The sequence below is a fragment of the Leucobacter tenebrionis genome, from assembly GCF_019884725.1.
GTDB lineage: Bacteria > Actinomycetota > Actinomycetes > Actinomycetales > Microbacteriaceae > Leucobacter > Leucobacter tenebrionis.
This window is the reverse complement of the sequence record NZ_CP082322.1, coordinates 2,456,314-2,513,526: the sequence shown is the minus strand read 5'-3', so window position 1 is coordinate 2,513,526 and position 57,213 is coordinate 2,456,314. Positions and strand designations below refer to the sequence as shown.

Genomic DNA, 57,213 nt, shown 5'->3' with positions numbered 1-57,213 from the left:
CGTCCACGACGGTGCGCAGCAGATCGGCCGTGTCGAAGGCGGGCTCGCCGAAGAAGGCGCCGGCTCCCTCGGCCGCGAACGCGATGACGTTGCGCTGGATCACCCCGACCGTCTGCCGGGAAAGACCGCCGATCCGTGCGATCTCCGCCTTTCCCTCGTCCCCCGTGAGGTAGGCCAGCAGCGCCTGCAGATCGTCGAGGCCCACGAGCGGCAGCCCCTGCTCGCGGGCGTAGTAGAAGATGAGGCCGAGGCTCGACTCCTGCGTCTGGTTGAGCCCGAGCACCTTGGCGAGCATCACCGATCCGAACTTCTCGATCGTGGTGCGGATCGGCACGCCAATGCCCATACCGCCGAGCGTGAAGAACTCGGTCGGCGAGGCGCGGGGCTGCCAGTCCTGCCCGATGCCGGCGGTGCGGGCCAGGAGCTTCTCGTTCGGCTCCCCCGCAACCGCGATGCCCGAGAGGTCGCCCTTGATATCCGCGGCGAACACCGGCACACCGTGAGCCGCCACCTGCTCGGCGAGCACCTGCAGCGTGCGCGTCTTGCCCGTACCGGTCGCCCCGGCGATGAGGCCGTGCCGGTTCAGCATGCCGAGCGGGATCGTGATCTGCACGTCCGCAAGGGGCTCGCCGTTCACGAGCGCCCCGAGGGCGAGCATCGTCGCACCGCCCTCGGTGGAGCCCGGGTAGCCCTCCCGCACCGTCTGGATCTGCTCCTCGGTCAGTGGTTCACCCATGCGCTCGCTCCTCGCGTGTCGGACTCTCGTCGTTCACAGCGTAGCCGAGCAGCGCCCGGCCGGGCCGTACCGCGGCCGGAAGCCGATTCGGGGTCGAAGCCGAACCGGGACCGGAGGCCGAACCGAGGTCGCAGTCGATTCGGGGTCAGTTTCGTGCGTGTCGCGGTCGGCGACACGCACGAAAACGACCCCGAATCTGCGACACGCACGAAAGTGACCCCGATCCGATGACGACGGGCGAATCGGACGACGGCTGGCGGCGGAACGGCTGCGCAGCCGCAGAACAGCGGCGAGCGACGGGCGACCAGCGACCAGCGACCAGCGGCGAGCTGCCAGCGACCAGCGGCGAGCCACCAGCGCGCTACGCTGCGACCGGTTTGCCCATGGCGGCCCGCCATCTCCGCCGCACGCCCGCGTCGAGCCTCTCCCAGCTGCGATCACGGATGAAGATCGAGTCGATCGCGATCATGGTCAGCGAGAACCAGGGCAGCCCCATGAGCACGCCGATCATCACGTGGAACCCCAGGATGCCGAAGAGCGCGATGAGCCTGGTCGGCCGCGACAGCAGCGCGAGCAGGAACGCGGCCTGCAGCAGGATCGAGCCCCAGGTGCCGATCGCGACCATCGGTCCCCACGCGGTGATGAGGTCGCTGAGCACGGGCCAGGTGCCGAACCGGGCGGTGTGCAGCGGGTCGTAGACCGCTCGCCCCTCGGCCCACGGCGCGCCCTGCGCCTTGTAGAGCGCGCCGGAGGCGTACACGAAGGCGACCTGGGCGGTGAGCGCGATGAGGGCGAGGTTGTGCAGCGCGGTGCCGATCAGATTCGGCGAGGATCCGGGGGCGAACCACTCCTGCTTCGCGCGGCGGCGAGCGTCGAGCGACCAGCGAGCGGCGGCATCGGTGAAGAACATGAGGATCATGGCGATGCGGAACATGTTGTCGCCCTGATCGCCGACCATGTCGTTCATCTCGATGAAGCTGATCCACCCGATGAAGAAGACGGGGAGCACGATCCTGAACCGCCAACCGAGCGCGAACAGCACCGCCAGCACGATGAGCAGGATGTAGAGCACCGTGAAGGCCGCATCGTTGGCCGCGACCGCGTGGAACGCGCTGAAGAGCCAGATCTTCGGGAAGTCGCTGACCGGCTCGGCGATCTCGCCGTTCCAGGCCGACCCCGATCCGAACGTGTAGAGGCGGGTGCTGAAGTTCGAGACGAGCAGCCCGAAAGCGGTGACGCCGAACACGATGCGGGTGACGGCGATGCCGTAGAGGGCTTTCTTGCCGTTGAACAGCCAGTTCTCGAAGAAGGCGAGCGCGTCGCCGATCGTGTTCGCGAACGAGAGCCAGGCGGCCGCGATGATGCTGCCGATGAACGAGAAGAAACGCGCCACCGGGGTGCCGGCCTGAGCGGATCCGGATCCCGATCCCTCCCCCGATCTCACGGTCTCGAGGCGATCGGCGTCGTTCGCCGCCGACCCCGCGCGTTCGGCGCCGGGTGCGGCCTGGGTGCGCGTACGCTGCTTGCTCATCGCGTGATCCTCTCGAACTGACCGCGGAACACCTCGGCGAAGTTGCCGTCGTTCTGTCCCTCTTCGACGATCGGCGCCCGCCAGCCGGGCAGCACGACGGTCGGCTCCGGGCGCTGCGCCTGCGGGTTGTGACGCTCGGCGAACGGCACGATGTTCTGGCGGCTCACCCTGAACTGCACCTTCTCGACGTCGTCGCCCCAGATCGCGCGAGCCACCTGGGTGGCGTAGGCCGTGGTGCGGTGCTCCTCGGCGAGCAGCTTCGTGATCTCGGCGGTGTTGCCGGCTTGCGCGTTCGCTCCGTCCGCGGCCTGCGGATCCGGCTGCTTCTCGAGAGCGGCCTGCAGGCCGACCTCCCAGTTCTCGACGACGAAGTCCCCGCCGACGACCGTGCGCTGGTTTGCGTACAGCTTGTCGTAGGCGCCCTTGTAGTTGGAAGCGACCTCGCTCGACTGAATGCCGGCCCTGGGCGGGAAGAGGTTGTATCGGATCATCGACAGCTCGACATCGGTAGCGCTCACCCAGCCCGTCTCGCTGCCGTCGGCGAGGGTCGCCCGCACGTTGAAGTGATAGTCGCCGTTGATCGGCTCGGGCGCGAACACGCTCCACGACTGGCCGAAGAAGGGGATCATGTAGGAGCTGAGGGTGCTCTGCCCGCCCGGCACGATCTCGCGGGCGTTGGCGCTGTACGGCGCGATCCACAGGAACGACGCCAGAATATGCCACGCGGTGAACAACGCGGCCGCGAGGGCGACGAGCCGTACCCAGACCTTGGGCTTGGGGGCGGGCTTCGCCGGGGGCGCCTCACTGCGGACCCCGGCATCGTCCCGAGACGCCGCGGAAACCGGATCTTCGCGCTCCGGTGTTCTCGTGTTCGGCATGGCTCCCCCATAGCTCTCAATGCGTGTCAAAACTCGATGCGGTGCGGTCGCCTTCTCGATCCCCTGCGACCACAGTGCCTCCACTTTATGGGGTGGCGGCGTCTCCCGAAAACCAGAGCGTGGCCGGGGTCGCCGATCGGCGTCCCCGGCCACGCGGATCGGGGGCCGCGCCCGACGGCGCGACCCCCTCACCGGTTATCTCAGCGGCCCGCGTTCGCGGTGCGGCGCCTCGCGACGACCACACCCGCGGCTCCCGCGAGCAGCAGCATCAGACCGGCGGCGGCGATGAGGCCGCCCTGGTCGGCACCGGTGCGAGCGAGATCCTTGGCGCTGGCGTGAGCCGCACCCTCGGACGCACCCTGGCTGCTGGCCGAAGCGGAGGCCGAAGCCGCCGCGTTGGCCGTCGATGCAGCCTTCGCCTGCTGGCTGGCAGCGGCCTCGGCGGCGGATGCCGCATCAGCCTCGGCCGTGGCAGCGGCAGCGGAGGTCGCATCGGCTTCGGCCGAGGCGGAAGCCGTGGCCGAGGCGGTGGCGTCAGCGGAGGCCGACTGGTCGGCGCTCGCCTGGGCCGCAGCGCTCGCAGCGACGTTGGCGTCAGCCGAGGTGTCCTGCGACGCGTTCTGCGACGCATCAGCCTCGACGTCGGCGCTGGCTGCAACCTGGGCGGCGGCCTGAGCCGCAGCCTGGGCGCTGACGTCCGCTGCAGCGGAGGCCTCAGCGGTTGCCGAGGTCGAGGCGTCGGCGGTCGCCGAGGTCTCAGCAGCGGTCTCAGCGGCAGCGTCGGCGGAAACATCGGCCTGGGCCGATGCGGCTGCCGAAGCAGACGCGTTCACATCAGTGTCAGCGTCGGCCTCTGCCTCAGCCTCAGCGCTCGCGCTGGGGTCGGCGTCGGCGGTCGCGGTCGCGTCGGGATCGGCCGTAGCCGTTGCAGCTGCGCTCGGATCAGCATCGGCGCTCGCATTCGCGTCGGCCGAAGCCGAAGCAGAAGCGGTGGCCGACGAGGTCGCCTGCGCGGCAGCCTCCGAGGAGGCCTCCGAAGCAGCCGAAGCGTCTGCGTTGGCAGCGGCCGAAGCAGCAGCCGACGCATCGGCATCCTGAGCGGAATCAGCGGTCGAGTCGGCCGAGGCCTGAGCCGAGGCGGAAGCCGCGGCCTGCGTGTTCGCCGAAGCCTCGTTCGAGGCGTCAGCCGTCGCAGCGACCTCAGCAGCGGCGTTCGCGCTCACATCGGCGGCAGCCGACGCGGTCGTGTTCGCGTCCTCATCGGCAGCGGCCTCAGCGGCAGCCTGCGCGGCAGCGGTCGCCTCGTTGTCAGCAGCGGCATCAGCCGAAGCCGATGCGGAAGCCGAAGCGTTCACATTCACGTCGGCGTCAGCAGTCGCGTTCGCGTCAGGATCAGCCGTCGCGGTCGCAGTCGCATCCGGGTCGGCCGTAGCCGTCGCGGTCACATCCGGATCAGCGGTCGCCGTCGCGGCAGCGGTCGGATCGGCCGTCGCGTTCGCGGCGGGATCAGCCGAAGCGTTCGCGGTCGGATCAGCCGACGCATCCGCGGCCGGGTCAGCCGTCGCGGTCGCATCCGGGTCAGCCGTCGCGGTCGCATCCGGATCAGCGGTCGCGGTCGCGGCAGCGGTCGGATCGGCCGTCGCGTTCGCAGCGGGATCAGCCGAAGCGTTCGCATCCACATCGGCCGATGCAGCAGCCGAAGCGGTGGCCGACGAGGTCGCCTGCGCGGCAGCCTCCGAGGAGGCCTCCGAGGCAGAGGCTGCATCCGCGGTCGCCGCAGCCGAAGCAGCAGCCGACGCGTCGGCATCCTGAGCGGAATCAGCGGTCGAGTCGGCCGAGGCCTGAGCCGAAGCAGCAGCAGCAGCCTGCGTGTTCGCCGAAGCCTCAGTCGAGGCCTCCGCGGTCGCAGCAACTGCAGCGGCAGCGTCAGCGGTCACGTCTGCGGCCGCCGAAGCGGTCGTGTTCGCGTCCTCATCGGCAGCAGCCTGAGCCGCGACCTGAGCCGAGGCGTTGCTGTTGTCGTCGGCCGTCGCCGAAGCGGATGCCGAAGCCGAAGCGTTCACATTCGCACCGGCGTCGCCCTCGGCCTCGACGACCGTGCTCGCGTCAGCGGTACGACCAGAGGTCTGGCCCTCTGCGGAGAAGTCCGCCTGGCCGACCGGGTAGTCGGCGGGGACATCCCAGCTCGTCGCGATCGCGCCGTTCTCATCGGCGGTCACCGTGGTGGTGGTGCCGTCGGGGAGGGTGATCTCCACGTCCTCTCCGGGCTCGAATCCGGTGCCGGTCAGCGTGACGGTGCCGCCCTGCAGCACCGGGTTCGGCGAAGCCTGGAGCGTCGCCGGCACCTCGTCGAGAGCGTCGACGGTCGACGATCCGAGCTGCAGAGCCACAGCGCCGTTCGTCGCGACGTTCGGCAGGAGGCTGATGCTCAGCGCGCGAACCGTGAAGCTGCCCTCGCCGAAGTCGCCCTGGCCGCCGGCAAGCGTCGGCTGCTCGTTGATCGTGATGGTCAGCAGGTTCTGCAGCAGCGGCTCGAGCGCGGAGATCACCGGAGTGACAACGCCCTCGACCACGGTCATGAGCGCAGGCTGCACGTTCGCGACGGCAGTGCTCACGAGCGGATCGAGAATCTCGCCGCCGATGGTGGTCAGCGTCGAGGTCAGCAGATCGACGACCGGCTGCAGCAGCGTGCCGATGTTCACCGGAATCGGAAGGCCCGGCAGCAGAGCCACACCCTCGACGTTCACAACCGGCGCGTCGTATCCCTCGGCGCCGATGAGGCTGCCGATGCTGGTGTTGACGGTGATGGGTCCCTTAGCCACATCGAGCGTCCCGAGGAGGTAGTTGACGCTCAGGCCCACCTCGATATCCAGGGTCACCGCGAGGTCGTAGATCCCCTGAGTGATGAGGTCCACGGCCTTGGTCACGAGGGAGTTCGGGCCGTTGCCGATGAGCGCGTCGCTCACACCATCGAGAATCGCGGTGACAGTGGCATCGTCGAGCACCTGGGTGTTCGCGGGGAGGGTGCTCAGGCTCGTCGCGCCCGAGCCATCCACCACGAGCCGATCCAGATCCACGTGGATCGTGCCGTCGGCAAGGCTGATCGAAACCGATCCCTCGGCGTTCTCGAGCGGCGTCTGCAGCAGCGCCTCACGAACCTCGCTCGTCAGCGACGTCGTGTCGACACCGAAAGCGTTCAGCTGCGCATCGACCAGCGGGAGCCCGTCCAGCGAGTTCACGAGGTTGGTGATCGCGGTGCTGAGGGCGCCGCCGTCCTGAATCGCCGATTCGATCGGTCCGAGGATGCCACCGACCGCGCCGTCGATCTCACCGGTGAGATCCGCGACCAGCGGGCTCTTCACATCGAGACCGAGGCCCGAGAACATGTACTCGCTCGTGACCTCGCCCGAGACGGAATCCGCCCGGGATCCGAGTGCACCGATGCTCACCGAAGCTTCGCTCAGCACCGTGTTCACGAGTTCGTCGCTCAGCACCTGCCGCAGCAGACCGGTCGCATCGAGCTTGCCGCGCTCGAAGTTCGCGCCGTTTCCATCCGCATCGACATCGAGCGAACCGTCGGCGTTGATGAGTCCGGAGGAAGCGGAGGACTCCGTCAGCGAGGGCGACGACGACCAGCTCGAGATCGCACCGAGGTTGCCGAGATGCAGCAACCCGCCGTTCGTGCCATCGCCGATCAGCGGAAGGTTGACCCCGCCGAGGTCGACGTTGAGCAGCCCGAGGGCCTCGAGATTGAGCGATTCGGTGTTCGGTCCGGCGTTATCCGGGAACTCGCTGAGCGAGGACGCAGTACCTGCTACGTCCAGAGAGAGCGCATCGAGCCACAGAGCGTGGCCGTGCGCCGCCGAGTCGGCGGTGACGTCGACGGTGTCCGCCGAGGCAGTGAGCGGCGCGATCGCCACTCCGCCTGCCACAGCGGTCACCGTCGCCGCGCCGAGCGCAAGAGCACGGAAACCGCGTCTGCGGCCCCGTCTCTTTAGTTCGTTCGTATTTTCCAAGAGACTCCCCAGTCATCTCGTTATTTGGCAATGGTCCAGTGCGCGCCTCCACCGCCGCACGAGGATCGCGCGGGACACAGAGACACCCGAACTGAGACTCTCAGCAAAGGTTCAGGAGGTCCACGAGTCTCCGCAGCCCGCACGTCCGCACCGACCACTACTCACTCAGAGACCGATGACTACTGAGAGATAAGAACCGCGACCCTGAAATGATGCGGGCGTGTCGCGTAACGGAACGGCCACGCCGTGCGCAGACGCCGGAAGCAGGCCCGAAAAACCATCTAGTGTGGTGCATGTTCAGTAGCACATTTGTTGGGGAACTTTTGTGGGTGACCTACTGGCCGATCAAGGGGGAGCATCATGCAGGGGGCGATCGAAGCGACCGGCGAAGAGGTCCGGGAGACGATCCTGCGTCATGTTCTCAGTAGCTCCGATCCGGTCCTCGTGACGGGGCCGAACGGCAGCGGCAAATCCCACCTGCTGCGCTCGCTCTCAGCGTCTCTCTCCGAGCACGATGTACAGCACTTCATCGTCGAGGGCACCGACCCCGATGCCGCGCAACGCATCGAACAGCTGCCGCCCGGCGCGCTGACCCTCGTCGACGACTGCGAATTCGCCTCGTCCGAGGCGCTGCAGGCGATGGCCGAACGCGTCGCCGCAGGATCGAACGTGCTCGCCACGATCACCGAGTCGTCCGCGTCCACGGGGTACGGCGAGCGCATGCGGCGCCTCCACGAGCGGTTCCCGGAGGCGAGGAGCATCCTCGAGCGCATCCAACCGATCCGGCTCGAACCGCTCTCCGACGACCGGATCGCCCGGCTCGTGCATCGAGCCAGCCCCGAGCCGCTGTCATCGGTGACGGTCGCCGCCATCCAGCAGCTCTCCTGGGGGCTGCCTGGCGCCGCACTGACGCTGCTGCAGTTGCACCGCAGCGGATCCCTCTCGAGCACGCCGCGCCCCAAGATCCTTCGCACGCACGCCTCCGACCTGCACCTGTCGACGCTGCACCACCCCATCCGCATCGCCGAATCGCAACTCACCTCCGAGCAGATCGCCGCGGCCATTGTGCTCTCCGAGATCGGCCCGCGCAGCCGCAGCGGTATCGCCGACGTCTTCGGGGCGGACACGCAGTCGAGGCTCTTCGACAGCGGCCTCCTGCTCCCCCACCCCGACTCACCCGGGCTCTTCGGAGTGCCGGGGCTCTACGCCGCAGCCGTGCGCAGTCTGACCACACCCGATACGCTCGGCCGCGTTCGGCAGAGCACCGCCGCCCACCTGCTCTCGCAAGAGACCTACGGGATCCCGCTCCCCGACCACGAGGCGATCTTCTGCGCCGGCGTACTCAGTCGCAACGATCGCTCGATCGTCTCCGATCCTCTGCTCAGCGAGCAGCACACGTCCTTCCTGAAGCGTGTGATCGGTGATCTCGTCAGCTTCGGCGAGGGCGCGAGGGCCCGCGATCTGCTCCTGCGCCTGGGGCAGCAGGGCCCGGGCCTCTGCTCTCTCGCCCGCGCGAGACTCGTCACCGTGCTCCGCGACGCGCACGTGGGGCTGCAGTCGCTTCTCGGCGCGACTCCGCCGCATGGCAACTGCGACCTCCCGCCGACGGAGCCGGAGAAGAGGATCGCCGCAGGCTTCCTACGGAGCAATCTGGCGGCGGAGGCCGGCCTGCCGTTCGAACCCGATCCCGATATCGCTCCCGACGATCCGGAGTGGTCGGACACACAGCTGGTGATCCGACGCTGGAACGACGCGGAGCCGCTCGCCGAAGACGCTCCCGAACTGCTGCGGATCGCCCGCACCCACCCGCGACCCGAGATCTCACTGCTGGCGCAGCAGTTGCTCTCCTTCGAAGCGGCGCTGAACGGCGTGCGCTACCGCTCCTTAAACGTCGACGATGTCGAACCGCGGATCGCCCGCCTCGCGGTCCACGCCTCCGAGAGCCTGCGAGATGTCCTGTCGACAGCAGTCGTCGCGCAGAGCATCATCCGGTTCTTCTCACCCGGGCCCGGCGATGATCCCCGGTTGCGCAACCTCGTCGACCGACTCCCGGGATCCTCCCGCCACCGCATCTGGGTCACCCACCTCTTCGCCGCCCGCACGGCCTTCCTCCACGGCGACCTGACGCGCTCGCTCTTGGAGTGGGTGGGTTTCGCAGACCATCTGCCCCGCTTCATCGCCTTCCGCCTCACCGACTTCATCAGAACGGTGAGTCACCTGTCGTTCGATCAGGATCAGGACCCGCAAGCGCTGCGGCTGTACAGCACGCAGGTGCTCATCTACTTCTCCGGGCAGCTCGACAGCGTACGGGCGGAGGCCTTCGCCGATCCCGCATCACCCGCGGGCCGCGCGCGAATCGGCTCGGGGGACCCTGCAGAGCTCGAAGCGCTGCCGCACCAGGGCCCGATCCGCGCGCACCTCGAGGCCCTGCGCGCCCAGAATCCGGCAGCCCTGCTCCGCGCGGCCGAGAGCCTCGAGTCCCTCGGATTCCGGGCACCCGCGGCGTACGCTCTGCGGGAAGCCCGACGCATCTTCCTGCGGCGTCGCGCGAGCGGCAGTGTGACCGCGACCGATGCGCGCCTCGCCGCGCTACGTGCCGGCGCCGCGCGAAGCGTGCCCTGGTTCAACGCCGACGCGATCTCCACGCCGCCTCGCGAACGGCTCACCCCGCGCGAGACCGTCACCGCGCAGCTCGCTGCCGAGGGCCTCAGCAACCGCGAGATCGCCGAGCGCATGCGCTGCAGCGTGCGCACCGTCGAATCGCACCTCGCGCAGGCGCGCGCCAAGCTCGGAGTCTCGAGCAGAGAGGCGATGAAGGCGCGACTCGGCAATCTCATCAGCGGTGAGGAAGCTCGTAAGGCGAGTACGGGAGCCGGCTCGTCGGGGTCGGGGGCCGTCCCGGGTTCGGGAACCGGGTCGAGGCCCGGATCGCCCCTGGCCACGACCCGCCGCCGCTGAGATCCGCAGCGCTGCCCTCGGACACGCCCGATATTCCCGCCTCGATTCGCGTTGCGCAACCGGATGCCGTATTCTTTTTCGCGGTGACGTGTCCGAGCGGCCGAAGGTGCGACTCTCGAAAAGTCGTGTGCGGTAACCCCGCACCGTGGGTTCAAATCCCACCGTCACCGCCAGAATGAAGGCCCCGAGATCCTTGAGAAATCAACGGATCCGGGGCCTTCGTCATGCGTCTCGCGCGTCCCGTCGCGGGGTTACCGGCCAGAAAGAGTGGATGGCGTTGGGCGTGTTCAGGCCCGGCCGGCCCAGCCGGTTCGTTTCCAGAGTCCTTCGCTGGCATCGAGGCCGGTGTCGTAGAGGGCGGGTCCGGTGGGTTCTTCCTGTGGTTTCGGTGGTGGCTTCTGCGGTTCCGGAGCGGCAGTGTTGAGTGCCTCGTCGAGTGAGAGTTCGTGCAGGGTGAGGAACCATTCCGCGGCTCGCCTGCGGTGCTCCTCGCTCATGCCGCGGTGACGCTTGAGGAGGTCTCGCAGTTGCGCGTTCACGCCGCCTTCCAGCGGGGAGGTCGTGCGTGGGTTCCCGTAGATGATGTAGGTGAACAGCAGGTTTTTCCTGACCACGTTGCGGACCAGGAGCCAGGCTTTGCGGAGTCGGTCATGGGTGAAACCGAAGTTCCCGTTTCTCAGCAGAGTTCGTTCGCGGGTGAGGTGTCCGAATGCGCGCCACCATTCATCGAGTCGGATCTGCCACGAGATCGCGGCGTCCTCGTCCCAGACCTCGCCCAGCTGCATCACGAGCTGGCGCAGGGCGCGCCCGGCTCTGGTGCGTGGATTCCTCGTGAGGTGCCGGGTCACGTTCAGTTGCAGGTGGAACAGACAGCGTTGATGCTGCGTGTGCGGCCATGCCTGCCGGAGTGCGGACGGGAGCCCGCTGCCACCGTCCGAGACCAGCACCCCGGGAGACGGGATCTGCTCGAGCAGCGCGGCCCAGGCTGCGGTGGTTTCCCCGCCTGACCACTGCCAGGCGAGCACCCGGCCGGTGTCGGAGAGCGCGATCAGCAAGCACCACGATCCGATCCAGATCCCATCGACCATGACCGCGTGGAAGATCGTCTTGCAGGGCGGCAATGTCGGCCGCATGCCCCAGCACCAGGCCGTTCTACGGCGGAACGTGCGCCCGGTCCGGGTGCCATCGATCTCGGGTTGAGAATGCTTGCCCGTGAGCCAGGACACGAACTCGCGCAACTGCTCACGCTGGGTGAGATCGGGGCGTTTCCGAACGCTCGAGGTGCCGCAGTTCTTGCATCGCCAACGCTGTGTTCCTGAGGGGTGTTTCCCGTTCTTCACGAGTTTGGTCCCGCATAGCATGCAGAAGGTCGAGTTCAGGGGATTCGGCACAGTTAAGGGTGCCGGGGTATAACGATCCCGGTTTTACCGCGTGTTCACGCGGCTAGACGCCGTTTCCATCCACTCTTTCTGGCCTATAACCCCCGTCGCGTCGGCCACACCGAGATGACGCATGCGGCCCCTCATGCGGCGACGCAGGGGCCTCACGCGTCATGTGAACGACGCGGACGGGCGTCATTCGAACGACGCGGACGACGGGCGTCAGGCGAACGCGCCGAACAGCGCAGACAGACCTCAGGCGAGCCGGTCCCAGAACTCCCGCAGCTGCTCGCTCTTGCGGAAGACGATCGTGTCCCACTCCTCGTCGGTGGTCGCGCTGTCGGCGAAGTCGGACGGCACCTTGAACAGCTGCAGCGGCACCCCGAGACGCTCGCACACGCTCGCGTAGGCGTACGCCTCCATATCGACGAGCGAGGCGCCGAGACCGGCGATGCGGGCGCGCTGCGCGTCGTTCTGCACGAAGACGTCCCCGGTCGCGATCACGGCGGTGCGCTCGGGGGGCAGGATCGCGGGGCCCGCCGGACGCAGCTCCGGCGAGGGCAGCGAGAAGTCGTGCTGCACCACGCCCGTGATCTGGTAGACGTCCTCGAGGCTCGGTCGCTCCGGGCCGTCGCTCACGACCCCCGCTGTGCCGAGCACCACCACCTGGTCGATCCCGCCCACTGCGAGAGCGGTCGCGAGCGATACCGCGGCGTTCACCTTTCCCACGCCGGTCACGAGGTGCGGCACGTCGGCGAACGCCGACGCCTCGTCTCGGTGCGCGAAGACGAGCAGCGTGGTGGGCTGTGGCATGGGAACTCCTCACGGCGCGGGTCGCCGATCGACGCGGATCTCGGGGATTCCGCGTGCCACTGCGAGGACGTGGCGGAGGAATCTTCGACCTAGACTAGCGTTTTTCGAAGACTTGTTCTAAACTGGAGCACTGAGCTCGTGAGCGATACGCGTTTCCGCCCGAAGCAATCGGACAGATTCAAGGCGTCGAGAGATCAACTCCGCGAGTCCCGCGAAGCTCAGCAGCACGGCCCGGCCCTTCCACACGGCCGCCTTGGCATGAGCTGTGCGCACACCGCAATCCGGCGCACCACGGTGGTGCGCCTTCGAAAGGACTCATCATGGAAACCACCAACATCATCGATCTGCAGCAGAGGCGCGAACGCCCGCTGCGCACCCCCTACCACTCGCTCGGCGCCGACCACGAGATGCTCGTGCCCGACTGGGCGCAGCACCGCTCCGTGTACCGCACCCAGGGCCGCACCCTGTACCTGGTCGAGACCGACCGCCTCGATGAGGCCCGCGGCGATCTTCGTCGCCTCGACCGGGCCGGCTGGGAAGTGCACGTGACGGAGGATCCCGAAGCTCCGCGCGGTTCCCGTGCCCGCATCGCCCTCACACGGCGCGACCTCGTTCGCGCAGCCTAGTCACCCCCGTGTGAGTCGGTCGCGCGATCCGCGCACCGGTTCATCCCAGTGGGAGTTGCGACATGCCGCCTCGGTCCTTGCGAGGCGGCGCGCTGCGACTCCCGCTTCGCGCTCAAGCCACCCGTGCGGCTCCTCGCTACACTGGCGGCATGAGCGATGTCGAACTTGCCGAGGTTGAGAGCTTCTCCCTGGATCACACGAAGGTGCTCGCCCCCTACGTGCGCCTGATCGGCGTGGAGCACGGCCCGAAGGGCGACGCGATCTCCAACTACGACATCAGGCTCGTGCAGCCGAACCGGGGAGAGATCCCGACCGCCGGCCTGCACACCATCGAGCACACGATCGCCGGGCTGCTGCGCACGCGCCTCGACGGGCTCATCGACATCTCGCCCTTCGGCTGCCGCACCGGCTTCCACATGATCGTCTGGGGCGAGCCGACCCCGGAGCAGGTGGGCGCGGCCATCAAGAGCTCGCTAGAGGATCTGGTCGAGCGCGTGACCTGGGACGACGTGCCCGGCACCGAGGCCGTCAGCTGCGGCAACTACCGCGACCACAGCCTGCACTCCGCGAAGGAGTGGGCGAAGCAGGTGCTGGATCAGGGCATCAGCCTCGACGCGTTCGATCGCTCCCGCCTGGCATAGCCTCTGCGCCGCCAGAAGGAAAAGACAGAACGGGGAGTCCCATATTGCTGCGACCCGCACTCGGGCAGCAGCAATATGGGACTCCCCGTTCGTGCGCGAGCGGGCGGCGTCTACGCCACGAGCACGTCGAGTGCGGTCTCGAGCGCCCCGTCGACCGCGCGGGTCACGACCTCGCGGTAGGGGTCGTAGCCGTCCATCGACTCGTCCTGCGCAGCGAGCGGGTTGCCGTCGATCGCGAACACCGCTCCGGTCTCGATGCCGTGCAGCGAAGCGATCACGAACAGCGCAGCGGCCTCCATCTCGACCGCGACGATACCCGCGCGCTGCCACATGCGGTGGTCGATGCCCGGGATCACGTCGCTCGGATAGAACATGTCGCCCGTGAGCACGATGCCGCTGTGCACGTCGAGGCCGGTCTCGGTCGCGGCGCGCTTCAGCGCGATCGTGAGCTCGGGTGTGGCGAGGGCGGGAAACTCGGTGGGCACCAGCTGGTGGCTCACCCCGTCGGCTCGCACCGCGCCCGTCGCGACGACGATCGCGCCGTCGACCACGTTCGGCTGCATCCCTCCCGCGGTGCCCGAGCGGATGATCCGTGTCACTCCGCCGCGGGCCAGCTCCTCGAAGCAGACCGCTGCACCGGCCGCGCCCACGCCGTGCGAGGCGACCGTGACCGGAACGCCCCGGTGCGTGCCGGCATACACGTGGTACTCGCGGTTCGCCGAGAGCTGCCGCACGTCATCGAGGCGCTCGGCCACGCGGGCCGCACGGGCGGGATCACCGACCACCAGGGCGCGGTCCGCGAGATCGGAGACGCGAGCGCGCAGGAGCGGGAGTTCGGCGTCGGCGGGAAGTCGTACGGGCATGTGATTGGCCTTTCGGTCGGGGCGATCAGGGGCTGGGGATCGGGAACTGAGGGTCGGCAGGAGCGGATCCGCGCGACCTCTTATATTCCGCAGGTCACATATTCTCTCAGGCGGCTCCCGCGCCCGCTCCCCCAGCTGCGGCCCGCAAGCGGGCTCGCGCCTGGGCTGCGCGAGCACGGATCGCGGGGGCGTCGAGCGTCAGGTGCTCGCCGTCGGCGTAGATGTGCCGCCCGCCCACGAAGACGTGCCGCACGTCGGCGCCCGTCGCACCGAAACCGAGGTGAGAGACGAGCGCGCCCGGCTCAGCCGCGAGATCGAGCGGAGTGGCTGAGGATCCCGCTACGTCGAGCGCGATCACGTCGGCGAGCCGCCCGACCTCCAGAGCACCGGAGTCGGGGAAGCCGATCGCCTCGGCCCCGCGGCGCGTGGCGATCTCGAGCATGTCGGCGGCCCGCACGATCGACGCGTCCTGGTGGGCGCCGCGATGCAGGATGGTGCCGGTCTTGATCTCCTCGAACAGGTCGAGGGTGTTGTTGCTGGCGACCGAGTCGGTGCCCAGCGATATGCGCAGCCCGGCCCGCTGCCAGGCCGGCAGCGCCGCGATGCCGTTGCCGAGCTTGAGGTTCGAAACGGGGTTGTGGCTCACGGCCGTGCCGGTGGCGGCGAACAGCTCGATCTCGCTCTCGGTGAGGTGCACGCAGTGCGCCGCGAGCACGTCGGCTTCGAAGAAGCCGAGCGCATCGAGATGGGCAGCGGGGGTCGCACCGTACTGCTCGGTGATCTGCGCGACCTCCGCGGCGGACTCCGAGATGTGGGTGTGGATCGGGATCCCCCGCTCGATCGCCCGCGCGGCGATGTCGCGCAGGAAGTCGGGCGGGCAGGTGTAGGGGGCGTGCGGGCCGTAGGCGATCCGGATCTGCGCATCGCCCGCGTATCGCTCCGCGAGCGCCTCCGTCTGCTCCGTCGCCTCGGCGCCGTTCCAGGACGAGACACCCGGGAAGCCGACCGCTTCAGGTGCGAACGACGCCAGCGCGACCATCGCGCGCATGCCCGCGGAGCGCACCAGCTCGATGAGCGGCTCGTCCCAGTGGTACATGTCGGCGAAGGCGATCGTTCCCGTCTCGATCATCTCGACCATCGCGAGTTGCAGCCCGACCTCCACGTCCTCATGGGTGAGGTGCTGCTCGAGCGCCTGCACGGCGGCGAGCCACGGCATGAAGCCCTCGTCGTCGGAGACGCCGCGCAGCAGCGTCATCGCGGAGTGGGTGTGACCGTTCACCAGGCCCGGCATGAGGACGTGCCCCGTGAGGTCGTGCGTGACGCGGCCGGAGTGGGCGGGCACACCCGTCTCATGGACGCCCGAGACGCTCTCGAACCTCGGAGCGCCCGGATGCGCGCCGTCGAGATTGGCGATGCTCTCGGGCCTCGCGGATCCCGCGTAGGTGATGCGCCCGTCGGCATCGAATGCGAGCTCGGCGTCGACCACCACCCCGCCCGGGGTGAGCATCGCGTCGGCTCTCAGTACGGTCTCGGTCATCGCGCCTCCCTGTGATCCACGCCCACTGTATCGCCAGCCTCGGACGGGCACGACGATCCGCTACCACCCGGGGGTGGCGAGCATGCCGCCGTCGACCGCGAGATCCTGCCCCGTGATGAACGAGGCCGCCGGCGACGCCAGCAGCACGCACGCGTTGCCGATGTCGGCGGGCGTGGCGAGGCGGCCCAGCGGGGCATGCGAGATCCAGCTCTCGACCCCCTCGGGCCACGCCTCGGCGAGCCCCGGCCGCTCCACGAGCCCCGGCGACACCGTGTTGACCCGGATCCCGGCCTCTCCGAGCTCCAGAGCGGCCGCGCGCGCGTGCATCACGAGCCCGGCCTTCGCGACCGCGTAGTGCGCGTGCGCAGCGGCGGGCCGGCTCGCCTCGATCGAGGCGATGTGCGTGATCCAGCGGTTCGGGCGGCCCCCCTCGACAGGATCAGGGGACTCATGAGGCCCCGGGGCCCGCATCGCGGCAGCCGCCGCCTGCGACAGCTCGAACACCGCGCCGAGATTGGTCGCGAGCACCTCGTCCCACTCCTCGCGCGACGTCTCGGCGAGAAGCGCGAGCGGCTGGATGCCGGCGTTGTTCACGAGCCCGTCGAGGCCCCCGAGCGCCCGCACCGTCTCCTCCACGAGCCGCGCCGCGGCTCCCGTCTCCCCCAGATCGGCGCGCACCGCGACGGCGTCGGAGCCGTGCTCGCGCAGCTCCTCCACCAGGCGGAAGGCGGTGTCGACCGACGCCGACGATGCGCCCCGATAGTGCACGGCGACGCGAGCACCGGCCGCGGCGAAGCGCCGCGCGATCCCGCCCCCGATCCCGCCGGAGGCGCCGGTGATCAGCACCCGCTGCCCGCCCAGGTCGGGCAGGCTCGCGTCCCGTGATCCGCGCGCACCGGTGCTCATGTCAGCCCCCCATCCGGCGCTGCCGCGACGAGTAGTCGCGCAGCGCACGCAGGAAGTCGACCTCGCGCAGGTCTGGGTACAGTGCCTCGACGAAGTAGAACTCGGAGTGCGCCGACTGCCAGATCATGAAGTCGCTGAGGCGCTGCTCGCCCGAGGTGCGGATCACGAGGTCGGGATCGGCCTGGCCGCGCGTCCACAGGTGCTCGCCGATGCTCTCGGGGGTGAGGTGCTCGGCGAGCGTGTCGATCGTGCCGCCGGCGGCCTGATGCTCGGAGATGATGTCGCGCACGGCCGCGGTGATCTCGCTGCGGCCGCCGTATCCGACGGCGAGGTTGATGTGCAGCCCCTCGTGATCGAGGGTGCGCTGCTCGGCCTCGCGCAGCGCACCTGCCAGCTCGGGCGAGAGCCCGTCGCAGGAGCCGACGTGCTTGACGCGCCAGCGCGGGTTCTCGGCGAGCTCGGCGGCGAGCCCGGCGATGATGCCGAAGAGATCCTCGAGCTCCTGGCGATCCCGCGCCCGCAGATTGTCCGCCGAGAGCAGGTACAGCGTCGCCGTGCCGACGCCGGCGTCCTCGCACCAGCTCAGAAACTCGAGCACCTTCTGCGCGCCCGCGCGGTGCCCGAACGCCGCCCGCTCCTGCAACCGCTGCTTGGCCCAGCGCCGATTGCCGTCGACGATCACCGCGATGTGCTGCGGAACGCGGCGAGGATCGATCTCCCGGCGCAGGCGTCGCTGATACAGCCGGTAGAGCAGTCCGGCGCGCGGCGTCGTGGGCTGGGCGTTCACCCTCAGAGTGTATCGCCTGCGCGGTGAGGGTTCGCGGGGCGCCCGCCTGGGGATCCCCACATATATGCCCCGGCAGAACTGTATGGACCATACACTCGAAAGATGAGCACGAACGGCTCCCCCGAGGCCTCCCACCCAGTTTCCGAGCCCGGCGATCGACGCCCGTTCCCCGAGCCCGACAGGCTGTCGCTGCCGCTGCTCGCCGACGCGCTCGACCATCCCCGCGATGCGCCGCGAGGCGCGCCGTCGGACGAGCCGATCCCCACCCCCGCGACCGAACCGAAACCGCGCTGGCGCGGATGGATCCACGCGGGCATGTTCCCGGTGGCGACGGCCGCCGGCATCGTGCTCATCTCACTCGCGCACGGCCCCGTGGCGAAGTGGGCGGCCGCGATCTACATGCTCTCGAGCATGCTGCTCTTCGGCGTCTCGGCGCTGTACCACCGCTTCAACTGGAAGCCCAGCACCAAGCAGGTGTTCAGGCGCCTCGACCACGCGAACATCTTCCTGCTGATCGCCGGCACCTACACACCGATCGCGCTGCTCGCGCTGCCCCTCGACAAGGGTGTGCTGCTGCTCGTGCTCGTCTGGGCCGGGGCGCTGCTCGGCATCGGCTTCAGGGTGTTCTGGATCGGGGCCCCGCGCTGGCTCTACGTGCCCCTGTACGTGCTGCTCGGGTGGGCGGCCGTGATGTTCATCGTCGACATCTACCACGCGAGCCCCGGCGCGATGGTGCTCGTGATCGTGGGAGGCCTGCTCTACACGCTCGGTTCGGTCGTGTACGGGCTCAAGCGGCCGAACCTCGTGCCCGGCGTGTTCGGCTTCCACGAGATCTTCCACGCACTGACGGTGCTCGCGTTCCTCTGCCACTGGACCGCGGCCCTGCTGGTAGCGCTCGACCCCGTCTACCTGAGGTAGACGGGGTCGAGCCGGCATCACTTCGGATCAGCCGACGTTGCACACCTCGGCGAGATCCTGACTCGCCTTCGTCAGGGCGTCGGCGCGCTCCTGCATCGAAGCGGAGGCCTCCTCGAGGTCGGCCTGCATCTTCTCGATGTCTTCCATGGCCGCGGGATCGGTCGGGTCGATCTCGTCCATGTTCGGGATCTCGAGGCCCGAGAGCTGCTCGACGAGACCGTCGAACTCGGAGCTCACCTTGCTCAGCGGGGTGAGGACCTCCTCGTTCGTGACCTTTTTCTCGGCGTCGGAGAGGGCCTCCTGCACCGGCTTGAACAGCTCGGCGTAGTCGGCGTCGCCCGCCATGGCCTCCTGCATGATGCTGTTCGTGTTCGCGTTGACCTCTTGCATGGCCTCGCTTGCGCTGCTGCACGCGTCCGCGACTCTCTGTCCCCCAGAGCAGGCCGCGAGCGAGACCGTGAGCGCGGCTGCGGCGAGCGCGCCGCCGACGCGTGCGATCGTGGTGATCTTCATCTGGTTCCCCCCGGTAGTGCGTTTCCCGCCTGAGGTTCGCCAGGCCGGAATGTGACCTTCTCAGTCTAGTCACAGGTTCGGGAGGTGATCCGGCTCGCCCTTCCGATCCTGCCCCCCTTGCGACCCTGCCTCCCCGCGGCACCGCCCCTCCTCGCGAGCCCGCCCCTCCTTGCGACCCCGCCTCCCCGCGACACCGCCCCTACTTCCGACACCGCCTCCCTGCGACACCGCCCCTCCTCGTAACCTTGCCGCCCTGCCTCCCGCCCGCGACCCTGCCTCCCCGCCCTCTTTCCGATACCGATTCGCCTTCAAGCACATCGAATCCCGGGAATCGATGTGCTTGAAGGCGAATCGGTGTTTGAAGGGCGGGCGACGGCAGGCGGGTCGGGTGGAGGGATCGCCGAGCGTGGATCGCGGATGGCAGGTTGGGTAGAGGATCGCGGATCACCGATCGCGGAGCGCAGATCGCGGTTCCTGGTTTAGGTGGCGGAGCGCGGGTTGGGTGGCGGAGGGCGGAGCGCGGATGGCGGATCGGGGACCACCGATCGCGAACAGCGCAGGATCGCCGAGCGCTGGCGTGAGGTAGCGCGCCGCTCGGTGACGCTCTACGCCGCGAGCACCTCGAGCACGGCGGCGCCGTAGCGCTCGAGCTTGACCTGCCCGATGCCGGAGATCGCGAGCATCTCCTCGTCGCTGGAGGGCCGGTGCACCGCGAGAGCGGCGAGCGTCGCGTCGCCGAACACCACGTACCCCGGAACACCCTGCTTGCGCGCCTCGCCCGCGCGCCACTCCCGCAGCCGTTCGAAGATCTCGGCCTGCTCGGGCGAGAGGTCGGCGGCAGCGGCAGACCGCTTCGAGGATCCGGATCCCGATCCCGCACCCGCCGTGCGCCCGCCGCGGGCAGCCCGCGCCACGACCTCTTCGCGCATCATGACCCGCTCCTCGCCCCGCAGCACCGGCTTCGCGGCCTCCGTCGGGGCGAGCACGCCCCACTCGCCGCGGGCCTCGACCAGTCCCGCCGCCAGCAGATGCCGCACCACCCCGCGCCACTGCGCGACCGACCACTCCTTGCCGATGCCCCAGGTCGAGAGCTCGTCGAGCCGCATCTGCGTGACGCGCTCGGACCCGACACCGCGCAGCACGTCGATGTGCTGGCCCGCCGCGTAGGTGCGGCCGCGCTCCTTCTGCGTTCGGATGATCGTGGAGAGCAGCATCTGGGACGGGATCGTCGCGTCCCACAGCTTCGGCGGATCGAGGCAGACGTCGCAGTTGCCGCAGGTCTCCGGTGCCTGCTGCCCGAAGTACCTGATGAGGAAGCGGCGACGGCACTCGACGCCCTCGCACAGCGCGAGCATCTGGTTGAGGTGGCGCGTCTGATTCGCCCGAGTCGCGGCGTCGCCGTCGCCCGACTCGATCATCTGCCGCTGCTGCACCACGTCCTGCAGCCCGTACGCCAACCAGGCGTCCGACGGCAGACCGTCGCGGCCTGCGCGACCCGTCTCCTGGTAGTAACCCTCGATCGACTTGGGCAGGTCGATGTGCGCCACGAACCGCACGTCGGGCTTGTCGATGCCCATGCCGAAGGCGATCGTGGCGACGACGACCACGCCGTCCTCCCGCAGGAAGCGGGTCTGCGCGTCGAGCCGCTGTTCCGCGGGCAGACCGGCGTGGTAGGCCACCGCGTCGATGCCGGCGTCGCGCAGGGCCGCCGCCGTCTGCTCGACGCGCTTGCGGCTGAGCGCGTAGACGATGCCCGCGTCGCCCGCGTGCTCCCCGCGGATGAACGAGATGAGCTGCGCGCGCACGCTCTGCTTCGAGACGATGCGGTAGCGGATGTTCGGGCGGTCGAAGCTCGACACGAAGTGGCGCGCGCCCTCGAGGTGCAACCGCTCGGTGATCTCGCGGTGCGTCTCGGGCGTCGCTGTCGCGGTCAGGGCGATGCGCGGCACGTCGGGCCAGCGCTCGGCGAGGGCGCCGAGTCGCAGGTAGTCGGGGCGGAAGTCGTGGCCCCACTGCGAGACGCAGTGCGCCTCGTCGATCGCGAAGAGCGCGATGCGCCCCTGGCTCAGCAGCTCGACCGTGCCGGGGGCCGAGAGGCGTTCGGGGGCGAGGTAGAGCACGTCGAGCTCGCCCGCGCGATACGCTCGCTCGACCTCGCGGCGATCCTCGATCGACATCGCCGAGTTCAGGGCCGCCGCGCGCACGCCCGCGAGCTGCAGCGCGGCGACCTGGTCGTGCATGAGCGCCACGAGCGGCGACAGCACCACGCCGGTGCCCTCGCGCACGAGCGCCGGAATCTGGTAGCAGATCGACTTGCCGCCGCCGGTCGGCATGAGCACGACGGCGTCGCCCCCGCCGACCACCTGGCGGATGATCGCCTCCTGGTCGCCGCGGAACGAATCGTAGCCGAAGACCTGCGACAGCACCGCGAGCGGGTCGTCGCCGACATGCGCGCCGCCGGTCGCGATCGTTGCGGTCGCCGCAGTCGCAGCAGCGGCGGATGCGGGCGCGGGCGCGGGCGCGGGCGCGGAATCAGGATCGCGCAGCGCCGATCCCGATCCTGCCCCCGCGGCCGTGCCCGCGACCCCCGACCCCGCCGCTGCCCATCCAGCGGGCGCCGGAGCACCCCAGGCCTCCCCAGGCCAGCGCTCCTCGGCATCGAACCCCGAGCCGTACATGTCGGGCGCCGATCCGAGATCGAATCCGGGCTGCTCGTCGCGACCGCTCACTGAGATTCAGCCCCGCGGGTCGGATTCGGGATCACGCCCGGCGGATCCGCCGCTCTCCCCCGAATCGCCGTTCTCCCCGAGCTCCCGCTCGATCTCCTCGCGCACCTCGTGGCGGTACGCGTTCCGGCGCAGCCGCCCCACCAGCAGGAAGCCGAGCACGATGATGCCCGCCGCCATGAGACCGGTGAACACGAAGCCCTCGAACCCCGGCGTCACCTTGTCGGGGTCGAACTCCGTGGTCTCCTCGGCGACTCGCGCCACCACACTCCACACGCTCACGCGCCCTCCTCGATTCCTTGGAATAGATCGGCCTCGAACTCGCTCGTCGCCACGCGCGACGCCGCGAGCCGGTAATCCTCGAACGGCCATGCCTGCCGCTGCAGCTCGTTGGGCCAGAAGAAGAACGCGCTGTCGGGCGGCACCTGGCTCGCATGCGCGCGCAGCGCCTCATCGCGCCGGTCGAAGAACCGTCCGACCTCGATCTTCGCGGTGCCGCGATAGGCGCGCTTCGACATCCGCTCCCTGACCTCCGAGAGCTGCTCGATCAGGGGCGACTCGGGCTCGTGATCGAGCAGCCACTGGTAGACCGTGTTCACGCGCTCGGCGTTGAAGATCTCCTCGTAGTAGAGCTTCTTGATGCTCCAGGGCTGACCTGCATCGGGGTACGCGGCGGGATCGCCAGAGCGCTCCCAGGCGATGCGGCTCACGTCGTGGCACCGGATGTGGTCGGGGTGGGGGTAGCCGCCCTGCTCGTTGTACGTGATCATCACGTGCGGGCGGAACTCGCGCACCACGCGCACGAGAGCCTCGGCCGACACCTCGGCGGGGATATCGGCGAACGACCCGGGAGGCACGGGATCCCCCTCGTCGGGCAGCCCGGAATCCTGGTAGCCGAGCCAACGGTGCTCGAACCCGATGATGCGCTGCGCGTTCTGCATCTCCTCGCGGCGCAGCCCCGCCAGATCGCGGCGGCTCTTCGGGTCCCGAGCGACGAGATCGTTGAGCACGTCGCCGCGCTCGCCCCCGGTGCAGCTGACGATCAGCACCTCGACGCCCTGGGCGAGGTAGTGCGCATAGGTCGCGGCGCCCTTGCTCGATTCATCGTCGGGGTGGGCGTGCACCGCGATCAACCTCAGAGTCATGCGGGTCCTCTCACGCGCTTCCCGGGCGGATCCCGGTACGCTGGCAACGATCACACAGTTTACCCAGTGCGAATCGGAGGTTCCCGTGTTGGATGCGGCGGCAGCGCGGGCGACGGACCCCGATCCCTCGCGCGGTCCGGAGTCGGCGGATGCGGCAGCCTCCGGGGCTGAGGCTGCCTCCGCGTCCGCCGGCTCCGCGGATCAGAGGCAGGCCCTCGAAGACCGCTACGGCACCGGCCGGCGTCGCAGCATCGACCGCCGCTTCGCGTGGATCGCCGCCGCCCTGCTGGTGCTCGCCGGCATCGGCTTCCTGCTCTTCAGCGGTTGGCAGAACACCAACCGAGTCTCGTGGCAGGACATCGGCTTCACCCGGGCGAGCGACTTCTCCCTCGACGTGAAGTTCGAGGTGAGCGCGCCTCCCCGCACCCCTGTCGCGTGCGCCGTCGAGGCCCTCAACGAGGCGAAGGCGACCGTCGGGTGGAAGATCGTCGAACTGCCCCTCACCGACGAGCACACGCACGCCGTCACCACCCGCCTCATCACCACCAATCCCGCCACCGCGGCCACCGCGCGCGAGTGCTGGGTGGTCGAGCGGGGCTGAGCGCTCCGGCTCTGCGGGCGGGCGGGCGCGCGGCATCCATGCGGCTGACGTCCGTGCGCCGTCGTACCGCCGCCGGGCGTCCACACGCCGTCGCACCGCAGCCCGGCGTCCGCACGGCATCGCACCGCAGCCCGGCGTCCGCACGGCATCGCACCGCAGCCCGACGTTCGCACGGCATCGCAACGCGGCCCAACGACACAGCGCCGCCCAGCGCGGCGTCCGGCGCGATCCGGGCGCCGCTGGTATCCTGGTTGTCGCGCCCTGACTCGGTCAGGGCGCTGTGTGTATCCCTGAGCATCCGCGCACACGGCGCACCGGCGCACTGCGACGTCCGGAAAAACCAAGGAAACGAGGATCGACATGGCCGAGCCCACCCAGACCTGGCTGACCCAGGAAGCCTACGACCGGCTCAAGGCCGAACTGGATGAACTCGCCGGACCGGGCCGCAAAGACATCGCAGCGCGCATCGAGGCCGCTCGCGAGGAGGGCGACCTCAAGGAGAACGGCGGCTACCACGCCGCGAAGGACGAGCAGGGCAAGATGGAGGCCCGCATCCGCGACCTCGAGGAGCTGCTGAAGCACGCCGTCGTCGGCGAGGCTCCGCAGGCGAGCGGGGTCGTCGAGATCGGCACCGTCGTCACCGCCGAGATCTTCGGCGACGAGGAGCGCTTCCTGCTCGGCAGCCGCGAGCTCGCAGACGGATCGGACCTCGACGTCTACAGCGCCGAGAGTCCCCTCGGCGTCGCGATCCTGGGCATGAGCGTCGGCGATGAGACCAGCTACACGGCGCCCAACGGCAACAGCATTCCGGTGAAGATCCTGGCGGTCGACACCTACACGGGCTGACGCGCCCGAACGCGAAGGGGCTCGGGATCGCGCGATCCCGAGCCCCTTCGCGTGCCTAGCACGAACTCACCCCGCGTTCTCGCTCCAGACGTCGAAGCCGAGCTTCACGATCAGCACGCCGACCACGACGAGGAACAGCACCCGCACGAAACGGGCGCCGCCCGCGATCGCCATGCGCGATCCGAGGAAGCTGCCGGCGATGTTCGCGGCCCCCATGAGCAGGCCGAGCGGCCAGAGCACGGCGCCGAGCGGGATGAAGAAGAGCAGCGCGCCGGCGTTCGTGGCGAAGTTGACGATCTTCGCCTTCGCGCTCGCCTGCAAGAAGTCGTACCCGAGCAGTCCGACGAGCGCGATCACGAGGAACGTGCCGGTGCCCGGCCCCAGCACGCCGTCGTAGAACCCGATGGCGGCACCCGTCGCGCCCGCGATGACCACGTGGCGCCGCCCGCTGTACTTGAGCCGCGTGACGGCGCCGAGGGCGGGCTTGAAGAGCGTGATGAGCGCGACCGCGACCAGCGCGATCACGATGATGGGCTTGAAAAGCGTCGCGGGCAGGAACGCCGCGACCGAGGCGCCGCCGAATGCGCCGAGCAGCGCGATCCCCGCCATGGGCAGGGCCGTGCGCAGGCTCGGCCGCACCTTCCGGTAGTAGGTCGCACTGCTCGTCGCGGTGCCGAACACCGACGCCAGCTTGTTGGTGGCGAGCGCCTGCACCGGGGTGATGCCGGGCACGAGCAGCAGCGCGGGCAGTTGCAGCAGGCCGCCGCCGCCGACCACCGCGTCGATCCACCCCGCGGCGAAAGCCGCCGCGAGGAGCAGCACGAGTACGGTCCAGTCGGCGTCCTGGGGCAGCAGGGCGCTCGCGGTGATCACGATTACAGCCTTTCACAGTCGGGAGCGGCCCCGGCACCGCATCGCAGGATCCGCCGCCCCGTCCTCCTGCGCGAGCTTACGAGTCGCTGGATCCTGCGACTCGCTCCGCTCGCGCAGGATGACGGGGAGCTCGCGCAGGATCACGAGGGCGCAGGCGGGCCGGAGACCCGCCCCGCGCCCTCCGGCCAGGGACCGGAACCTATCTCCCGTCCTGCGGGCCATCCCCCTGCGCGGCGATCACCTCGGTCGTGGTGCTCTGGTGCAGACGCGGATCCCCCGGTTGCACCGGCACGGTCGCGGTCACGGCCCCCGCCGCACCTCCCCGGGCCTTCGGGTTCTTGCGCATGCGCGTCTCGAGCCACTTCGCGAGCCCCGAGAGGATCAGGCACATGACGATGTAGATGCCGCCAATGACGAACGCGGACTGCAGCAGCGGGCGGCCGAACTGCACGTTGCTGCTGAACTGCTTCGCCAGGTAGAGCAGTTCGGGGTAGGTGATGATGAAGCCGAGCGCGGTGTCCTTCATGGTCACCACGAGCTGGGCGACGATGACGGGGAGCATGGAGCGCACCGCCTGCGGCAGCAGGATCAGGCGCATGACGCCGCTCTTGCGCAGGCCGATCGCGTAGCCGGCCTCCTTCTGCCCGCGGGGCAGCGCCTCGATACCGGCCCTGAGCGCCTCGGCGAGCACCGAGCCGTTGTAGACGATGAGCGCGATGACGACGGCCCAGTAGGGCTCCATCCTCACACCGACCGAGGGCAGGCCGTAGTAGAGCAGCATCATCATGACGAGCACGGGCACGGCCCTGCAGATCTCGGTGACGCCCATGAACGGCCCGCGCACCCACCGGTGATCCGACAACCGCCCGATCGCGAGAACGAAGCCGAGGATCACGCTGCCGACCGCGGCCGCCCCGAACGCAGCGAGCGTCTTGCCGAGCGCCCCCAGGATCTGCTCCCAGATGGTCGTGTAGGTGAAGAGGCCCCACTTGGTCGCGGAGAACTGGCCGGAGAGCGCCAGCCGGTACACGAGGAACGCGGCCACAGCGGCGACGACCACGAACGTGGCCACCGCGATGAGGCGGTTGCGCAGGATCGCCCTCGGGCCCGGAACGTCGTACAGCACGGAAGTCATCGCACGATCCTCCACTTCTTCTCAAGGCGGTTCTGGATGAAGCTCAGGATCAGCACGAGCACCACGAAGACGAGCGCGACCCAGAGCAGCACCTCCATCGGGCTGCCGGGGCGACCCGCGGCGTCGTTGATCGTCGCGCGCAGCGCGGCGAGCTCGGCGACCGAGAACCCGGCGGCGACCGTGGTGTTCTTCAGCAGCGCGATGAACACGCTCATCATGGGCGGCACGACCGAGCGGAAGGCCTGCGGCAGCACCACCAGGCTCATGACCTGCCCGAACGGCAGGCCGATCGCCCGCGCGGCCTCGGCCTGACCGACCGGCACCGTGTTGATGCCCGCCCGCAGCACCTCCGCCACGTAAGTCGCGGTGTAGATGCCGATCGCGAGGATCCCGAGCAGCAGCGTGCTCAGCTTGGGGAGCCCCAGCGCGGGGTATCCGAGCACGAAGAAGAAGAACACGAGGGTCAGCGGTGTGTTGCGGATGATGTTCACATAGGCCGTGCCCACGCCCCGCGCGATCGGCACGGGCGATACCCGCATGGCCCCGACGATGATGCCGAGCACCAGAGCGATCGCACCGCCCCCGAGGAACACCAGCAGGGTGTTCTTGATCGCGGTTCCCCAGAGATCGAGGTTGCCGAAGATGACGTCCATGCGTCTTCCTCTCGTGTGCGAGAAACCCCGGGGCGGGCGGATCCGGCGGGATCGCCGCCCGCCCCGGGCGACTCATCGGTTAGTAGGCATCCACCTCGGGCTGCTCGACCTTGATGCCGGAGCTGCCGAGGTTGTTGTCGAAGATCTCCTGCCAGACGGTGCCGCCGTCGGTGAAGAGATCGTTGATGTGGGCGCGCAGCACGTCGTCGCCCTTGGGCAGGCCGACGCCGTAGAGCTCCTCGGTCATCAGCGGGCCGGTGGTGACCATCAGGTTGTCGGGATCCTGCGCGGCGTAGCCGATGAGGATCGCCTGGTCGGTGGTGACCGCGTCCACCTGGCCGTTGATGAGGCTCTCGACGCAGGCCGAGTAGAGGTCGAACTCCTCGGTCTTGATCTCGGGATAGTTGTCCTTGATGTTCTGGATCGGCGTGGAGCCGGTCGCCGAGCACACCGTCTTGCCCGCGAGCTCGTCGAGCGACTGGTAGTCCTCGCCGCCCTTCTTCACGAGCAGGCCCTGGCCGGTCACGAAGTAGGGGCCGGCGAAGTCGATGTCCTGCTTGCGCTTGTCGTTGATCGAGTAGGTGCCGACGTAGTAGTCGATGTCGCCGTTCACGATCGCCTGCTCGCGGTTGGCCGAGGCGATCGCCTTGTACTCGATGTCCTCCTCGTCGAAGCCGAGCGAGGCCGCGATCCACCGCGCGATGTCGATGTCGAAGCCGCTGCGCTCGTTGGTCACGTTGTCGAGGTAGCCGAGACCGGGCTGGTCCTCCTTGACGCCGATGACGACCTTGCCGCGCTCCTCCATCTTGTCGAAGGTCGGGCTGCCCTCGAGGGTCACACCCTCGGCGACCTCCCACGGGGTCGTCTCGCTGGTCTCCGCGGGCGCGTCGTCGCCGCCCGCCGGCGCCGAGGGGCTGCCGCTGTTGCAGCCCGTCAGGGTCAGTGCCGCTGCGGCGAGGAAGCCGAGCGTCGCTAGGGTCTTCTTGAAACGCATGAGCGTGTTCCTTTCGATCTTGCGGATGTTCGGATTGTCGGATCGCCCGACGCCGACCGGGTGGGCCGGTGGGGGCGGATCAGCTGGTGATGAGCTTGGAGAGGAAGTCCTTGGCGCGCTCGCTCTTCGGGTTGGTGAAGAACTCGTCGGGGGTCGCCTGCTCCACGATCCGCCCGTCGGCCATGAACACGACACGATCGGCGGCCTTGCGCGCGAACCCCATCTCGTGAGTGACGACGATCATCGTCATCCCCTCCTTCGCGAGACCGACCATGACGTCGAGCACCTCGTTGATCATCTCGGGATCCAGGGCGCTGGTCGGCTCGTCGAAGAGCATGACCTTCGGGTGCATGGCGAGCGATCGAGCGATCGCGACCCGCTGCTGCTGCCCGCCCGACAGCTGCGCCGGCAGCTTCGACGCCTGCTGCTCCACCCCCACGCGGGTGAGCAGCTCCATCGCCTCGCGCTCGGCATCGGCCTTGCTGAGGCCGCGCACCTTGATCGGGCCCAGAGTCACGTTCTCGAGAATCGTCAGGTGCGCGAAGAGGTTGAACGACTGGAACACCATGCCGACCTCGGCCCGCAGCTTCGCGAGCGCCTTCCCCTCGGCGGGCAGCTCCTTGCCGTCGACGCGGATCGACCCGCTGGTGATGGTCTCCAGCCTGTTGATCGAGCGGCACAGCGTCGACTTGCCCGAACCCGAAGGCCCGATGATGACGACCACCTCGCCCCTGTCGACCGTGAGATCGATATCGGTCAGGGCCTGGAACTCCCCGTAGTGCTTCTGCACGTTCTCCACGACGACAAGCGGTTCGCTCGCACTCATCATGTCTCCACCTCTGGTCGTGGCCCGCGACGCGGGTCGCGCGTCGCAGGCGTCTAGCCTGGCTCCGGCGGTTCAGCGTGCACCGCCGTCCTGCCGAGGCGGGAGGTGGGGGTCATCGTTGAACCGATCGGCCCAACGATAAGGTCGCGCACCGCGGTCCGTCACCCGTCTTGAGGTTTTCTTGAGCGTCGCCTTGAGCGTTTCTTGAGGTTCGCGAACCTGCGTCTACCGGCGGGCCTCGATGTAGTATCGCGCCGCGCCCGGGTGCAGCTCGACCGGGCTCGTGAAGATCGCCTGCCTGCGGTCGAGGATCTCCGCCGTTGCGACCTTGCCCGCGATCGTGTTGCGGGAGTCGAAGAGCACGCGCACGGTGTCGTGGATCAGGTCGTCCGGAGCGTCCTCGGCCGTGACCAGGTAGTTCGGCACGGTCATGGTGACGGTGGGCGTCTCGATCCCGTATATTCCGATCGGAAACTCCGCGAGCCGGTAGACGCCCGCGTGACCCGAGTTCACACGCTCGACGGCCGCGGCCTCGATCGAGAGCAGGCGGATCGGCATCGCCTTCGCCAACCGCTCGATTCCGGGAGTCGGAAGGCCGCCGACCCAGAAGAAGGCGTCGATCTCGCCCCGCTGCAGCGCCTCGATCGACGCGTCGGGGCCGAGCGCGGGGTTCTCGATCGTCTCCGGGTCGACCCCCGTCGCCCCCAGCACCCGTGTCGCGATGACCTGCACACCCGAGTTCGGCGCTCCGAGCGAGACGCGGCGACCCGCGAGGTCGCCGATCCGATCCACCTCGGACTCGGCCGGCACGACGACGTGCACGTACTCGTCGTACACCCGGGCCACCGCCTCGACCGGCAGAGGTTCTTCGAAGGCGCCCGCCCCGTTCACGGCGTCCGCCGCGGTGTCGCCCTGCGCGAACCCGAGCAGGGCCTCACCCGAAGCGACCCGCAGCAGGTTGTCGACCGAGCCGTGCGTCTCGGCGACCGAGATATCGATCCCGAGCTCCCGGTGCAGGGCATCGGCGAGCTGACCCCCGTAGGCGTAGTACACGCCGGTCGTGCCGCCGCCGGCGATCTGCAGCGGCTCCTCGACGGCGTAGGTCTGCGGCGAGCAGCCGCCCAGCGCCGCCATGACGGTCAGGGCTAGGGCGACAGCCGCCACCGCCCGTCGGCGGAACGGCCCCCGCAACCCCCGAACGGACCCGCGCCGCATCACAGCTCACCCGCCGGCAGACGAAGCGCGACGCAGAGCCCGCCGCCCTCGGGCACGGAGACCTCGACCGAGCCCCGCAGCCCCGAGAGCAGGTCGGTGGCGATCGCGAGACCGAGCCCCGAGCCCGGCACGTTCTGATCCCGGGCGCTGCGCCAGAACCGGCTCGTCACCATCTCGAGCTCCTCGGGCTCGAGCCCGGGGCCCCGATCCCGCACCGAGATGGTGCTGCGCTCCGCATCGCTCCCCACCGCCACGTCGACCCGCGAACCCGTCGGGGCGAACTTCAGCGCGTTGTCGATGACGGCGTCGAGGGCGCTCTCGACCGAGGTGCGATCCGTCACGCTCATCACGGGCGCCGGCGCGTCCACGACGAGCGAGAGCCCCCGCTCGGCTGCGACCTCGCGCCACGCGGCCACGCGACCCCTGACCAGTTCCACGAGATCGACGACGGCGAACGACGAGTCCTGCTGCCCGGCCCGCGCCATGTTCAGCAGCGTGTCGAGGATCCGCGACATGCGCCGCCCCTCCTCCCGCGTCTTCTCGACGTCGGTCTCCCACCGCTCGTCGAGGCCCGTCGCCAGGTACTCGACCCGCATCAGCAGCGCGCCCAGCGGATTGCGCAGCTCGTGAGACGCGTTCATCGCGAACTCCCGCTGCCGCGACACCACCCGCTCGATCTCCTCCGCCATCTGGTTGAAGAGCCGGATCATGCGGCGCATCTCGGGCGGTCCGGTATCGTCGGCGATCCTCGCGTCCATCTCGCCGTGCTCGATCGCGGCCATCGCGTGATCCACCCGCATCATCGGCTGCAGCACCCAGCGGGCGAGCCTGAACACCGCGAACACGAGCAGACCGATGACGACCGCGCACACCGCGACCAGCAGCGCCCAGTGAGCGAGGATCTCCCCGCGGGGCGCGTCCGAGCTCTCCGCGATCATGACCGCGCCGATCACATTGCCGTCGTCGAACACCGGTTCCACCATGACGGTCTCGCCGAGGGACCAGGGCAGCACCGCCAGCGACGGATCGCTGCGGCGCCCGGAGAGCGCGAGGCCGATCCGGGTCGTCATCTCCTCGTTCACGGACTCCGGTCGCATACCGCCCGCCGCCCAGAGCATGCCCGAGCGGTCGAACACCGCGACCCGCGTTCCGTAGAGCTCGCTGTACCGCTCCAGCTCGCCCTCCACGACGGCGGGGTTCGCGGCCCGCAGCGACTGCCGCGCACCCGTGAGGAAGTAGCCGAGATCCGCCAGCTGCTGATTCGAGACCTCCTGCTGAATGCTGCGCGCGACGCTCAGCGCGTAGGCGCCTCCTAGCGCCAGCAGAATCACCGTCATCGGCACCAGGAACACGATGATGAGTCGGGTGCGCAAGTCTCACACCCCGGTCAATCGATACCCCACGCCGCGCAGCGTCGCGATGAGCGAGGGCCGGTCGAGTTTGCGGCGGATCGAGCCGACGTGCACCTCGAGCGAGCGGTTGAAGCCGCTCCAGTCGGTGCCCCACACCTCGCGGATGATGCGATCCCGCGGCACCACGACCCCCGGGTAGCGCGCCAGCACGGCGATGATGTCGAACTCCTTCGGCGTGAGCTCGACGGGCGCTCCGTCGACGAGCACCAGCCGGCTCATGAAGTCGATGTGGACGCCGTCGACCGTGATCCCTGCAGCCTCTCCCGACTCGACCTGCAGCGGACGGGTGCGACGGGTCACCGCCTCGATGCGCGCCACCAGCTCGCGCACGTCGTACGGCTTCACCACGAAGTCGTCGGCGCCGGCGTGAAGACCCTTGATCCGCTCCTCGACGTGGCTGCGCGCCGTCGCGACGATGATCGGCACGCCCGAAAGACCGCGGATCCGGCGGCACACGTCGATGCCGTCCATGTCGGGCAGCCCCAGGTCGAGCAGCACGACCTCCGTGTCGGCGCCGAGGGCCTCCAGCGCCGCAGCGCCCTCCGCCACGCAGACGGTCGTGTACCCCGCCTGGTGCAGGAACGCGCTGAGCGCGTCGGAGACGCGGTCGTCGTCTTCAACGATAAGGATCTTCATGTCGGCTTCTCCGCCCGGTCCGAGAGCGTGTCTTCAGACTAGCGGTTGGAGCGGAGACCCACGCCGGACGGTGGGGGGGCGAGGGCGGGTCGCCCCCGACCCTACTCGTACATCGAGATGTTGATCGGCCCCGTGAGGTCCGGCGCCGGTGCCCGGAACCCGCGCGTCTTCACGAGCAGGTACACGAAGCCGAGCACCACCCAGCCCGCGCCGATCAGCATCGAGGTCGGGTCGAGGCTCGACCACAGCCATAGGTTGATCGCCACGCCCACCGCGGGCACGACGACGTAGCCGATCCACATCAGCGGCCCCCTGCGACGCATGAACTTGAAGAAGGTGAAGATCACCGACAGGTTCACGAAGATGAACGCGATGAAGGCGCCGAAGTTGATCATCGAGGAGGCCTGATCGAGGTCCACGAACATGGCCGTGAGCGCGACCAGGCCGACGAGCAGCACGTTGCCCACAGGCACGCCGACGCGGTTGACCATGCTGAACAGGCGCTTCGGGAGCGCACCGTCGCGGCCCATCGCGTAGAGCAGGCGCGCGGCGCTCATCTGCTGGGTGATGCCGCACCCGAGCACGGCCATCATGTAGCCGCCGACGAAGATCGCCTGGAACGCGGCGCCGCCGACGTACTTGGCCATCTCGGGCGAGGCGCCGACGATGTCGCCGAGCTGGGAGACATCGGGGAAGAGCGTCTGCATGAGGTAGGTCACGGTCATGAAGAAGGCTCCGGCCACGAGCACGATCATGAAGATGGCGCGCGGGATGTCCTTCGTGGGCCGCTCCGCCTCCTCCGCGAGCGTCGAGACCGCGTCGAACCCGAGGAACGACAGCGCCAGCAGTGCCGCGCCGGCCGCGATCGACGCCGTGTGCATCCCCGGCTCGAGGAACGGCCGGATCGTGTACTCGGCGCCGTTCGCCCCGCTGTTGATGTTGATCACGGTGAAGATCACGAAGAGCACCGCGACGACCAGCTGGATGAGCACGAGGAGCACGTTCATGCTCGCGGCCAGCTTCACGCCGACCAGGTTGAGCACGGTGCAGATCCCGACCGTCAGCAGCACCCACACCCAGAACGGCACGTCCGGGAACACCGCTCCCATGTAGATGGCCGACAGGATCGCGTTGATCATCGGCAGCAGCAGGTAGTCGAGCGTCGCGGCCCACCCCACCATGAAGCCGAGGTGGGCGTTGATCGCCTCCTTGACGTAGGTGTACGCCGAGCCGGCGATCGGGAAGATCCGCACCATCCGGGAGTAGCTGAACGCGGTGAACAGCACCGCGATCATCACCACGAGATAGGCGAGCGGCACGTGGCCGTCCGTCTCGTCGGAGACGATGCCGAACATGTCGAACACGGCCATCGGCGCCATGTAGGCGAGGCCGATGAAGACCAGGTGCCGCAGCTTCAGCGTGCGCTTGAGCTGACCGGGCTCGTGGGTGATCGCGTGCGCGATCTGATCATCACCGGCGGCGACGCCGGTGCGGGAGGGGAGGCTTGACATGGGTTCCTTCACTTCTTCGTGGGGTTATCCGTCATCCCGCGCCGACGTCACCGGGTCGGAATCGCAGGATCCCGACCGGTGCGGATCGTGCGATCCGCGGCCGCGAGATGACGGGGTTGGATCAGTGGCTGTGGCAGTGGTGGCTGTCGTCGGGCTCGGTGCAGCTCTGCCCGGCGCCGGCCGGATCCTGCACGTTCGCCGCGGCCTCCGCACCGCCGAGCTCGCCCCGTACGTCGTGGATCGCGGCTCCGCCGACGACCGTGAGGTCCGCTCGCTGCTCGAGGATCTCGGCGGGCTCCATGCCGTAGAGGTCGCCCGACCACACCACCACGTCGGCCAGGTAGCCCTCGCGCAGCATGCCGAGCGCGTTCTCGTGGTGGAACGCATCCGCGCCGCCCTTCGTGTACGCCTCGAGCGTGGCGTCGAGCCCGACGCGCTCGCCCTGCGTCCACGCCTGCGACCCGTCCAGGCCCGCGCGGGTCATCGCGCTGTAGACGCCCACGAGCGGATCCATCTCGCCGACCTGCCAGTCGCTCGAGAAGGTGACGCGCGCACCCGACTCGATCATGGAGCGGAAGCGCCAGGCGCGATCCCAGCGGGCCTCCCCCACGTTCTCCATCCAGGTCCCGGCGACGAGATCGGGGGACGCGTGGCGCGGCTGCATCGCGGCGACGACGCCGAGATCGCGGAAGCGCGGGAGATCCTCGGGGGCGAGGCACTCGACGTGCACGATGCCGTGGCGGGTGTCGACGCGTCCGTTGGCGCGCTGCGCGGCCTCGATCGAGTCGAGGGTGAGCTGAATCCCCCAGTCGCCGGTCGCGTGCGTGTGCACCTGGTAGCCGAGACGGTCGAGCTCGATGAAGAGCTTGGTGAACTCGGTCGGCTCGAGGCTCGTGTGGCCGCGGTGCCCGGGGCGGTTGGCGTAGTCCTGCAGCATCGCGGCGGTGTGGGGCTCGATCACGTCGTCGGCGTAGAGCTTGACGGGGCCGAGCTTGAAGCGCTCGTGCTGGGGCGTCTCGCGGATCGCCTCGGTGATGCGGGCGCGGAAGTCGCCGTCGGCGCCGACCGGGTGGTAGATGGCCGCGATCGTGCGGCTCGTGAGGCGTCCCTCGCGCTCGGCGCGGGCGAAGAGGTCGAGCTCGGCGAGCGGCACCTGCGGTTCGACGACGGTCGTGATGCCGAAGCGCGCCGCCATGTCCAGGCTGTTCGCGATCTTCGCGTAGCGGCGATCGGGCGAGTACATGGGGATGTCGCGCTGCAGCTCCGCCAGACCGTCGATCGTCATGGCGCTCGTGTAGAAGTCGGTGACCCAGCCGGTGGGGTCGCCCGTGGTCGCGTCGATCTCGGGGTTGCCCCAAGCGATGTCTCCGCCGTTCAGGATGCCGAGCTTCGCGAGCGCGGGCCGGTTGAGCCAGACGGAGTGCTGGTCGTACGTGGTGATGAAGACGGGCTTGTCGGTGACGCCCACGAGGTCGTCGGCGTTGGGGCGGCGGCCCTCGACGACGGAGTAGAGCGCGTTCTCGGCGCAGATCCACTCGAGTTCGGGGTGGGTCTCGGCGAACTCGGCGATGCGGGCGCGCACGACGTCGAGGCTCGTCACCTGGTCGAGGCTGACCGCGAGGTCGTCGAAGCCCAGCAGCAGGTGGTTGTGGGTGTCTGCGACGCCGGGGGTGAGCAGTCGACCCTCGAGCTGCACGGTGCGGCGGGCGGCGGGAGCGTCTGCGGCGGATCCTACGTAGCTGATCCGGTCCCCGGTGATCCCGAGGGCCTCGGCCCAGGGCTGCTCGGGGTCGAAGGTGCGGATCCTACCACCGGTGAAGAGGGTGTCGACGGCCATGTCATCTCCTGCCTGTTCGGCTCGGCCGGTGTCGTCACGGCCTCACTGACGAGTTCTTTCACTCCAGAGTAAATTAATTTACTCAAATGTCAAGAAACTCGATCGCCAGAGCCTTGTATCGAGCCGAGGAACCCCGCCCGGGCCTGGCATACTGGCAGGCATGGCACGCCCCAGCACCCAGAAGCAGCGCCGACGCGAAGTGGTCGACGCCGCGCTCGCCGCAGCCGCCGAGCACGGCCTGCGCAACCTCTCGCTGACCGACGTCGCCAACCAGGCCGGCGTCACTCGCGGTGCGCTGCTCTACTACTACGACGACCTCGAGGCGATCCTCGTCGAAGCCCACGCCGCCGGCATGGAGCGCGTCGGCTCGGAGCGCGCGCAACTCGTCGCGCAGCAGGAGGGCGCCGCGGCGAAGCTCGCGACGGCGATCGAGGCCGGGTTGCCCGAGGGGCCGGACGACGCCCTCATGCGACTGCTCTACGAGTTCGACGTGCTCGCCGGCAAGTCGCCGCTGCACGACGAGCTCGTGCAGCGGCTCTACCTCGAGCAGCTCGACCTCTATCGCGGCATCCTCGCCGAGGGCGTCGAGAGCGGGGTCTTCTCGCTCACCGGGCCGCTCGACGACACCGCCATGAACCTCGTCGCGCTCGAAGACGCCTACGGGCTGCACATCGTCGCCGGCGGCAGCATCACCCTCGACGACGCGCGGCGCGCGATACGCCTCTTCGCCGGGCAGGCCGGTTGCGCGCTGCCCGACTAGGGGCGCTGCACGCAGCGCACCCCCTCGAACCGCGCCGAAAGGCGGATTTCGCCTGCGCGGGTTCGAGATGCGCAACCCGCCTTTCGACGGGTCAGGCAGGCCTGGCCGTCAGTATCTCTCGACGGGTCAGGCAGACCCAGTCCTCAGTACCGCTCGCCGACCCGCACGACGTAGCCGGCGTCACGCAGCGCCTGCGCGACCGCGTCGCCGTGCTCGTGCCCCCGCGTCTCGATGTGCAGCTCCAGCTCCACCTCGCTGACGGGCAGTTCGGTCGCGTGCCTGGTGTGGATCACCTCGACCACGTTCGCGTTCTGCGCGGCGACGATCGAAGCCGTGCGCACCAGCTGGCCCGGCACGTCGGGGAGCAGGATGCGCAGCTTGAGGTAGCGGGCGGAGGCTGCGAGCCCGTGGCCGATGACTCGCTGCAGCAGCAGCGGGTCGATGTTGCCGCCCGACAGGATCGACGCGGTCACGCCGGTCGCGCGCGCCTTGCCCGCGAGGATCGCCGCGACGCCCGCCGCGCCGGCGGGCTCGACCACCAGCTTCGCCCGCTCGAGCAGCATGACGATCGCGCGCGCGATGTCGTCATCGCTGACCGTCACGATCTCGTCGACGTAATCGCGCACCAGCTCGAAGGTGAGGTCGCCGGGCCGCGCGACCGCGATGCCGTCGGCGATGGTGGGCCGGGTCTGCACGGTGATGGGGTGCCCGGCCTCGATGGAGGGCTTGAACGGTGCCGCGTTCTCCGATTGCACGCCGATGACCCGCATCTGGCGCCCCTCGCGCTCCGCCCACTGCTTGGCCGCGACGGCCACACCCGAGATGAGGCCGCCTCCCCCGATGGGCACGATGATCGTCTCGATGTCGGGCTGCAGCTGCAGCATCTCGAGCGCGACCGTGCCCTGCCCCTCGATCACGGCGGGGTGATCGAACGGCGGGATAAACATCGCCCCGCTCTCAGCGACGAACTCCCGAGCGGCGCGATTGGTCTCGTCGAAGGTCTCACCCTCGAGCACCACCTCGGCACCGTAGTGCCGCGTCGCCTGCAGCTTCGGCAGCGCGACGCCGAGCGGCATGAAGATCGTCGCCTTGATGCCCAGCTCGCGGGCCGCGAAGGCGACCCCCTGGGCGTGGTTACCGGCCGATGCGGCGACCACGCCGCGCGCGCGCTCCTCCTCCGTGAGCTGCGTGAGCCGGTTGTACGCTCCGCGCAGCTTGTAGGCGCCCGTCCGCTGCAGGTTCTCGCACTTCAGATAGACGTGCGGCACATCGAGGATCTCGGCGAGGTAGCGCGACGACTCGAAGGGCGTGCGCTGGGTGACCCGGTGCACGTTCTCGAGTGCGCGCTCGAAGTCTTCGAGTGCGGGAGCGGTGGGAGCGGCCTCGCTCATGAGTGTCCTTCCTTGCGCTGCAAGCGCGCGACGTTGCGAGCGCGGTGACGCGCCCGCTGAGAGGTTTTCTCACGTCGGTGATAGTCGGCGACGGGGTCTGCATCCGTATGCCACTGCCTATGCACCAGCGTGTTGACGATCGAGTTGGCCGAGGCCGCGATGGGTACCGCGAACAGGGCGCCTGGAATACCCGCGAGCAGTGCACCGGTCGACACCGCGAGCACGACGCCCAGCGGATGCACCTTGACGGCGCTGCCCATGACGAGCGGCTGCAGCACGTGTCCCTCGATCTGGTTGACGAGGATCACGATGCCGAGCATGATGAGCGCGTTGACCGGCCCGTTGTAGACGAGCGCGATGAACGCGGCGAGTGCGCCAGTGGTGATGGCGCCGAGGAACGGGATGAAGGATCCGAGGAACACGAGCACCGCGATCGGGATCGCCAGCGGCACCCCGAGCAGCGCGGCGCCGGCGCCGATGCCGACCGCGTCCACGAACGCCACGAAGATCTGCACGCGCACGTACTGCCCCACCGAGATCCAGCCCGCGCGCCCTGCCGCATCGACCGGGGCGTGCGCCCGCGCCGGCAGGAAGCCGAGCACCCAGAACCAGATGCGGCGGCCGTCGATGAGCATGAAGATGAGCGAGAAGAGGGTGAGCAGTGTACCGGTGAGCAGCTGCCCGGCGGTCGTGGCGACGCCGAGAGCCCCGTTCCAGATCTCGGACTGGTGCTCCTCGACCGTCTTCATGAGCTGAGCGGTGAAGCCCTTGATCTCGGCCGCCGAGAACCCGAAGTTGGCCTCACCCCAGTTCAGCAGCTCCCACCACACCTCTTCGGAGCGCTTCGCCACGTCGTCGAAGCCGCTGCGCAGCTGAGTGGCGATGAGGGTGACGAGGATCCAGACCGCGGCGACGAACATCGCGAGAGCGAATATGACCCCCAGCCAGCGGGGGGCGCCCCGTCGCTCGAACCACTGCACCACCGGGGCGAGCAGGGCGGTGAGCAGGATCGCCACGAGCAGCGGGATCACGATGATGCGCACCTGCACGATGAGCCACAGCACCCCGGCGCACGCGAGGCCGATGAGGATCAGGCGCCAGGACCAGGCCGCCGCGACCCGCACGCCGAGCGGGAGCTCGTGCGCGGCGTCATCTGACACGGCCTCGCCGTCTCGGCTTCTGGGCTCTTCCACAGCGCTCATCCTATCGATCCGAGGGTGCGCCGGCTGATATGGGCGCTCACAGCAGCCTCCGCAGCCAGCGCCGCACGAGCGCCTCCTTCTGCGGTGTGAACGGCGGCATGATCGTGGCTCCCAGCGTGTCCGGGGCCAGTGGTTTCGAGAGCACGGCCTTCTCGTGGCTGAACACCCTGAACGATCTCTCGCCGTGATACGCGCCCGATCCGCTCTCCCCGACACCGCCGAACGGCAGCTCGGGCGCGACGAGGTGCAGCACCGGCACCCCGAATCCGAGGGCCCCCGAGCTGGTCTCCCGCTCCCACCGATCGCGCGCCTCGGCCGAGTCGCTGAAGACGTAGGCCGCGAGCGGCTTGTCGCGGGCGGTGACGAAGGCGAGCGCGTCGTCGAGGTCCGAGACCTCGACGAGGGGCAGGATCGGGCCGAATATCTCGTCGCGCATCACAGCGGCGTCTCGAGCCACGCCGCGCAGCACCGTCGGTTCGATGAAACGGGCGGCGGCATCGTGACCACCGCCGACGAGCACCTCTCCGTCGCTCAGATAGCCGACCAGCCGTTCGAACTGCGCGTCGTTCACGATCCGCCCGTAGTCGGGGTTGCGGTCGGGGGCGCTGCCGTAGAGATGATGGATCGCCTCGGCGAGCAGCGGGCCGAGCGCGCGGAGCACCCGCGGGCTGCCCAGCACGTAGTCCGGCGCGACGCAGGTCTGACCCGCGTTCATGAACTTGCCCCAGGCGATGCGCATCGCGACTTGCGGCAGATCGACCGAGTCGTCGACGTAGACGGGCGATTTGCCGCCCAGTTCGAGTGTGGTCGGGGTCAGATGCTCGGCCGCGGCGCGGGCGACGATGCGGCCCACGCGCCCGTTGCCCGTGTAGAAGATGTGGTCGAACCGCTGCTCGAGCAGCGCGGTGGTCTGGGGCACGCCGCCCTCGACCACGGCGACCGCGCGGCGGTCGAGCGCATCTGGGACCGTGCTCGCGATGAGGTGCGACGTCGCCGGCGCGAGCTCGCTCGGTTTGACCACCACCGCGTTGCCCGCCGCGATCGCGCCGATCGCCGGGGACAGCGCGAGCATGAGCGGATAGTTCCAGGGCGCGATGATGAGCGCGACCCCGAGGGGCTCTGGCACGACCCGAGCCGAAGCGGGCTGCACGGCGAGGGGCACGCCGACCCTTCGAGGGCGCATCCATCCGTGCAGGCGAGCGAGCGCGTGATCGATCTCCGCGATCAGGAAGCCGATCTCGGTGAGCTGCGCCTCCGCACCCGACTTGCCCAGATCCTGATAGAGGGCCGCCTCGAATTCCGCACCGCGCTCCATCAGCAGCGCGCGCAGACGCCGCAGCATCTCGCGCCGCCAAGCCTCGGGGCGCGTGACCCCTCGCTCGAAGCCGTGCCGCAAGCCGGCCACGATCCCGGCGATCCGATCCACCTCGGTGTCGTTCATGCGCCAAGGCTACTCTCGGCCGCTGACATGCACGGTCAGGGCCGCCGCGGCCTCACCAGAAGTGCAGCGCGGGCACGATCAGGAAGATCCCGACCAGCACCGCGAGGCCCGACAGGGAGAAGCAGGCGTAGGCGGCCACCGTGGCCCAGCGCGGCCGGCCCAGATCGTCCACATCGTCGTCCTCGTCGTCCCGCGAGGGGCCGTCGGGCTCGAAGCTCCCGTCGGCGCGCCGCACCCGGGGCGGGGGCGTCGCGAGGAAGCGGATCCCGAACGAGTAGAGCGCCACCACGAACACGGCCGAGAGCAGTGCCGAGGCGAAGACGATCAGAAAGGCCATCCAGTCGATGCTCATCGCTCATCCTTCCGATCCGCACGGTCCCGATCCGAGGCGGCGACCGCGGCGTCGGCCTCCTTCTCGGCCGCGGCGGCCTCCTTCGCCGCCTTCACCGCTTCGCGGGCGGCGATGTCGTCGCGCACGGCGGACTGGGCGACCGGGGTGAGGGGCGGGATCGTGCCCGTCTTGGTCTTGACCGGCTTGACCTTGCCCTTCTTCACGCGGACGGCGTAACCGGCCTCGGCGACGTCGGGCACGGGAATGGCGTTCGAGTGATCCACCCGGTTGCGGCGCGAGCGCCAGAAGATGAAGAGGATGAACCCGAAGCCGAGCACGGCGTCGATGACGATGCCGACCGGGCCGATGTGCGCGATGAGCGCGGCGATCGCGGCGACCACGCCCGATGCGGGCAGCGTGAAGAGCCATCCGAGACTGATGCGGCCCACCGCACGCCACCGCACGCTCGAGCCCCGGCGGCCGAGACCGGAGCCGATCACGGACCCGGAGGCGACCTGCGTGGTCGAGAGGGCGAAGCCCAGGTGGCTCGAAGCCAGGATCGTGGCGGCGGTGCTCGTCTCGGCGGCGAAGCCCTGCGCGGGCTTGACCTGGGTCAGGCCCGCTCCGAGCGTGCGGATGATGCGCCAGCCGCCCGAGTAGGTGCCGAGCGCGATCGCGAGGGCGCACGCCGTGATCACCCAGATGTGGGGGCCGGTGCCGGGATCCTGCAGATTCGCGGCGACGAGCGTGAGCGTGATGACGCCCATGGTCTTCTGCGCATCGTTGGTGCCGTGCGCCAGGGCGATGAGCGAGGACGACGCGATCTGCGCGTAGCGGAAGCGGCCGCGGCCGTCCTTCTTGCCGTCGTGGCGGCGCGTGATCGCGTACGCCACGCGGGTCGCCGAGAACGCGACGATACCGGCGGTGAGGGGGGCTGCGAGCATCGGGATCAGGATCTTCGAGAGGAAGACGCCCCCGTTGACCGAGGAGATGCCCGCGCCGACGATGGCCGCGCCGATCAGTCCGCCGAAGAGCGCGTGCGACGAGCTCGACGGGAGCCCGTAGAGCCACGTCAGCAGGTTCCACACGATGGCGCCGATGAGCCCGGCGAAGATCATCTCGGGGGTGATGAGCACCCCGCCGTCGCCCTCGTTGATCAGCCCGCCCGAAATGGTCTTGGCGACCTCCGTGGAGAGGAAGGCTCCCACGAGGTTGAGGATCGCAGCCAGCAGCACGGCGGTCTTCGGTTTGAGAGCGCCGGTCGCGATGGGCGTGGCCATGGCGTTCGCGGTGTCGTGAAAGCCATTGGTGAAGTCGAAGAAGAGTGCCAGCACGATGACCAGCAGCACGATGAGAGTGAGTTCCACCGGCGTCTTTCGTTCGGGAGCTTGCGGTGCTTGGATCACCCGCGAAGACACACGATGTTCACAATTCGTTCGCGTCCACCAGCGCCCCGCGCGCGCCGTAAATCATGGTTGCACCTCACCCCCCACAGGTCAAGCCAGACGCCGAAGTTCACCGGCCGTTTACCTGAGGTTCGAAAGAGGCGGCGATCTGCGGCTCCGGAGCCAACTCCCCGTCGGCGCGGAGTCCCATTCTGCTGCCTCCCCATCGCATGAAGCAGCAATACGGGACTCCGCGTTACAGAAGAGGGAGGCAACGGAGGCAGGGCGAGTAGTGTGGGGCAGGATCGCATCCTACGACCGAGGAGAGAGCATGAGCGCGGCACTGAGCGACTTCGTACCCGAGACCGGCACCATCACGATGTTCTCGACCGAGTGGTGCGGCTACTGCAGGAGCCTCAAGCTCATGCTCGACAAGAGCGGCATCGGCTACACGGAGGTCGACATCGAACGCACCCCCGGCACGCCCGAGCTAGTCGAGCAGGTCAACGGCGGCAACCAGACCGTGCCCACGGTCGTCTACCCCGACGGCTCCACCGCTACGAACCCGTCGCTGAACGACGTGAAGGCAGCCCTGGGACTCTGACTCCCGCTACCCGAAGTTGAGGCGCGCCTCCTCGTAGCGCTCCGCGGGCACCGTCTTGAGGCGCCCGACGGCCTCGGCGAGCGGCACCATCTCGATGCGGTCGCCGCGCAGCCCGGCCATGGTGCCCCACTGACCCGCGAGCACGGCGTCGGCGGCGGCGATACCGGTGCGCGTGGCGAGCACGCGGTCGAACGCGGTGGGCGATCCTCCCCGCTGCACGTGCCCCAGCACGGTCGCGCGCGCCTCGATGCCGGTGCGCTGCTCGATGAGCGGGGCGAGCACCTCGGCGATGCCGCCCAGCCGCGGCCGCCCGAAGCCGTCGAGCCCGTCACGGGTCACCGCCCCCGCGGAGCCCTCGAGCCGGAAACCCTCCGCCACGACCACGAGCGACGAGCGCCCGCGATCCCGAACGCTCAGCACCCACTCCCCGATCTGCTCGATGGACTCGGGGAACTCGGGGATCAGCGAGACCTGGGCGCCTGCGGCCATACCGGCGTGGAGCGCGATCCACCCCGCGTCCCTGCCCATCACCTCGAGCACCATGCAGCGGCGATGCGACTCGCCCGTGGTGCGCAGCCGGTCGATCGCCTCCGAGGCGATCGACACCGCGGTGTCGAAGCCGAAGGTGTAGTCGGTGCCGCCGAGATCGTTGTCGATCGTCTTCGGCAGGCCGATCGCCGGGATCCCGCCGTCGTTGAGCAGGTTCGCGACGGTCTGCGTGCCGTTGCCGCCGATCAGCAGCAGACCGTCGAGGCCGTACTGCGCGATGCGATCCCGAACCGCCTCGAGACCGGCGTCGGGATCACTGCCCTTCTCGAACGGGGGCACGCGACTCGTGCCGAGCATCACACCGCCGAGGGGAGAGAGGCCGCGCACCGCGGGCCGGTCGAGCGGCACGAAGTCGCCCTCGTGGAAGCCGCGCCAGCCGTCCATGAAGCCGACCATCTCGAAGCCGTGCACGTCGACCCCGCGCAGCACCGTGCCGCGAATCGCCGCGTTCATGCCGGGACTGTCGCCGCCGGAGCAGAGCACACCGATGCGCATGTCGTTTCCTCCCGGATCGAGCACCGGGCGGGCTCGCGACGCCCACCCGTTCAGACCTGACCCATGCTAGCGGTGGCGAGAATGCGCCTGACAGGTAGATTTCCGCCAACTTCGATACGGAATCTGCCACGGGTGCGGGTGCGAGCGCTCTCCAGGCAGGAGATCCTCGTCTCTGCGGGCGGAAACAGGCAGAAGCACCCGCACAGGGACGGATCTCCTACCTGGGCACAGCTTCCTACCCGGACGCGGCAGCACCTAGACGCGGCAGCGCCCGGGCCCAGTGCCCGGGCGCGGATCAGGAGCCCAGCGCCTTCTCCAGCACGCCGATGAGGGCGAGCAGCTGCACCGAGTCGGCGTCCTCCGCCGGCGCGGCGGCGCCGTCGAGCGCCCGGGCCGCAAGCCCGGCCTTGCCGTCGATCAGCTCGGCGATCTTCGCGTCGATCGTCTGCGCTGCGACGATGCGCCACGCGGTCACGGGCTCCTCCTGGCCGATGCGGTGCACGCGGTCGATGGCCTGGGTCTGCTCGGCGTCGGTCCACGAGAGCTCGGCGAGCACCACGTTCGACGAGGCCTGCAGGTTCACGCCCACGCCGGCCGCGGTGAGCGAGCAGACCGCGACGGCCACCTCGGGGTCCTTGTTGAACGCGTCGATCTGCTCCTGGCGGAACGCCGCCGTCTGATCACCGCGGATCGAGACGGTCTTGAGCCCGGCCTCGGCGAGCTGCGCCTCGACCCGATCCATCACGTCGATGTGCTTGGCGAAGAACACGACCTTGCCCACCGAGCGTGCGAGCTGCGCGGTGTAGTCGGCGGCGAGCCCGGCCTTCGCCTGGCCGATCTGGCGCACCATCGTGAACACGTTCGTGCCGTCGGCGGAGGCGTTCGACTCCTCGAGCTCCTGCGCGCACACCATGCGGATGATCGCCGCGTCGGAGAGCTTCTCGCCCAGCTTGCCGTTCTTGACGGCGTTGAAGCGATCGACCAGCTTGCGGGCGAGCTTCGCCTCGGCGTCGCGGATGCCGCGGCCGAGCTCGTCGTCGAGTTCGACGGGCAGATCGACCACGCGCTTCGCGGGCAGGTCGGCGGCGACGTCGATCTTGCGGCGGCGCACGATGCCCATGTCGACCACGCTCTGCCGCGCCTCGGGGTAGAAGGTCGGGTCGGCGGGGGTCCAGCCGTTGTTCTCGAGCCTGGCCATGAGCTCGGGGCCGGGCTTCTCGGCGTCGATCCAGCCGAGGAACCGCCAGATGGCCCGGAAGTCGTCGATGTCGTTGATGAGCGGCGTGCCGGTGAGCGCGACGAGCAGCGGGGAGACGCCGGGGGTGCGCTCGCGGATGCTCTCTGCGATCGCGAGCACGTTGCGGGATCGCTGCGACTGCACGTTCTTGATCATGTGGGCCTCGTCGACGACCATGCCCTTGAACCCGAAGCGGGAGATCCAGCTCAGATGGCGGTCGAGGATCTCGTAGTTCACCACGAACACGTCGGCGAAAGCGTCGATGTCCTGGCCGTCGCCGTGGATCACCGTGACGCGCCGCTGCGGCGTCCACCGCTCGACCTCGCGCGCCCAGTTCATCTTCACGACGTTGGGCACGACCACGAGCAGCGGGTAGGCGCCCGCCACCGATGCCGCGAGCACCGACTGCGCGGTCTTGCCGAGGCCCGGCTCGTCGGCGAGGAGGAAGCTGCGATGCCCCTCGCTCACGCTCGCGAGGAACCGCGCCTGGTGCGGCATGAGCTCGCGTCCGGGGGGAGCCAGGCGGTCCGGCACGGGGGGCGCGGGCAGGTCCATGCACGCGGATCCGCCGCCGCCCTGCTCGAACGCCTTGAGCAGCGGCCCGAGCAGCTCCCAGTTGGCGAGGCGCACGACGGGGGTCGGCTTGCTCGGCGGCGTGAGGTCGGGCGCGAGGAACGGGTTGGCGAGCATGCGGGCCTCGATGCCGGCGGGCTCGACCTGGCGCTCGGCGAGCTCCGGCGGCACGAAGGCCTGCGCGGGCTCGGCCTTGCTCGGCTCGTCGTCGGGGAGCTCGATGCCGGCCTGGGTGAGCATCTTGCGCTTGAGCAGGCGGGTCGCCTCGGTGATGGGCGCGGCGGGCTCGAGCAGCGTGATGAGGCTCGTGTCGCGCGCGGCCGTCTTCGCGAGGATCGCCGCCACGCCGTCGAGCCGTTTGAGGGTCTCGGCGCGCTCGGCCTCGCTCACGTTCTCGTCGGTCTTGACGCGAGCGCGCTCCTCGCGCATGAGCAGCGCGATCACGTGGAACTTCGTGCGTCCGGCCGGGCTCGCCTTACCGCGCTGCGCCGAAGCCTCGACCTCGCGCACGGCGCGGGCCAGCAGCGGGATGATGCCCTCGTTGTGGGTGTGCTGCTTGCGGCGAGAGCCGCCCCGCTGACCGTTCTTCTGGGCTCCCTGCGACTTCTGCGGGGCCTGGGCCTTCGGCGTGCGGGAAGACTTGGGCGCGGGCTCGACTGAACTGTTCGCAGCGGGCTGACGCTCGGCAGTGGTGAATGCCAATGGATCTCCTGATCGGCGTGGTGCGACCCCGGCCTGCATGCCGGGAGTCGGGTCGCACGCGGCTTCCGAGCCTGACCTCATGCGCGGCATGGGGCTCGAGAACGCTTCGCGAATCGCGACCGTGCCCCGATCCTACCACTCGAGGCTGGGAGATTCAGTGGACGAGGATCTCTCGGGCGCGAGCCACATCGGCCTTCATCTGCACCAGCAGATCCTCGAGCGAGTCGAACCGTTCCGTGCCGCGGAGCCGGCGCGTGAAGCGCACCTCCATCCGCTGCCCGTACAGGTCGCCCGAGAAGTCGAGCAGGAAGGCCTCGACGCGCGACTGCCCCTCCGGGGTGAAGGTGGGGTTGTTGCCGACGGAGATCGCAGCGGGACGCGGATCGGCGCCCCCCAGCACCGCCCAGCCGGCGTAGACCCCGTCTCCGGGCACGAACCCCTCGATGGCCCCGCCCAGGTTCGCCGTGGGGAATCCGATCTCCCGACCCCGGGCGTCACCGTGCACGACCTCGCCGCGCACCGCGGGCGAGCGCCCCAGCATGCGTCCGGCCGCCTCGACCTCGCCCGCGAGCAGCGCCTCGCGCACTCGCGACGAGGACACCTGGTGATCGCCCTCGGCCGCCACGAGCTGCAGCATCCGCGCGGTGAAGCCGTAGCGCTCGCCCAGCTCCCGCAGCAGTTCGACATCGCCGGCCCCCCGGTGGCCGAAACGGAAGTTGGCGCCCATGATGATGTGGCGCGCGCGCAACCGCTCGACCAGCACCTCGCGCACGAAGTCCACGGCCGGGATCGAGGCCACCGCCTCGTCGAACTCGATCATCACGCAGTCGTCGACTCCGGCGGCTGCGAACCCCTCGAGGCGCTGCTCCCGGCTCATGAGCGGCTTGGGGCAGAGCTCGGGGCGCAGCAGGCTGAGGGGGTTGTTGGAAAAGGTGAACACGACGGCGGGCCGACCCGCCGCGTGCGAGTCGTCGACGAGGCTGCGCAGGATCGCCTGGTGCCCGAGATGGAGGCCGTCGAACTTGCCGATGGCGACACTGCTGCCATCGGGGTAATCGGAGGGGCGGATCGCGTCGAGCGTCTCGATGATGCGCATCAGGCGGATCCCTCGCCTCGAGCCGGGGCCCCGGCTGCCTCGCGCCCGGTGCTCCGCAGCCACAGCAGGCCGAGCACCGGCAGCACGAGCGGGATGAAGACGTAGCCGATGCCGTACTGCGACCAGACCGAGGGGTGCGCGAAGAGCTGGGGGGCGATGAGACTCAGCGTGCCGACGATCAGCACGCCGCAGAGCTCGAAGACGAGGGCCCATCGCGCGACGGCGCGCCAGGCGCCGTGCCCGCGTTTGATCAGCGCGACCGTCGCCACGATGTAGACCAGACCGGCGACGGCGGAGAGCGAGTACGCGAGCGGGGCCTCGTCGAACTTGGTCAGGATCTGGTAGACCGAGCGGAACGTCGCCGCGATGGCGAGCACCAGGTAGACCGCGATGAGCACCTTGCCGAGCCCGCTCGACTGTTCCGCGGTTCGCGCCGCCGCAGCGGTCGCCGGCTGTTCGCTCTGGGGCACGGATTTCGACACGACCACAAGTTTACCCGGGCACGGCTCCGAGGCCGGCCGTCATCCTGGGCGAGCGGAGCGAGTCGCAGGATCGCCGCCGGATTCTGCGACTCCCTGCGTTCACGCAGAATGACGGAATACAGGCTCGCGCAGATTGACGGAAGCGCCCCGCCTACTCCCCCACGGTCGCGAGGAAGACCTCGCCGTGCCCGGTGAGCCGCACCGGATCGCCCGCCGAGACGTAGAGCGACTGCCCGCGCCTGGCCGACGCCACCTCCGCGAGTCCATGCTCGCCCTCGGCCTTGCGCTCCACTCGCACCCGGCCGGAGGTCACCATGAGCACGAGCGGGTGCGGAGCCGGCACCTCCACGAGCGGGGAGCTGCCCTCGGGGGCCTCCGCCCTCATGCTCTCCTCGGGATCGCAGAGCCTCGCCCGCAGCAGTACGAAGTCGGGCACGTCGGGCCTCCACGCGACGAGCCCGCGCCCCACGCGCTCGCACGGGAAGCGCGGCTCGGCGAGCTCGCCCGTATCGACGATGCGGCACAGCTCCGCGATGTCGACGTGCTTCGGGGTGAGCCCGGCCCGCAGCACGTTGTCGGATGACGCCATCACCTCGACCGCGATGCCGCTCAGGTAGGCGTGCATCTGCCTGGCGCGCAGGTAGACGGCCTCGCCGGGTTCGAGCCTCACGAGGTGCAGCAGCAGGGAGACGAGCACACCGGGGTCGCCCGGGTGGGAGGCAACGAGATCCCGCAGTACGCACGCACGGTCGGGATCGAGCGGGCTCTCCTCCCCCTGCACCGCGGCCGCGAGCGCCGCGAGGGCGCGCCCCACGATCTCGTCGCCGCTGAACGCCCACACGAGGAATTCGCGTCGCAGGGTCTCGGGATCCGCCCCCCGCAGTCTCGCCTCGACCGCTTCGAGCGCCTCCGCGCCATCGTGCTCTCCGGCGCGGCGAGCGGCAGCCGCGAGCAGCCGCAGTTCGTCGCGGGCCGCGGTGAGCGGGCGGAATCCGCTGAGTGCCCTGACCTCGCTGAGCGCGACGAGCAGCTCGGGCTTGTGATTGGGATCGCCGTAATTGCGGTGCGGGGCGTCGCGGGGCACGCCGGCCTCTTCCTCGGCAGCGTATCCGGCCGCGGCCTGCTCGAGGTCGGGGTGCACCTGCAGCGACAGCGGCGCCCCGATGGCCAGCACTTTGAGCAGGAAGGGCAGCGGGCCGCCGTCGACCCCGTACAGCTCGGGGTCGCTCTCGACCAGGTCGATGAGCGTGCGGTCGCCCGCCGAGGCCTTCGCCACGTGCGCGGGGCTGCCCGGGTGCGTGCCGAGCCAGAGCTCCGCCTGAGGCTCGCCCGTCGGCGCGAGACCGAGCAGGTCGGGGAGCGCGTCTCGCGAGCCCCACGCATAGGTGCGCGGAGTGTTCTCGATGAAGATCAGCATGGCCCCTCCTCATGCCGCCTGCCATGGGCAATGCTCTACCATACCGACTATGGCGCAGAGCAGAACCCGACTCGGCGTGAGCGCGTACGCGATCTGCGTCTTCGTGCTCGCGCTCGGCAGCAACGGCGTGCGCAACGTGGTGGGCTGGTGGGGGTTCCTCGCGCTGGCCGCAGCGCTCACCGTGTGGGGCGCGGTGCTCTTCGTGCGCGAGAAGCCGGCGCGGTTCCGCTGGTACCGCCTCCCCTCCCCGGTCTACTGGTTCCTGGTGCTGGCGGCGCTCTCCATCGCCTGGTCCCAGTACCGCCTCGAGAGCGTGCTCGGCGTGATCGCGCAGCTTGCCACGACGCTGCTCGCGGTGGTGCTGGCGTTCGTGCTCACCTGGCACGAGGTGCTGCGCACCCTCGGCACGGCGCTGCGGTACCTGATCGGGCTGTCGTTCGCGTTCGAGCTGTGGGTGTCGCTGTTCATTCGCGAACCGGTGTTCCAGAACTTCCTGGTGTTCGTCGATGTGCCCGAGGAGGGCAAGCCCTCGAAGCTGCTCTACTGGAGCCGCGACCTGCTGTTCTCGGGCGGCCCGATCCAGGGGGTCGTCGCGAGTTCGGTGCTGTTCGGCTTCATCGGCCTGCTGGGGCTGATCGTGTTCGGGATCCAGCTGCGCGCCGGGCTCGTTCGGCCGTTCGCCGGCTGGTTCTGGGTCGCGGCGGCCGTCGCGACCCTGCTGCTGACCCGCGGAGCGACGGTGTGGGTGGCACTCGCCGCGGTTGTGGTGGCGCTGGGGCTCGCGCTGTGGGCTCGACGTCTGCAGCCGGAGCACCGGGTTCCGCTCTACGTGACGGCGGGCGCGCTCGTCGTCGCGGCCGTCGCCGCGGTGCTGTTCGCCCGCGACTTCGTGTTCGGCCTGCTCGGCAAGAGCGGCGACATGACCGGGCGGCTCGAGACCTGGGAGGCGGTGATCCGGCTCGCCGAGCAGCGGCCGTGGTTCGGCTGGGGCTGGGTGAGCTACTGGGCTCCCTGGGCGGAGCCGTTCAAGTCGCTCGACGAGAAGGCGGGCCTGCCCGTGATGAGCGCGCACAACGCCTGGCTCGACGTGTGGCTGCAGCTCGGCATCGTGGGCGTGCTCGCCTTCGCGCCGCTCGTGGTGCTCACCGTGTGGCGGGTGTGGTTCCGGGCGGTCGATCCGCCCCGCCGCGGCTTCGGGCCGCCCCTGCCGTACGCCACGAGTGCGCTGTGGCCGTTCCTCGTGATGGTCGCGCTGATCGTGCAGTCGCTCACCGAGAGCCGGCTGCTGATCGAGGGCAACTGGGTGCTGCTCGTACTGCTGGCGGTGAAGTCGCGCTTCGACTTCGAGCTGCCGTCGCAGGATGCGGAGCCGACGGCGCTCCCCTGGCGGCGCGTGCCGATCCCCCGAGCGACCGGCGCCATCGATATTCCGCGGCAGACGCGGGCACGGTGACGCCATGGACATGACCACGGAGCGCCTCGTACAGCTGCGGGCCGAGGCGCGCGTCGAGCGCGACACGATGATGGAGCACCGAGTGCGCGACGGCGAGGACCCGGCCACCGCCTACGCGGAGGTGCCCGAGATCGACGACCTCGTGGTGCTGGCGCTGCGCGACGAGATGCTCGAGGATCGCGGTCAGCTCGCCGAGTTCGGGCTGGCCAGGCTCGCTGCGCGCTCGGGAGGGCCCGACGCCCAGGAGCACCGCCTCAACGCGGATCGCGTGGAGTTCGAGCTGCTGCGCGAGATCGCGGCCGCTGCGCCCCCGCTCACGGTGGCGGTGTGGCGGGCGAGCCACGATCTCCAGGTGGGGTAGGGGCGCTCCCCGCGAAACGGGGCGCGGTGCTTCAGCAGCGGCTCGCTAGGATTGCACTGCACCATCGTCAACGGCTGAGAGGTCCCACGCTCGATGTCCAACACACTTCAGAACGTCGTCTTCCCCCAGGGGAAGGATCCCGATGTGCTGCCCCTCTACGCCGATCCCGAGACCTGGTCGACCATCAACGGCTCAGCCGTTCGACTCAGCGCCGTGGCGAGCATCGATAACGTGCTCTCCCGATCGAGCGCGCGCGTGCGGGCGGGGCGCCGCGTCTCGTACGGCACCTACTTCAACGCGTTCCCCGCGGCCTACTGGCAGCGGTGGACCGTCGTGGACCGGGTCACGCTGACCCTGCGCACCCGCGGGGCCGGCACGGTGCTGGTCTACCGCTCCAACTCGAACGGCGCGCAGCAGCGCATCGATTCCCGCCCGGTGACCGGCGAGAGCGTCTCCGAGTTCGAGCTGCCGCTCACGGCCTTCGGCGACGGCGGCTGGTACTGGTTCGATCTCATCGCGGGCGATGAGGATCTGGTGCTCGAGGGCGGCGAATGGACCACCGAGGCGGAGCCGACCGTACCGGGCAAGCTGAGCCTCGGCATGACCACGTTCAACAAGCCCGACTACTGCGTGGCGACGCTCGAGAACATCGCCGGGAGCGCGGCGCTGACCGAGGCGATCGACCGGATCCTGCTGGTCGACCAGGGCGATCGCAGGGTGCGGGACGAGGCCGGCTTCGACGAGGTCGCCGCGCGACTGGGCGAGAAGCTGCGCGTCATCGAGCAGCCGAACCTGGGCGGATCGGGCGGCTTCGCGCGCTCGATGGCCGAGACCCTCGAGCTCGACGACACCGATTTCCTCATGCTGCTCGACGACGACGTCGAGTTCGAGACCGAGAGCGCGCTGCGCGCGCACCAGTTCGGCAGGTTCAGCCGCACCCCCGTGATCGTCGGCGGCCACATGTTCGACCTGCTCGACAAGCCGGTCATGCACGCCTGGGCCGAGGTGGTGCGCCCCGATCCCTTCATGTGGGGTCCGTCGTTCGAGGAGCAGCACCGCCACGACTTCCGCAAGCAGAACCTGCGCCAGACCGCGTGGATGCACGCCCGCCTCGACGCCGACTACAACGGCTGGTGGATGTGCATGATCCCGAAGCGGATCATCGAGCAGATCGGCCTACCCCTCCCCGTCTTCATCAAGTGGGACGACGCGGAGTACGGCCTGCGCGCCCGCGACGCCGGCTTCCGCACCGTCTCGATGCCCGGCGTGGCGCTGTGGCACGTGTCGTGGCTCGACAAGGACGACACCCAGGACTGGCAGGCGTTCTTCCATACGCGCAACCGGATCATCGCCGGTCTGCTGCACTCGGATCGGCCGCGCGGCGGCCGCCTGCTGCAGAACAGCGGCAGGCAGGATCTGAAGAAGCTGCTCAACATGCAGTACTACGCGGTGCAGCTCGCGGTCGACGCGCTGCAGGCCGTGCTCGACGGCCCAGAGGGGCTGCACGAAGACATCTCGACCGCCATGCCCCGCGCCCGCGCGCTGGCCAAGGACTTCCCCGAGACCCGCGTCTACCGCCCGGGCGACCCCGAGATGCCAATCGCGCGAGGCGGCCGCGCCCTCCCCTTCCTCGGCGAGAGGCCCGAATCGCCCAGGGGCGCTGGCCTCGCGCTGTTCACGCTGCGCATGGTGCCGCAGCACTGGCGGCGCGACGGCGACGAGACCCGCGCACCCCAGCCCGAACTGGAGTACGCGAAGCGCGATGCCTTCTGGTGGCAGATCCCGCACCACCGGAGTGTGATCGTGGGCACCGCCGACGGAGCGGGCAAGTCGTGGTACCGGCACGACCGCGCCAAGTTCCGCCGCCTGCTGCAGCAGAGCCGCAAGCTCACGCAGGAGATCGAGAAGAACTGGGACGCGCTCGCCGCACAGTACCGCGCGGCCCTGCCCCGAATGACCTCCGTCGAGGAGTGGAAGAAGACCTTCGAGGGCCGGTAGCCGCGCCGCGGCCGCTCAGAGGATATCGGGCAGCTTGTTGTTGAACATCGACAGCGCCGAGCCGATGGCCATGTGCATGTCGAGGTACTGGTAGGTGCCGAGGCGCCCGCCGAAGAGCACGCGGTTCTCGCGGTCGGCGAGCTCGCGGTACTTGAGCAGGCGCTCGCGGTCCTCGGGGGTGTTCACCGGGTAGTAGGGCTCGTCGTCGCGGGTCGCGAAGCGGGAGTACTCGCGCATGATGACGGTCTTGTCGGACGGGTACTCGCGCTCGGGGTGGAAGTGGCGGAACTCGTGGATTCGGGTGTACGGCACGTCGGATCCCGCGTAGTTCATCACGCTGGTGCCCTGGAAGTCGCCCGTCGGCAGCACCTCCTGCTCGAAGTCGAGCGTGCGCCAGGCGAGCTCCCCCTCCGAGTAGTCGAAGTAGCGATCGACGGGGCCCGTGTAGACGATCGGCACCGTGCCGACCATCGCCCGCTTGTTGAGCGGCTGCGTCTCGTCGAAGAAGTCGGTGTCGAGCCGAACCTCGATGTTCGGGTGGTCGGCCATCCGCTCGAGCCACGCCGTGTACCCGTCGACCGGCAGCCCCTCGTGGGTGTCGTTGAAGTAGCGGTTGTCGTAGGTGTAGCGCACGGGCAGGCGGGAGATCACCTCGGCGGGCAGTTCGGTGGTGGGCGTCTGCCACTGCTTCGCCGTGTAGTCGCGGATGAACGCCTCGTAGAGCGGGCGGCCGATCAGCGAGATGCCCTTCTCCTCGAGGTTCTTGGCCTGCTTGGTGTCGAACTCCTCGGCCTGCTGCGCGATCAGGGCGCGCGCCTCGTCGGGCCCGTAGGCCGCCCGGAAGAACTGGTTGATGGTGCCGAGGTTGATGGGCAGCGGGTAGACCTCGCCCTTGAAGTTCGAGTACACCTTGTGCTGGTAGCCGGTGAACTTCGTGAAGCGGTTCACGTACTCCCACACCGTCTCGTTGGAGGTGTGGAAGAGGTGCGCCCCGTAGCGGTGCACCTCGATGCCGGTCTCGGGCTCGGCCTCCGAGTAGGCGTTGCCGCCGATGTGGGAGCGGCGGTCGATCACGACCACCCTCTTGCCCTCGCTCGCAGCGCGCTCAGCAATGGTGAGACCGAAGAAACCGGAACCGACTACCAGAAGATCCATGTCCACCAGCATACGGGTCTAGACTTGATCCAATCCCCACGCATATGCCTATGACTTCGCCCCCCTCCCTCGCCAGCGCCGACGCCCTCGTGCTCACCGGGATCCCTCGGGGCACGGCCTCCGTCGATGTGCTCTTCGACGAGAAGCGGATCTGGTCGATCGATGTGCGCGAGCTCGAGAAGGACCCGGCCGAACACGAGCTCCGTCTGCCGTGGCCCGAGCCGCTGCGTCCGTTCCTGACGGGCCGCACGCACGTCAGCGTCGTCGACTCCGCATCGGGAGAGGTGCTGCTCGACGGGGGCGTCTCGTTCGACGGGCGTGAAGACCGCGTGAGGGTGCAGAACGATGACGGCGTGCCGCTCATGCTGAACAAGTGGGGCCGACTCGGCGTCGCGCTCGAAGCCATGGACGACTCGACGAGGCGGCTCATCGTCGAGCGGTCCGCCCTGATCGTCGAGCAGCTGCGCGGACTCGGCTTCGAGCCGTTCGTGGTCGGCGGCACGCTGCTCGGCGCGGTGAGAACGGGATCGCTGCTGCCGCACGACGACGACGCCGACATCGCATACCTCTCCCGGTTCACGGCCCCCGCCGACGTCGCCGCCGAGGCCTTCAGGCTGGGCCACCGCCTCGAGGAGCTCGGGTACGAGATCAGGCGCCACAGCGCCACGCACATGCAGCTCATCTTCCGCAGCGCGACGGGGTCGATCCAGCACTACATCGACGTGTTCTCGGCGTTCTTCACCGACGACGGCCGCATCAACCAGCCCTTCCACGTGCGCGGCGAGATGCGCCGGGAGCAGATGCTCCCCTTCGGCACGGTCACACTCGAGGGCGTCGACTTCCCGGCCCCAGCCGACGTCGACCGCTGGCTCACCATCAACTACGACGAGAACTGGCGCACCCCGATCCCCGGCTACCGCCTCGAGACTCCTCCCGACACGAGGCGGCGCTTCGACGCCTGGTTCGGGGGCTTCAACCTGCTGCGCGAGTTCTGGGACGAGCGCTACGAGCGACCCGAGGCCGTCGCGCAGGACGAGGTCTGGGAATCGGGAGTGGCGTGGCTCGCGGGGCAGCCGTTCGAGAGCGGCACCGTGTTCGATCTGGGGAGCGGCGGCGGCAGACTGGCAGGCCGTCTGGCCTCGGGGCACCCGGGAACGCGGATCATCGCCGCCGACTACTCGGTAGCCGCCCAGCGCACGGTCGCGCGAGTGCAGACCGCACCCAACATCGAGGTGGCGCACATCAACCTCTACCGTCTCTTCTCGCTGACGCTGCCCGCTCGGCTCGGGGTCGACGGGCCCTTCGACATCGTTTCCAACCACCTCCTCGACCAGGTCGGGCACCTGGCGAGGCCCATCGCGCTGCGCATGTTCCGCATGGCGCTCCGTTCGGGAGGGCGCGTGTACGCGGTCTGCAACGGAGCTCCCGCCGCGCGGATCGACGAGGCCGATCCGACCACCTGGCATCTCGACAAGTTCCTGCTGCGCCTGGATGCACGAGAACTCGGCATGGCCGTGGATATCGTCGATCTCGATGAACGCGTTACCGGCGATAGTCGGCCCGAGGAACGCGGTCGCAAACCCTACGGGGCCGTCTTCAGGCTCGCCGACGCCCCATACCCGCGAAAGGACCTCTCCATGAAACAGCGGCTCAAACGAATCCTGTTGCGGGCGGGTCAGAGCAGCACACGCGCCGAGGTCGAGACGCTTCGGGCCCGCGTCACCGAACTCGAGAACGAGCTCGAGGAGGTGCGTCGCGACAACCTGCGCGTGGCCGAGCTCATCGACCTCGCCGAGCAGACGCTCACGCCGGGGGCGGCGCCGGGGTCGGCACCTCGGCAGGCCCCGGGGTCGGAGGCTCGACAGACCCCGGGGGCGGCGCGGCCCGAGCGCGGCGAGCCCAGCACCGGCCCCCAGCCCAGCGGCACCTGACCGAGACGACCCCTTTGTATCGAGTCAGCCCATATTTCACGTGAATCCCAGGCCGGCTCGATACTTTCGGGCCGGCTCGACGGCGGACCGGGCCGACCGAGGTCCGAGACCGAGCGGAGACTGGGCCGAGTCCGGGCCGAGACCGGGCGCGAACCCCACGTATGCTGGGGTGGTAGCGCGACTGCCGCGGCGGCACCGCAGCCGCCCGGCATGCAGGGAGGCATCATGTCGGATACGTTCAAGCACACGGTCGGGATGCTCGCGGCGGGGCTCATCGCCTTCGCCGCTGTCGGAGGAGCCTACCTGCTCACCGAGCCGGATCGGGATCCGCAGAGGCCGGTCCACGTGGACGACTCCGGTCATCAACCGCCGGAGGAGCCGCGGAAGGATCCCGCGCACTCCGATGACACGGACGAGGCGTTCCTCGGCCGGTGGCAGGCTCCGCCGCCCGCCAATCAGGACGCGTTCGTCGAGTTCACGGAGTACGGGCTGTGGTTCGCCTCCGACGGCTGCAACCGCGCGAACGGCACGTGGGCGGTCACCGCCGAGGGAGATTTCCGCACGAGCGACGGCGGTGTGCTCACCCAGATCGGGTGCGACAACGTGCCGATCCCGAGCGCGGTATGGGCGGCGGAATCGGCCGAGCTCGGAGACGGAGAACTCAGACTCATCGACGGCGAGGGCACCGCTTTCGAACTGGTGCGGGCGCGCGCCGGGAGCATCTCCCTTGCGGGCCGATGGGTCACCGAGGACGAGCGGAGCACCGGCGACTCCTTCGTCGAACTCCGCGAAGACGGCACCTGGACAGGCTCGGACGGCTGCAACAGCGCTGCAGGCAGCTGGAAAGCCCACGCGAGCGAGGACTACAACGGGGGTGTCTTTGACGGGGACGCCGGCGGAGCCGCCGGCGCCGACGGAGCCGCGCTCATCCCCGGGGTCATCGAGGTGGAGCTGACCTCCGGCATGACCGAGATGAGCTGCGACACCATCGACACCGTCAATCTCCCGATGCGGCTCTCCGAGGCCGACGGCTTCGCACTCGGCGACGGCGGCAAGCTCATGATCACCGACAGCGCCGCTCCTGATCCGGCCGATTGGGAGTCGTTGACGCTCGTGCGCGCGAACTGAGGCGGCGCCC

48 protein-coding genes and 1 tRNA gene (1 of these 49 only partly in view) are annotated in these 57,213 nt (G+C 69.4%); 14 read left to right on the top strand and 35 right to left on the bottom strand.

Annotated elements, in window-relative coordinates; translation table 11 throughout:
- From KVY00_RS11485 to KVY00_RS11470, 4 genes are all read right to left on the bottom strand, one after another.
- On the bottom strand, positions 1–736 hold the 5' portion of the coding sequence (locus tag KVY00_RS11485; protein ID WP_223043083.1) for a helicase HerA-like domain-containing protein. It extends 920 nt beyond the left edge of the window; the window shows 736 of its 1,656 coding nt (coding positions 1–736); the start codon lies at positions 734–736; its stop codon lies beyond the left edge, outside the window.
- A 361-nt stretch (positions 737–1,097) separates the two neighbouring features.
- On the bottom strand, positions 1,098–2,267 hold the full coding sequence (locus tag KVY00_RS11480; protein WP_223043082.1) for an HTTM domain-containing protein: 1,170 nt from the start codon (positions 2,265–2,267) through the stop codon (positions 1,098–1,100).
- The gene (locus KVY00_RS11475) at positions 2,264–3,145 is read right to left on the bottom strand and encodes a DUF5819 family protein (protein WP_223043081.1); all 882 of its coding nucleotides are present in this window, start codon (positions 3,143–3,145) and stop codon (positions 2,264–2,266) included. The genes KVY00_RS11480 and KVY00_RS11475 overlap by 4 nt, the downstream gene beginning before the upstream one ends.
- 200 nt (positions 3,146–3,345) lie before the next feature.
- Positions 3,346–7,086, bottom strand: coding sequence for a choice-of-anchor G family protein (locus KVY00_RS11470; protein ID WP_223043080.1), 3,741 nt, complete (start codon positions 7,084–7,086; stop codon positions 3,346–3,348).
- A 435-nt stretch (positions 7,087–7,521) separates the two neighbouring features.
- Here KVY00_RS11470 and KVY00_RS11465 point away from each other — a divergent pair, with 435 nt between their 5' ends.
- Both KVY00_RS11465 and KVY00_RS11460 read left to right on the top strand, forming a co-directional pair.
- Positions 7,522–10,119, top strand: a complete 2,598-nt coding sequence (locus tag KVY00_RS11465; RefSeq protein ID WP_223043079.1) for a helix-turn-helix transcriptional regulator — start codon at positions 7,522–7,524, stop codon at positions 10,117–10,119.
- 82 nt (positions 10,120–10,201) lie between these two features.
- A tRNA-Ser gene (locus tag KVY00_RS11460) sits at positions 10,202–10,292 on the top strand.
- 114 nt (positions 10,293–10,406) lie between these two features.
- Here the strand turns inward: KVY00_RS11460 and KVY00_RS11455 are convergent.
- Together KVY00_RS11455 and KVY00_RS11450 are read right to left on the bottom strand one after the other, a co-directional pair.
- The gene (locus KVY00_RS11455) at positions 10,407–11,480 is read right to left on the bottom strand and encodes an IS1249 family transposase (protein WP_255572618.1); all 1,074 of its coding nucleotides are present in this window, start codon (positions 11,478–11,480) and stop codon (positions 10,407–10,409) included.
- A gap of 273 nt (positions 11,481–11,753) precedes the next feature.
- Positions 11,754–12,311, bottom strand: a complete 558-nt coding sequence (locus tag KVY00_RS11450) for a phosphorylase family protein (RefSeq protein ID WP_223043077.1) — start codon at positions 12,309–12,311, stop codon at positions 11,754–11,756.
- Between the two features lie 320 nt (positions 12,312–12,631).
- Here KVY00_RS11450 and KVY00_RS11445 point away from each other — a divergent pair, with 320 nt between their 5' ends.
- The gene (locus KVY00_RS11445) at positions 12,632–12,937 is read left to right on the top strand and encodes a hypothetical protein (protein WP_223043076.1); all 306 of its coding nucleotides are present in this window, start codon (positions 12,632–12,634) and stop codon (positions 12,935–12,937) included.
- Between the two features lie 149 nt (positions 12,938–13,086).
- Positions 13,087–13,578 carry an S-ribosylhomocysteine lyase gene (locus tag KVY00_RS11440; RefSeq protein ID WP_223043075.1) on the top strand — a complete coding sequence of 164 codons (492 nt, stop codon included), beginning with the start codon at positions 13,087–13,089 and terminating at the stop codon, positions 13,576–13,578.
- Positions 13,579–13,688: 110 nt separating this feature from the next.
- Here the strand turns inward: KVY00_RS11440 and KVY00_RS11435 are convergent, their stop codons facing one another.
- From KVY00_RS11435 to KVY00_RS11420, 4 genes are all read right to left on the bottom strand, one after another.
- Positions 13,689–14,441 (bottom strand): nucleoside phosphorylase, encoded by a 753-nt coding sequence (locus KVY00_RS11435; RefSeq protein ID WP_223043074.1) that lies wholly within the window; start codon positions 14,439–14,441, stop codon positions 13,689–13,691.
- A gap of 106 nt (positions 14,442–14,547) precedes the next feature.
- Positions 14,548–15,978 (bottom strand): amidohydrolase, encoded by a 1,431-nt coding sequence (locus KVY00_RS11430; protein WP_223043073.1) that lies wholly within the window; start codon positions 15,976–15,978, stop codon positions 14,548–14,550.
- Positions 15,979–16,038: 60 nt separating this feature from the next.
- The gene (locus tag KVY00_RS11425) at positions 16,039–16,884 is read right to left on the bottom strand and encodes an SDR family NAD(P)-dependent oxidoreductase (RefSeq protein ID WP_223043072.1); all 846 of its coding nucleotides are present in this window, start codon (positions 16,882–16,884) and stop codon (positions 16,039–16,041) included.
- 1 nt (position 16,885) lies between these two features.
- A complete protein-coding gene (locus tag KVY00_RS11420; protein ID WP_223043071.1) occupies positions 16,886–17,671 on the bottom strand; it encodes an isoprenyl transferase in 786 nt (261 codons plus the stop codon).
- A 102-nt stretch (positions 17,672–17,773) separates the two neighbouring features.
- Here KVY00_RS11420 and trhA point away from each other — a divergent pair, with 102 nt between their 5' ends.
- The gene (gene trhA / locus KVY00_RS11415) at positions 17,774–18,589 is read left to right on the top strand and encodes a PAQR family membrane homeostasis protein TrhA (protein ID WP_223043070.1); all 816 of its coding nucleotides are present in this window, start codon (positions 17,774–17,776) and stop codon (positions 18,587–18,589) included.
- Between the two features lie 27 nt (positions 18,590–18,616).
- On the opposite strand, the gene KVY00_RS11410 is transcribed toward trhA, so the two are convergent.
- From KVY00_RS11410 to mca, 4 genes are all read right to left on the bottom strand, one after another.
- Positions 18,617–19,102 carry a hypothetical protein gene (locus KVY00_RS11410; RefSeq protein WP_223043069.1) on the bottom strand — a complete coding sequence of 162 codons (486 nt, stop codon included), beginning with the start codon at positions 19,100–19,102 and terminating at the stop codon, positions 18,617–18,619.
- 605 nt (positions 19,103–19,707) lie between these two features.
- On the bottom strand, positions 19,708–21,780 hold the full coding sequence (gene recQ / locus KVY00_RS11405; RefSeq protein WP_223045299.1) for a DNA helicase RecQ: 2,073 nt from the start codon (positions 21,778–21,780) through the stop codon (positions 19,708–19,710).
- 57 nt (positions 21,781–21,837) lie between these two features.
- On the bottom strand, positions 21,838–22,110 hold the full coding sequence (locus KVY00_RS11400) for a hypothetical protein (RefSeq protein ID WP_223043068.1): 273 nt from the start codon (positions 22,108–22,110) through the stop codon (positions 21,838–21,840).
- Positions 22,107–22,973 carry a mycothiol conjugate amidase Mca gene (gene mca / locus KVY00_RS11395; RefSeq protein ID WP_223043067.1) on the bottom strand — a complete coding sequence of 289 codons (867 nt, stop codon included), beginning with the start codon at positions 22,971–22,973 and terminating at the stop codon, positions 22,107–22,109. The genes KVY00_RS11400 and mca overlap by 4 nt, the downstream gene beginning before the upstream one ends.
- Before the next feature lie 88 nt (positions 22,974–23,061).
- Here mca and KVY00_RS11390 point away from each other — a divergent pair, with 88 nt between their 5' ends.
- Together KVY00_RS11390 and greA are read left to right on the top strand one after the other, a co-directional pair.
- Positions 23,062–23,574: a DUF4307 domain-containing protein gene (locus KVY00_RS11390; RefSeq protein WP_223043066.1), complete on the top strand. Its 513-nt coding sequence runs from the start codon at positions 23,062–23,064 to the stop codon at positions 23,572–23,574.
- Between the two features lie 360 nt (positions 23,575–23,934).
- Entirely contained in the window at positions 23,935–24,420 is a 486-nt protein-coding gene (gene greA / locus KVY00_RS11385; RefSeq protein ID WP_223043065.1) for a transcription elongation factor GreA, read from the top strand.
- Between the two features lie 66 nt (positions 24,421–24,486).
- Here the strand turns inward: greA and KVY00_RS11380 are convergent, their stop codons facing one another.
- The 10 genes from KVY00_RS11380 to KVY00_RS11335 all read right to left on the bottom strand — a co-directional run bounded on the left by KVY00_RS11380 (position 24,487) and on the right by KVY00_RS11335 (position 35,512).
- Positions 24,487–25,293 (bottom strand): sulfite exporter TauE/SafE family protein, encoded by an 807-nt coding sequence (locus tag KVY00_RS11380; RefSeq protein ID WP_255572617.1) that lies wholly within the window; start codon positions 25,291–25,293, stop codon positions 24,487–24,489.
- A gap of 199 nt (positions 25,294–25,492) precedes the next feature.
- Positions 25,493–26,428 (bottom strand): amino acid ABC transporter permease, encoded by a 936-nt coding sequence (locus KVY00_RS11375; protein WP_223043064.1) that lies wholly within the window; start codon positions 26,426–26,428, stop codon positions 25,493–25,495.
- Positions 26,425–27,081, bottom strand: a complete 657-nt coding sequence (locus tag KVY00_RS11370) for an amino acid ABC transporter permease (protein WP_223043063.1) — start codon at positions 27,079–27,081, stop codon at positions 26,425–26,427. The genes KVY00_RS11375 and KVY00_RS11370 overlap by 4 nt, the downstream gene beginning before the upstream one ends.
- A gap of 79 nt (positions 27,082–27,160) precedes the next feature.
- Positions 27,161–28,075 carry a glutamate ABC transporter substrate-binding protein gene (locus tag KVY00_RS11365; RefSeq protein WP_223043062.1) on the bottom strand — a complete coding sequence of 305 codons (915 nt, stop codon included), beginning with the start codon at positions 28,073–28,075 and terminating at the stop codon, positions 27,161–27,163.
- A gap of 79 nt (positions 28,076–28,154) precedes the next feature.
- Complete coding sequence (locus tag KVY00_RS11360) at positions 28,155–28,901, bottom strand: amino acid ABC transporter ATP-binding protein (protein ID WP_223045297.1); 747 nt, start codon at positions 28,899–28,901, stop codon at positions 28,155–28,157.
- A gap of 225 nt (positions 28,902–29,126) precedes the next feature.
- A complete protein-coding gene (locus KVY00_RS11355) occupies positions 29,127–30,116 on the bottom strand; it encodes a TAXI family TRAP transporter solute-binding subunit (protein WP_223043061.1) in 990 nt (329 codons plus the stop codon).
- A complete protein-coding gene (locus tag KVY00_RS11350) occupies positions 30,116–31,489 on the bottom strand; it encodes a sensor histidine kinase (protein ID WP_223043060.1) in 1,374 nt (457 codons plus the stop codon). Before KVY00_RS11350 ends, KVY00_RS11355 begins: the two co-directional genes overlap by 1 nt.
- A gap of 3 nt (positions 31,490–31,492) precedes the next feature.
- Entirely contained in the window at positions 31,493–32,164 is a 672-nt protein-coding gene (locus tag KVY00_RS11345) for a response regulator transcription factor (protein ID WP_223043059.1), read from the bottom strand.
- 101 nt (positions 32,165–32,265) lie between these two features.
- Positions 32,266–33,675, bottom strand: a complete 1,410-nt coding sequence (locus KVY00_RS11340; RefSeq protein ID WP_223043058.1) for an APC family permease — start codon at positions 33,673–33,675, stop codon at positions 32,266–32,268.
- A 121-nt stretch (positions 33,676–33,796) separates the two neighbouring features.
- Entirely contained in the window at positions 33,797–35,512 is a 1,716-nt protein-coding gene (locus KVY00_RS11335; RefSeq protein ID WP_223043057.1) for an amidohydrolase, read from the bottom strand.
- Positions 35,513–35,672: 160 nt separating this feature from the next.
- Between KVY00_RS11335 and KVY00_RS11330 the strand changes: the two genes are divergently transcribed.
- The gene (locus KVY00_RS11330; protein ID WP_223043056.1) at positions 35,673–36,272 is read left to right on the top strand and encodes a TetR/AcrR family transcriptional regulator; all 600 of its coding nucleotides are present in this window, start codon (positions 35,673–35,675) and stop codon (positions 36,270–36,272) included.
- 143 nt (positions 36,273–36,415) lie between these two features.
- On the opposite strand, the gene ilvA is transcribed toward KVY00_RS11330, so the two are convergent.
- From ilvA to KVY00_RS11305, 5 genes are read right to left on the bottom strand one after another with little or no spacing between them, the layout of a single operon-like run.
- On the bottom strand, positions 36,416–37,663 hold the full coding sequence (gene ilvA, locus KVY00_RS11325) for a threonine ammonia-lyase (RefSeq protein ID WP_223043055.1): 1,248 nt from the start codon (positions 37,661–37,663) through the stop codon (positions 36,416–36,418).
- Positions 37,660–38,865: an AI-2E family transporter gene (locus KVY00_RS11320; RefSeq protein ID WP_255572616.1), complete on the bottom strand. Its 1,206-nt coding sequence runs from the start codon at positions 38,863–38,865 to the stop codon at positions 37,660–37,662. Before KVY00_RS11320 ends, ilvA begins: the two co-directional genes overlap by 4 nt.
- Before the next feature lie 37 nt (positions 38,866–38,902).
- The gene (locus tag KVY00_RS11315; protein ID WP_223043053.1) at positions 38,903–40,306 is read right to left on the bottom strand and encodes an aldehyde dehydrogenase family protein; all 1,404 of its coding nucleotides are present in this window, start codon (positions 40,304–40,306) and stop codon (positions 38,903–38,905) included.
- A 52-nt stretch (positions 40,307–40,358) separates the two neighbouring features.
- Positions 40,359–40,658 carry a hypothetical protein gene (locus KVY00_RS11310; RefSeq protein WP_223043052.1) on the bottom strand — a complete coding sequence of 100 codons (300 nt, stop codon included), beginning with the start codon at positions 40,656–40,658 and terminating at the stop codon, positions 40,359–40,361.
- Positions 40,655–42,004 (bottom strand): inorganic phosphate transporter, encoded by a 1,350-nt coding sequence (locus tag KVY00_RS11305; protein WP_223043051.1) that lies wholly within the window; start codon positions 42,002–42,004, stop codon positions 40,655–40,657. Before KVY00_RS11305 ends, KVY00_RS11310 begins: the two co-directional genes overlap by 4 nt.
- Positions 42,005–42,353: 349 nt before the next feature.
- Here KVY00_RS11305 and KVY00_RS11300 point away from each other — a divergent pair, with 349 nt between their 5' ends.
- On the top strand, positions 42,354–42,626 hold the full coding sequence (locus KVY00_RS11300) for a mycoredoxin (RefSeq protein WP_223043050.1): 273 nt from the start codon (positions 42,354–42,356) through the stop codon (positions 42,624–42,626).
- Positions 42,627–42,632: 6 nt separating this feature from the next.
- Here the strand turns inward: KVY00_RS11300 and KVY00_RS11295 are convergent, their stop codons facing one another.
- The 5 genes from KVY00_RS11295 to manA form a co-directional block, all read right to left on the bottom strand.
- Positions 42,633–43,670 (bottom strand): 6-phosphofructokinase, encoded by a 1,038-nt coding sequence (locus KVY00_RS11295; protein ID WP_223043049.1) that lies wholly within the window; start codon positions 43,668–43,670, stop codon positions 42,633–42,635.
- Positions 43,671–43,965: 295 nt separating this feature from the next.
- Positions 43,966–46,182, bottom strand: coding sequence for a DEAD/DEAH box helicase (locus KVY00_RS11290; RefSeq protein WP_223043048.1), 2,217 nt, complete (start codon positions 46,180–46,182; stop codon positions 43,966–43,968).
- Between the two features lie 154 nt (positions 46,183–46,336).
- Positions 46,337–47,278 (bottom strand): bifunctional riboflavin kinase/FAD synthetase, encoded by a 942-nt coding sequence (locus tag KVY00_RS11285; RefSeq protein WP_223043047.1) that lies wholly within the window; start codon positions 47,276–47,278, stop codon positions 46,337–46,339.
- The gene (locus KVY00_RS11280) at positions 47,278–47,748 is read right to left on the bottom strand and encodes a hypothetical protein (protein ID WP_255572863.1); all 471 of its coding nucleotides are present in this window, start codon (positions 47,746–47,748) and stop codon (positions 47,278–47,280) included. Before KVY00_RS11280 ends, KVY00_RS11285 begins: the two co-directional genes overlap by 1 nt.
- 163 nt (positions 47,749–47,911) lie before the next feature.
- Positions 47,912–49,177: a mannose-6-phosphate isomerase, class I gene (gene manA / locus KVY00_RS11275; RefSeq protein WP_223043046.1), complete on the bottom strand. Its 1,266-nt coding sequence runs from the start codon at positions 49,175–49,177 to the stop codon at positions 47,912–47,914.
- Between the two features lie 49 nt (positions 49,178–49,226).
- Here manA and KVY00_RS11270 point away from each other — a divergent pair, with 49 nt between their 5' ends.
- From KVY00_RS11270 to KVY00_RS11260, 3 genes are all read left to right on the top strand, one after another.
- Positions 49,227–50,630, top strand: a complete 1,404-nt coding sequence (locus tag KVY00_RS11270) for an O-antigen ligase family protein (protein WP_223043045.1) — start codon at positions 49,227–49,229, stop codon at positions 50,628–50,630.
- Positions 50,631–50,634: 4 nt separating this feature from the next.
- Complete coding sequence (locus KVY00_RS11265; RefSeq protein WP_255572614.1) at positions 50,635–50,991, top strand: hypothetical protein; 357 nt, start codon at positions 50,635–50,637, stop codon at positions 50,989–50,991.
- 93 nt (positions 50,992–51,084) lie between these two features.
- Positions 51,085–52,989, top strand: coding sequence for a glycosyltransferase (locus tag KVY00_RS11260; RefSeq protein ID WP_223043044.1), 1,905 nt, complete (start codon positions 51,085–51,087; stop codon positions 52,987–52,989).
- A gap of 15 nt (positions 52,990–53,004) precedes the next feature.
- Here KVY00_RS11260 and glf read toward each other — a convergent pair whose 3' ends face one another.
- Positions 53,005–54,144, bottom strand: coding sequence for a UDP-galactopyranose mutase (gene glf / locus KVY00_RS11255; RefSeq protein ID WP_223043043.1), 1,140 nt, complete (start codon positions 54,142–54,144; stop codon positions 53,005–53,007).
- 50 nt (positions 54,145–54,194) lie between these two features.
- On the opposite strand from glf, the gene KVY00_RS11250 reads away from it, so the two are divergent.
- Both KVY00_RS11250 and KVY00_RS11245 read left to right on the top strand, forming a co-directional pair.
- Entirely contained in the window at positions 54,195–56,075 is a 1,881-nt protein-coding gene (locus KVY00_RS11250; RefSeq protein WP_223043042.1) for a class I SAM-dependent methyltransferase, read from the top strand.
- Positions 56,076–56,300: 225 nt separating this feature from the next.
- A complete protein-coding gene (locus KVY00_RS11245) occupies positions 56,301–57,203 on the top strand; it encodes a hypothetical protein (protein WP_223043041.1) in 903 nt (300 codons plus the stop codon).
- The last annotated feature ends 10 nt before the right edge of the window (positions 57,204–57,213 follow it).

Excerpts from the sequence above, each read along its gene's own strand:
- KVY00_RS11455 (WP_255572618.1), bottom strand. The coding sequence starts at position 11,480 with ATGCTATGCGGGACCAAACTCGTGAAGAACGGGAAACACCCCTCAGGA.
- KVY00_RS11335 (WP_223043057.1), bottom strand. The coding sequence starts at position 35,512 with ATGGCCGTCGACACCCTCTTCACCGGTGGTAGGATCCGCACCTTCGAC.
- KVY00_RS11435 (WP_223043074.1), bottom strand. The coding sequence starts at position 14,441 with ATGCCCGTACGACTTCCCGCCGACGCCGAACTCCCGCTCCTGCGCGCT.
- KVY00_RS11450 (WP_223043077.1), bottom strand. The coding sequence starts at position 12,311 with ATGCCACAGCCCACCACGCTGCTCGTCTTCGCGCACCGAGACGAGGCG.
- KVY00_RS11265 (WP_255572614.1), top strand. The coding sequence starts at position 50,635 with ATGGACATGACCACGGAGCGCCTCGTACAGCTGCGGGCCGAGGCGCGC.
- KVY00_RS11430 (WP_223043073.1), bottom strand. The coding sequence starts at position 15,978 with ATGACCGAGACCGTACTGAGAGCCGACGCGATGCTCACCCCGGGCGGG.
- KVY00_RS11425 (WP_223043072.1), bottom strand. The coding sequence starts at position 16,884 with ATGAGCACCGGTGCGCGCGGATCACGGGACGCGAGCCTGCCCGACCTG.
- KVY00_RS11330 (WP_223043056.1), top strand. The coding sequence starts at position 35,673 with ATGGCACGCCCCAGCACCCAGAAGCAGCGCCGACGCGAAGTGGTCGAC.
- KVY00_RS11315 (WP_223043053.1), bottom strand. The coding sequence starts at position 40,306 with ATGAACGACACCGAGGTGGATCGGATCGCCGGGATCGTGGCCGGCTTG.
- KVY00_RS11345 (WP_223043059.1), bottom strand. The coding sequence starts at position 32,164 with ATGAAGATCCTTATCGTTGAAGACGACGACCGCGTCTCCGACGCGCTC.
- ilvA (WP_223043055.1), bottom strand. The coding sequence starts at position 37,663 with ATGAGCGAGGCCGCTCCCACCGCTCCCGCACTCGAAGACTTCGAGCGC.
- KVY00_RS11465 (WP_223043079.1), top strand. The coding sequence starts at position 7,522 with ATGCAGGGGGCGATCGAAGCGACCGGCGAAGAGGTCCGGGAGACGATC.
- KVY00_RS11480 (WP_223043082.1), bottom strand. The coding sequence starts at position 2,267 with ATGAGCAAGCAGCGTACGCGCACCCAGGCCGCACCCGGCGCCGAACGC.
- KVY00_RS11295 (WP_223043049.1), bottom strand. The coding sequence starts at position 43,670 with ATGCGCATCGGTGTGCTCTGCTCCGGCGGCGACAGTCCCGGCATGAAC.
- KVY00_RS11375 (WP_223043064.1), bottom strand. The coding sequence starts at position 26,428 with ATGACTTCCGTGCTGTACGACGTTCCGGGCCCGAGGGCGATCCTGCGC.
- KVY00_RS11260 (WP_223043044.1), top strand. The coding sequence starts at position 51,085 with ATGTCCAACACACTTCAGAACGTCGTCTTCCCCCAGGGGAAGGATCCC.
- KVY00_RS11245 (WP_223043041.1), top strand. The coding sequence starts at position 56,301 with ATGTCGGATACGTTCAAGCACACGGTCGGGATGCTCGCGGCGGGGCTC.
- trhA (WP_223043070.1), top strand. The coding sequence starts at position 17,774 with ATGAGCACGAACGGCTCCCCCGAGGCCTCCCACCCAGTTTCCGAGCCC.
- KVY00_RS11300 (WP_223043050.1), top strand. The coding sequence starts at position 42,354 with ATGAGCGCGGCACTGAGCGACTTCGTACCCGAGACCGGCACCATCACG.
- KVY00_RS11445 (WP_223043076.1), top strand. The coding sequence starts at position 12,632 with ATGGAAACCACCAACATCATCGATCTGCAGCAGAGGCGCGAACGCCCG.
- KVY00_RS11475 (WP_223043081.1), bottom strand. The coding sequence starts at position 3,145 with ATGCCGAACACGAGAACACCGGAGCGCGAAGATCCGGTTTCCGCGGCG.
- KVY00_RS11355 (WP_223043061.1), bottom strand. The coding sequence starts at position 30,116 with ATGCGGCGCGGGTCCGTTCGGGGGTTGCGGGGGCCGTTCCGCCGACGG.
- KVY00_RS11370 (WP_223043063.1), bottom strand. The coding sequence starts at position 27,081 with ATGGACGTCATCTTCGGCAACCTCGATCTCTGGGGAACCGCGATCAAG.
- glf (WP_223043043.1), bottom strand. The coding sequence starts at position 54,144 with ATGGATCTTCTGGTAGTCGGTTCCGGTTTCTTCGGTCTCACCATTGCT.
- KVY00_RS11440 (WP_223043075.1), top strand. The coding sequence starts at position 13,087 with ATGAGCGATGTCGAACTTGCCGAGGTTGAGAGCTTCTCCCTGGATCAC.
- KVY00_RS11320 (WP_255572616.1), bottom strand. The coding sequence starts at position 38,865 with ATGAGCGCTGTGGAAGAGCCCAGAAGCCGAGACGGCGAGGCCGTGTCA.
- KVY00_RS11360 (WP_223045297.1), bottom strand. The coding sequence starts at position 28,901 with ATGAGTGCGAGCGAACCGCTTGTCGTCGTGGAGAACGTGCAGAAGCAC.
- greA (WP_223043065.1), top strand. The coding sequence starts at position 23,935 with ATGGCCGAGCCCACCCAGACCTGGCTGACCCAGGAAGCCTACGACCGG.
- KVY00_RS11340 (WP_223043058.1), bottom strand. The coding sequence starts at position 33,675 with ATGTCAAGCCTCCCCTCCCGCACCGGCGTCGCCGCCGGTGATGATCAG.
- mca (WP_223043067.1), bottom strand. The coding sequence starts at position 22,973 with ATGACTCTGAGGTTGATCGCGGTGCACGCCCACCCCGACGATGAATCG.
- recQ (WP_223045299.1), bottom strand. The coding sequence starts at position 21,780 with ATGTACGGCTCGGGGTTCGATGCCGAGGAGCGCTGGCCTGGGGAGGCC.
- KVY00_RS11270 (WP_223043045.1), top strand. The coding sequence starts at position 49,227 with ATGGCGCAGAGCAGAACCCGACTCGGCGTGAGCGCGTACGCGATCTGC.
- manA (WP_223043046.1), bottom strand. The coding sequence starts at position 49,177 with ATGCTGATCTTCATCGAGAACACTCCGCGCACCTATGCGTGGGGCTCG.
- KVY00_RS11365 (WP_223043062.1), bottom strand. The coding sequence starts at position 28,075 with ATGCGTTTCAAGAAGACCCTAGCGACGCTCGGCTTCCTCGCCGCAGCG.
- KVY00_RS11250 (WP_223043042.1), top strand. The coding sequence starts at position 54,195 with ATGACTTCGCCCCCCTCCCTCGCCAGCGCCGACGCCCTCGTGCTCACC.
- KVY00_RS11310 (WP_223043052.1), bottom strand. The coding sequence starts at position 40,658 with ATGAGCATCGACTGGATGGCCTTTCTGATCGTCTTCGCCTCGGCACTG.
- KVY00_RS11285 (WP_223043047.1), bottom strand. The coding sequence starts at position 47,278 with ATGCGCATCATCGAGACGCTCGACGCGATCCGCCCCTCCGATTACCCC.
- KVY00_RS11410 (WP_223043069.1), bottom strand. The coding sequence starts at position 19,102 with ATGAAGATCACCACGATCGCACGCGTCGGCGGCGCGCTCGCCGCAGCC.